Genomic DNA, 57,287 nt, shown 5'->3' with positions numbered 1-57,287 from the left:
TTCGAGTTCATTTTCCTTAACCCACCAGGGGTGGCGGGCGGAAGGTCCAGAAGCGGCGAGTTCGTCGAGATCACTGAAGGAAGGGGCGATGGCTGCGGCGGCACCGATGCCGGCACCGGCCAGTCCGAGGCCCTTCATGAAGTCACGGCGGCTCATTGTCGAATGGAATTGGCTCATCTTACTACTCCTTTAGTTTATAACAAATCCAAACAAGTTCGATTCAGATTATAACTCGTAGGTGTATTTAATACATCGTACTAAAGGACTAATTGTTCTAAGCATTTAGGATATGGCCGAAAGTATAAATAAAAGACAACTAAAGTATGACAGGGGGTTCGGCTTAGCCGAACCCCCTGTGTATTTGATGAGCTAGATTGGTCTTACCAGACGTTCTTGCCGGAACCGAGGGTGGTATCGCCGTTCCATTTGTCGAGATCGCGGCTCCACCAGGCTTCCAGTTCCTCGTCAGTCTTGGCTTCAGCGTAGTTGAAAGCCCGATCCATGGTAGCGAAGAAACTGTTGAAGATGGGGGTAGCCGCCGCGGTGGCGCGGACGACGGGGTGGATCAGGCCGTCTGAAGCATGGTTGAAGGGGCAGGTGGCCTGGCAGTTGCCGCAAGCCTGAGGCGAGCCGAAGTCGATGCAACTTTCCCAGTCCATGTACCAACCTTTGTAACCGGGACGGTTGTGCCCTCCGGCGGTTTCCCACTGTGTGTCGTTGTCTTTAGATATAGACTCGGACGGACAGCGCTCACCGCAACGGACGCAAGTTTTACAGAAAGTCATTAAACCGGCGTCCATCGGCGGGGTGGCCGCTAACGGCATATCGGTAAAGAAGTAGTTGGTGTAGCGAACCATAAGACCGTAACGAGGGGTTAACAGGTAGGTAGCCCGGCCCTGTTCTCCTAAACCGGAAAAGATACCTAGAGGCACATTGGCGGTGACGCCGGTTTTGTAGGTGCCGTATCCCAGGTTCTTGACCATGCGCATAGCCATGTATCCGACTTGAGCGGCATGGGAGTAGGCATGTCCGATGGCCTGGTTGCCCAGTTGTTTCTTGGTGCCGTATCCGCCGGGATAGTTATCGTCTTTACGCAGCTGATACAGGCTCTGGATGTAATGCTGTTGGGTGGCGAAGGTGAGCACATATTTGGCTTTCTGGGGGATGTGGTAGACCTTTTTCTCATCCTGATAGCCCACATCTGTAGAGTCAAAGACAAAACCGGAGGCGTCAAAGATTTTACGGGTCTTATCATTGACCTCGAGGGCGCCGGTCAGGACGGCACCATAGGTATGGAGGGCGGCGCGCATCATCTGGAGGTTGTTCTCGGCAGTGTCTTCCCAGCGTTTGCCCTCAGCGTTGGCCGGCAGGGAACCCGCAGGGCCGTCCCAGGGAGCATTTGGTCCGATGAAACTGGAACCCTGTCCAAACGCGTAGTCGCGCAGGGAGTCCCCCGGTGTCTTATTAGCATAGGCTGCCTTTTCGATGGCTGTATCGCGTACGGTGTTTGCGGCTTTGGCGGTAGATGAAATGGAATACCTTGGAGTAATTTGATTGTCATAAGCTTTGAAGGTGTTCCAATCGATCTCATTGGTGGGATCATGGTGTTCACGTTCCTTAACCCACCAGGGGTGGGACTGATTGCTGGCTGAAGAAGCAAGGTCATCCAGATCTTTAAATCCGGGGGTGAGAGCGGCGGCGGCGCCCACGCCTACGCCGGTGATGCCCAGAGCCTTCATGAAATCGCGGCGACTGAGCGTTGAGTGGAATTTAGCGGTCATAATTTTTCTCCTTAATTCGTCTTTTTTGGATACATCACGGTCTTTCCCGCTGCCCCCGGTCTCTTCCGGGTGTCAAATCTGATTAACAACCTCCTGTATAACGGACAATAACTATTTATACACTCATTGTAACTTTAGAAGTGACAAAAAGATATACGCCAATATGCGTATTTTTAATTAGGAAATCGTAACCTTGAAAATGGTACATATAATATATAAGAATATGTACTTAATAGTCAGCAAAGAAAATAAAGCGTTTCTGTTGTATGGTGTTTTACATCGGGTAACGTTTGGGCTACAATAGCTTTTGCTTTCGGGCGGCTAGTTCAGTGGTTAGAACGCCTGCTTCACACGCAGGAAGTCAGAGGTTCGAATCCTCTGCTGCCCACCATTTCTCTGATTCGTCACAACGCCCAATCCGGTTGTGTTTTCAGGCCGCCGCCAAACCCCGCAGCCCTCATGCTGAGGTTGAAGTCACCACCTTCGCGAGACCCGGTCTAATGGTTGATAACACCGGAACCCACCACAACCTCACCATCGTAGAGGACAATCGCCTGCCCCGGCGCCGGTGCCATCTGCGGTTCATTGAAAACCACCTTTATCCGGTCAGGACCGAGGGACTCGATCCGTGCCGGTACAGGGGACGCTCCGGAACGTATCCGGGCGGCGACATCTAGGCTTGAAGTAAGGTTCTCGATAGATATCCAATTCAAATCATTCGCCAGCACTTCGGATCGATAAACTGCTTCTTTACCCCCGACGATGATTGCGTTCTGCTCCGGTTCGATACGGATGACATAAAGTGGTTCCTTGGCCGCTAATCCCAGTCCCTGGCGCTGACCCAGAGTAAAGAAAGCGACCCCCGGATGGCTGCCCAGTACCTTGCCGGATTCATCGAGGATAGGACCGGGTTTGGCTTCTCCGCATACCAGTTGCCGGTACCCCCCAGCGATGAAGTTCTGACTCTCTTCTTTTTCCGCCACCGGGAGCTTCAAGCCGTCGGCCAGTCGCCTCACTTCCTCTTTGGTCAACTCGCCGAGCGGAAAACGCACTTTTTTAAGCTGCTCCTGCGAAAGTCGTGACAGGAAATAGGACTGGTCTTTATCGTGGTTTATACCGCGGAGTAGCCGGTAGCGGCCGGTCGCCGGATCGTACTCTGTCCGAGCGTAGTGCCCCGTAACCACAAAGTCGAATTCAATGCCGGAGGCGCTGGCCTTTTCGAGGAGGGCTCCCAGTTTGATACGCTGGTTACAGTAAACACAGGGATTGGGCGTCCGCCCGGCCTGGTATTCCGCCTTGAAATGATCCAGCACCGCTGTCTGGTATTCAGCTTTGAGGTCAAAGACGTACAGTTTGATACCCAGCGCATCTGCTACCGCTTGCGCATCCCTGACATCCTCTGCTTCACCGGGCCCGTAACAGCCGTGTTTGTGCCCGGTTTGTACCGGGGTATCCTCACCGCCGTAGATGGTCATAATGATTCCGGTCACCTCGGCGCCGCTCTTTTTCATCAGCGCCGCTGCTACTGCTGAATCGACGCCACCGGAAAGCGCCACTAAAATTCTTGGCGCCCGGGTGTCGGCGCTGATCTGAACGTGTTTGTCTTCCATCCAATGTATCCTGTTAATCTTTTATTGATAATGAATCTGTCATCGCAGTTGGGTTCGCGCTTCCGATATTGAAGCATAACGGGAAACCGGCGGGGACGCAACCGCGTTGCCCATCGATTTCGATTCCTTGTTCGGGTAGAGGTTAGTTTTGGTTGTGGTGCTCTACGGGCCGGGTTCCAGCGTCTAGAAGTAGGCGGTTTTAGCGCATTCTTGAGAGGTGATAGCGAGGTTATTAAACACTAATAAATAATATACATATTGGGGTATTGACACATGGTACAGAGAGGACGATAATGCAACATGGATATTAAAAAAATATATGCTTAAATCTTATCAAGGGTGTGGATAGCATTGAAGGAGGAAAAATAATGACAGAATGACCCCCGGGAAAGACCGGACGACCCTAAAAAGGCTGCGACAAAATATCAAAGAAAGGGGTTAAAGAAAAATGTCTAGTTTTCACTCCATAGTCAGCAGAAGAGATTTCATGAAAGCCCTCGGGGTGACAGGCGCCGGACTTGGCGCTGCGGCAGCAGTGGCGCCAAGCTTCAATGACATTGATGACATGATGGGGGCGCCATCCGCCAGCAACCACCTGCCCTGGTATGTTAAGGAGATGGACCTTCTCAAATGCACTTCAGAAATCGATTGGGATATGCTGAAGCGTTGGGATCATTCAAACACCGGTTACGGTGCGGCTACTACCAAACACTACCCCTCCGGTGCCAGGAACGCGGAGTATACGGCCGCCGGCAACGCCCGCAGGGACGAGTACAGAGCTAAGCAGCACCCCGGCTATGATCTCAAGTGGCAGGCTCTGAACCAGGGTAAAAGCGACCGGAAAACATCCGCTGCCTGGCAGTACGAAGGTCTGACCAACACAGCCGATTTGTCTCCTCTCCCGTCTGAGTGGGGTCTTCCCAATTGGACAGGTACCCCGGAAGAAGCTTCCAGGCTGGCGATGGCTGCCATCAGGTACTTCGGTTTCTCCATTGTTGGCTTCGCTGATCTGGATTCGACCTGGCGAAACAAGCTCGTGTTGACAAAGACAAGTGCCACAGCCGCTTATGTCTATGATAATGTTCCCAAGGCATTCAGACGGACCAATGGAACGATAACCGAACATGTGATTCCTAGCAAAGCATCGCTGCTCTTTTTGTGCAGTCCTCAAACCCCGGAAGCCCGCAAGTCAAACTCGATATTGGCTAACGGCAACGCCACTGCTGTAGATAATTTCCACAGTTCCGTCGAAGCCCGGCTATTCAGGTTCCTGCGGACGTTGGGTGATTACCAGTTGTTCGGATTGACCGGTCACCAGGCTTTTGCTGTTAACGCCGGAGCCGCTACCGCGTTGACTGGTGTTGGCGAGGCATCCCGACAGAACAACTACGCCCTGAGCTTTGAAGTTGGTCCCAACTATAATCCCCTCGTCTTGATGACCACACTTCCGTTAGCGCCCACCAAACCTATCGACGCCGGTATGTTCCGCTTCTGCCACGGTTGTGCTATTTGTGCCAAGCAATGTCCGTCCAATTCCATTTCGCTGGACAAAGAGCCTTCATGGGACATCCCGCTGACAGAAGGTCTGCCAACAATCTATAAAAATCCCGGAATCAAATTATTCTGGACCAATCAGGTCTCTTGTTATAACTATTACACGCAGTATTACGGTTGCGCTCCAGTTGAGATCATGGGAGATGCCGGCGGCGGCCGGTCCTGCTTCGGCGTCTGCCCGTTCGGTGAGGACAGAGCGGCACTGGCGCATAACGTGATCCGTGCGACGGCAGCCACCACTGGCATCTTTAACAGCTTCTTCGCCAGCTTGGCCGATGTATTCGGAACCGGTCAGGCAGCTCTGCGCCCGGATGACTGGTGGGATATGGCTCTACCTTCTCATGGCACGCCCACCCACATCCGCGCCACCAAGGGTCAGTGGAAGATGTAAGGTCCCTGAAATAGGTTGAAATAAAAGGAGGTAATCGGAAATGTGGTTTATCGCTGCTCTTATTGTGGCTACCGGTCTCACCGTGCTGTGGTTCTGGCTACGGGGCAAGGGTGTCAAAATGGCCTGGTACGAGATACTCATTGGAGTTGTGGGAGTAGCTTTAATACTCTTCGGCATCCAGAACTACCAGGGCTTCACATCCGAATTTGAGTCCGATGCTGCCACAACAGCCTTATTGTTAATGGGTATACCAGGACTCTTACTGCTTGTTGTAGCAGGAATCCTGATCAAACGCAGGAACCGGGCTGTTTCCTAGCGGGCCGAATAGTCCTGGTAAAAAAATCCGGGAGGATCCAACAAAGGATCCTCCCGGATTTTTGTGAATAAAAGACCGGATTTCGGTTCAGCAGCTCACCCCGGTTTATTCAATAAGCATGATCACAATATGATCATCACCGACTTCCAGTTAAATGATTGGCTGACTACTTCGTTCAAACAGCCATTAGTAAAACGCTCCTCAGGGAGTCCCAGGTTTTCGAAAACAATGCAAGCGGTGCTTGGATCAATCCCTTGATCTATCAGAAATTGAGCCGTCTGCCGCGGCATCTGGCGGACTCCTGTGAGAACGATGACGTGCAGGCCATTCTCGATGGCTTTGAGGATTCTTTTCCGTTTCTTCCGTAAATCACTTCCTCCGTCATGGGGCAGGGGATGATACGTGATAATGGCGGAGTCAGTGAGTGAAACGCCGGCTTTGGCAGCCGCAAGCTGCACCGTGCTGATACCGGGAACGATGGAAATATCAAAACCTTCGAAGGTTTTGAGGACTCCTTCAAGTCCCGCCGGCGCCACCAAGGGGTCGCCAGTTTTGAGTACTACGACGGTAGCTCCGGATGTCTCTGCTTCCAATGCGGCTTTTCCGGGGATTTCCAGGTAGTTGTGACATTCCTGTAAATAAATCTGCTGGCTTTTGACCAGATTTTTCACCGGTTTGAAGTCTTGTTCCCATCCCACCAGGATATCAGCGGATAACACTAGATCTCTGACGTGAGCTGAAACCCATCCGGCTGAACCGGGGCCGACTCCAACAACAAATACTTTACCTTTAGGCAATGAGATCTCTCCAGATTTAGAATAAACCGGGATGGAAAATACGGGCCAGTTCCTCAAGCCCTTCTACCATGCGCGGTCCGGCTCGGCCGACAAGGTCGCTGCTGATGCCATAAACCCGGCCTGACTTACGCGCTTTAGTGCTTTCGATCGCGGGCTCGTTCAGGGCGATGTTTAACGGTTCCATTGGGTTTTCGCCGTAACCGGTCTCGGCGATGATTATATCCGGATTGCTGTTGACGATATCTGAGAATGTGGGGTATGGGTAATACTCACCGAAATCCCGGCCGATATTGTAGCCGCCAGCCAGATCGGTCAGCGTATCGCCGATCGTTTTGGCTCCAAAGGTTTTCCATGTCTGGCTTTCATGCAGGTAATATACACGTGGCCGTTTTTCAACCGGCAGATCTTTCGTTTTATCGGTAACGGCTTCGGCGCGTGCTCTCAACGATTCCACGAGTTGTTCAGCAACAGCCTCTTTTCCGGTACACTGCCCGATAATTTCAATGGCGGTGAGCATGCCGGATATGGTGTTGCTTTCCAGGACGATTACCGGGTAGCCGAGCTCTTCAAGCTTTGAAACGATGCCCTTCAAATGTATGGTACCGGCCAGTATTAAATCAGGTTGGATTTCGTTGATAATATCGATATCCACCGTGGTGTAGCCACCGACCCTCGGTATTAGTTTCGCCGCCTCTGGAAAATCGCAATATTCGGTGACGCCGTGAAGTAATTCCTGGGCGCCCAGCGCATAGACCATCTCTGTATTGCTTGGGGCTAGCGATATAATCTTGTGCTTAGGGATCTCGATTGTTACGCTGCGTCCTGCGTGATCCGTGATGGATAAATGGGATGTCATATCATTGTTCTCCACTGGGGGCACTTTCACCATGGTAGTCAGGGTCTTTCGCCAATTGTTTCTTACACGCGATTAAACAGGCTTTGGTTACCGATTTGGCCATAAGTTCGCCTAATTTGGTGTGACCTCCGGCATAACGGCAGATGAATTCATTTCCTGATGCAACGACGATCTGGTCCGTACCTGTTCCTGTCGCCTGCAGGGAGCTGTCGAAAGAACTGTGTATCCTGAGGTCCTGCAGAGCGATACCCTTGGCTTCAGTTATGGTGATGAAACTTGAAGCCATCGTAGCCAGGCTGAGTTTAGCGTTGGTCGTTACGATTATATTGATCGTACCGCAGGTCCGGTATTTCCCATTGATCTCTACGCCGTAAGCCCGATCCACCCCGACACGCATCGCGTTATGTTTAAATCCAGCGGTGACCCAGGCGGCGACCCATAATTCATCATGCGTTTCGACACAGTGAGCAAGTTCACGCATATCCACTCCGGTTGATATCATGGAAATGTCTGATGAATCAACCTCATAGAATGCCGCGATCTCTTTAGCCAGGCTCTTGAGATAGACACCGTAGTCCTGGTTGCTGTAGTGAAGGTTATCGCACAACTCCTTGGGAAGGTAGCAATTGCAGATAATCTTAGAGCGGCGAGACCCTTTTTCACCTGAAAGAGTCGAATGAGTTTCCGCGAACTTGACGACAAGTGCGTTAGCATCGACGTCCCATACCCGATAGTCCGCTACTTCTGCGGTGAGCCCCGGGAGTGTCGCTATCGTTTTAGTCCGGTTGATGGTCATTTTTCTTCCTTATCGCCGTGCTAGATGACGGATTGGGCTCTTATCCGGGAACAGACATCACTCAGGATGTTTATCGTTTGGCGAACGGAATCTTCATCGCTCATCTTTCCCAGGGATAAACGGATCGAACAATTTGCCAGATCGCGTTCCAACCCGGTTGCCAGTAACACGTAAGGAGCCTCGTGGGTGCCGGAACTGCAGGCTGACCCGGTCGAGACACAGACTCCCCGTTTACCCAACTCCCTGGTTAAATACTCTCCCTCGATTCCCGGTATGCTCACGTTGATGTTATTAGGTAACCGGTTTTCCGGATGTCCGTTCAAACGTACGCCAGGGATCCCATTCAGAATACCGTTGATCAGTTTCAGGCTGAGGTCATGGATTCGGGCAGATTCAGATGTAATCTCGGAGCCGGCGATTTCCGCCGCCATTCCCAGCCCGACAATGCCCGGGACATTCTCAGTACCGGACCGCAGAGCTTCTTCTTGCCCGCCGCCAAATATGATAGGTGAGAGCGGGACTTCTCGCCTGGCAAAAAGCGCCCCGACTCCTTTCGGGCCATTGAATTTATGGGCCGATAAGGATAAAAGATCTATCTGGCTTTTTTCGACATCCACAGGCAGATGACCCACGAGTTGTACCGCATCGGTGTGGAAGAAAACCCCTTTCTCCCGGCAGACAGCCCCGATTTCAGTTATCGGCTGAATCGTACCGATGACATTGTTGGCAGCCATTACACTTACCAGTACTGTATCGGGTCTGATGGCGTCGCGTACCGCTTCGGGTGCCACCATCCCGTGACGATCCACCGGTAGATATGTGATCTGAATTCCCTTCTTTTCAAGATGATGGCAGGTTTCCAGGATCGCGTGATGTTCGATTTGGCTTGTGATAATATGATTGCCCTTGGTGACGCTGGCGGCGGTCAGTCCTAAGAGCGCCAGATTATCGGCTTCCGTCCCGCCGCTGGTGAAAATTATGTCTTCAGGGTGGCAATTGATCAACGCTGCCACCTGGCGGCGGGCATTCTCCAATGCGTCACTGGAATGACAACCCATGGGGTGAATGGCTGACGGATTGCCGTATATGGTATTGAAATAGGGCAGCATTGCCTCGACCACCCGGGAGTCGGTGGGCGTGCTGGCGGCGTTGTCCAGATAGATCATCTTGTATTTAGATTGCTGGGTCATCGGCAAACTCAGAATCGTTTTAACAGGCGCGCGGGCGGCGCTGAACCGTGTTTCCACTGCTGTATGCGACGATCGCGGCATCGATTTCTTTACCTAAATCGTCTATTTCTTTAAGCTGTTCCGCTGTAAGGCGGGCATACTCATCATTGTGAGCTGCGAAAGCGATGAGCTGGGCTCCCAGTTTACGCTCCAGTTGTTTGACCCTTTCCAGGGTTGCTTCATCCAGCGGTTTCACGGGAATTTTAACGAAACAGTGTGTCATTTCACGCGCCATGTAGTGGCCTCCAGAAAGTAATTACGTTAGGAAGTATAACAGAAAGAGTATTCCAACACTGAATATAATGTTGATTGCAGCCATGAAACGGAACAATCTGACGCCCTGGCCAATCGTGGCTGCGGTGAGTGGCCGGGCGGCATCGCCTAGTTCGTAGTGCCCCGCGCGGTCCAACCGGACCTCAAGCGCTCCGGCGGCAGCTGCCATGGGCCAGCCGGCGTTAGGACTTTCCGTTTTGCCGTGATCTCTCAGCATGATCCGCCAGGCGTTTTTTGCATTCAGGCCTGAGAACCATGCTGCGGCGACCAGGGTGAAGCCGGTGAGCCTGGCGGGAATGAAATTGAGCACATCGTCAAAATGCGCGGCAAACTTGCCCAGGTATTCATATTGACCGCGGTGTCCCAGCATGCCGTCCAGAGTATTGGAGACCCGGTAAGCGATGGCACCCGGTACCCCCAGGAACAGATAGTAAAAAAGCGGCGCTACTAAAAAATCCGAGGCGTTCTCCATAAGGGATCTGATCGTCGAGGAAATAATCGGCTGGGTATCGGTGCTTCCATTTTCGCCGTGTTCCACCGTAGTCAGCAGGAAGCGGATTTTGCGATCCGCTTTTTGGATATCGGTGCAGTCGCTTTCCAGGTATTTTTTGATGCCCAGGGATAATTGCCAGCTTTCCCTCAGGCAGAATGTAGGTTTAAACAACAATACCGCGGCGATGATAAATAACCCGGTGTGAATTCCGGAAAGATACTGGAGTAGAAGATAGCTTGAAAAACCGATGATACCGATCAGAAACACGGATACAAGCATTCCGAAAATAAATTGAAGTTTTATTCCGCGGATAGCCAACCCGATCTTTTCGAAGACCGCAATAGTCCTGCCGATCCAGACGGTCAGATGGATGGCGTTGGGAGGCTCGGCGAGCGCCAGATCCAAAACCACGGCCAGGATAAAAATCCAGATGTTATCGATCAAAAACTAATCCGCCGATATCACAAAGAATCCGTTCGGTATTATCCGTTTTTATTTGAGATCGCCGTTGAAATAACCTTCAATGACGTCGAGGCAGGCATCCCCGGTACAAAGCACCTGGACATCCCGGCTGGTATCTCTGTAGGCTGTTATTCCCTTGATTCCAAGTTCATGTGCTTTTAAAAATAGGTTAGCGATATCGTCAACAGTGGCTTCTTTCGGGAAATTGACTGTCTGAGATACCGCGTTATCCGTATAACGCTGGAAAATGGATTGCATGCGGATGCACCACTCCGGTTCGATATCTTTCGCGGTTGCCAAAATTCTCCGGTGGGGTTGGGGAATTTCCAGGCAATCTTGCGGGCTTTCTCCGGCTAACAATTTTTCCACCAGTCCGCGGCTGAAAAAACCGTGTTCCCGTGCCGTTCTTTCAAATTGCTCATTAATATCCAGCAGCCGCTCGCCATCGAGTATATTACGTACCATCACCAGTGAGTAGATGGGGTGAATGCCGCTGGAGGTATTGGCGATGATGCTGGTCGTGCCGGTATTGGTGAAGGTCACGCACGAGGCGTTTCGTATCGGCTTGCCTTCCGCGTGATCGTAGATACTGCCCGGAAACGCGGGAAATGCGCCGCGTTCTTGGGCCAGTTGCTCGCTTGAACGGCGCACGGTGTCAGAGAAGAATCGCATCAGTTGATCCGCTACTGACAATGCCTCCTCTGAATTGTATGGGATGCCGAGCTGCATGAGCATCTCCGCAAAGCCCATGAAGCCGAGGCCGATTTTTCGGGTCGCAAGCGCCGCATTTTCAACCTGGGAGAATGGAAAACGATTCACGTCCAACGCGTCATCGAGAAATCGAACCGCTTTCGGAATGATCCCGGCAAGCCGGTCGAAATCCACCGCCGGTCCGTTCTGGTCGCGTTTTACCATGAGTGACAGGTTAATCGTCCCCAGGGTGGCGGATTCGTATGGCAGCAGGAGTTGACCGCCGCAGGGGTCTGTCGTATCGAAAGCTCCCAGGTGAGGTGTAGGATTGCTCTCCTTTATCCGGTCGATAAATATTATTCCCGGGTCCCCGGTCGACCATGCTCCCTGGGCGATCGTGGTAAAAACCTCTCTTGCCGATAATTCGCCGGTAACGGCGCCGTTGCGCGGATTTACCAGGCTGAAGTTATCGCCCCGCCTGACCTTTTCGATAAAATCGTCCGTAATAGAAATATTCGTCGCAAAATTGGCCGAACACGAACCGTCACTCTTGGCCTTGATGAAATTCATAATGTCGGGATGGGTTACCGGTAGACTTGCGGCATTACACCCGCACCTGACGCCAGCCTGCCGAATATAATTGGCCGATTCGGAAAAAACGTTGATTAACTTGACCGGTCCCCCGGCGGCAGGCCGATACCCCGCGACAAAGTCCCCCTCGGGGCGGATCGATGAAAAAGAGTATCCCGTTCCTCCGCCGTATTGCTGGATCAACATCGCTTCCCTGACAGTCCTTGAGATTCCGTCTATGGAATCTTCGACCGGCAGCACAAAACAGGATGATAGTAATCCCAGTTCCTGTCCTGCGTTCAGCAGGGTCGGCGAATTCGGCAGAAACTCCAGCCGGGTCATCATCTGGTAGAATTCTTCGTCCCAGGATGAGGCGGCATCGGGTGAACCGTATTTTAATTCCGCGGATGCTACCGTTTTTGAGACCCGGCGGAACATATCCTCAGGTTCTTCGATGAGGCGTCCGGTTTCGTCCCGTTTCAGATACCTTTTTTGCAGGGTGATTCGCGCATTACGGCTTAGCTTCATCTAGTTAAAAAATCCTCACAGGTTTCCAGCTTGAGCTCTTCATGTCCGATGTTATCGTGGTCACGTTTCTCAGATGTAATCGTGCCCTGATCGCGGCTTTCTCGACTTGATCCTTACCGGCTGGTTTCCAGGGAGCGCCTGGCACAGCAAAATAAGAGGTTACCCGAAATGGTACATCCGCGTCTATGCCAGCCAGGTATCGGGCCAGGTCTTCGATTTCCTTTTCTTCGACTAAACCAGGTATATAGGCTATTTCCGCTTGAACTGGCGCTCCGGACGCGTATAATTTTTTGAAATTAGTCAGGATCTGTGCGTTTGAACCCCCGGTGTATTGCTTGTGCACGTCGTCATTGAATGCCTTGAAACTGAAAACAACTTCATCGACATGAGTAAGGTCGGCCATTTTCAATCCATTGGTGAGTAATATGATCCGGCTTTTTGTCGTCTCGTGAATCGCGGCTGCCAATAGGGGCAGTTCGGCGTCTAAGACGGCTTCCTGGCCCATAAAGATGGTATATTCGGGATTGATCGATTTGATATGGTTTAATACCTCATCAAATTTCAAAAATCGTGTTGGGGGAGATGCTTCGGGTAAAGATAGCAGGCGTTCGAGCGGGTTTTCGGTCAAACCAAGATCAAAAACATCATAGTTTTTGTAGCAGCCGCGGCATTTCAGGTTGCATCCCCAGAAATGCAGGTCAAGAATCTTATATTGAGGCTCGTATGTGATATGAAATACGTTCATCATTATGTTCTTTGCCGGGTTACGGGGGCTGTTGCCTTGATGATCATCATTGACATCCAATGGTAGCTGGTCGCAGCGGCGCTTTCAAGGTCCGTCGTTGTGATGACCTCTTCGTCCGTCCCGATTTGTTCTCCGATTATGGCCCGGGCATCCCGTGGTAACCCGTTGGCGATAAGAAAAGCGGCCGTCTGCCCCAGGGTCTGTTCCAGGTCGCTCATGATTATCAGGTGATAGGATGAATCAAAAGCGCCGAGCATGCGCCGGCGTTTGTTGTTAAGGTCTTCTTCGTCGATGTTGCCCTGGGCGTCAGGAGCATAGACAACCAGTAAAGAGTCTTCTAATGAGATTTTAGCTGCCGCGGCGGCAAGCTGAAAACTGCTGATGGCGGGTATTATTTCCAGCTTGAAGCCGGAGAAAGGTCTTTTGAAACTGTCCAAACCGGCAGAGTAAGTCAGCGGGTCATCGGCAACCAGAACGGCGACGTTGGTGGTCAGGGAGCGGGCTGTTTCAGATGCTGACGACAGAGCGTTCTGGTAATCGGCGCAAGTTTGCTCGATAACCATTTTGCCTTCAATAAGGGGGCGTACCGTGTTAAGCGCTTGTGCCCAGCCCACCACCACACCACAGGAATCGATGATCTTTTCGGCTTTGGGCGTCAGAAATTGTTTTCCTCCCGGCCCGATACCAATTATGAACGCTGTAAGAAGACCTGGCATGTCAAATTATGTGCAGGAGTCTAGAAGACACGTTCCACGTCGTGCACGATCTCCTGATCTGTCCCCTGGCAATTGGAAACGTGCGTTAGATATTTCCTGACCCGCTGCGCTGCCTCCTCCACTTCCCACGGTTCAGTCTTCCGCCATGGATTATCCCCGGCAGGGAAATACGGTAGAACAAAAAATGGAATGTCTTTGTTGACGCTTGCGATAAAAAGCGCGATTTTTTCGATCTCTTCGGCTTCAACCAGTCCGGGTATCAAAATTGATGCCGCGGTAAGTTTTTTCCCGGATGCGGCATACTTGATGAAATTCTCTTTCACCGGACCTACCGGCCGCCCTGTATAACGCAGGTGCAGGTCCTCTGAAATAGCTTTAATTCCGACCTCGATGGTGTCGATATCGTCGATTGACGCCATGTCATAACCGTTGGTGTACAATACATTTTCGGTGTGGAATTTCTCGTGGATAACCTTTGTTATGGTGCCAAAATGGGGGTCGACAGAAGCTTCCTCACCGGTAAAGAATACCCGCTCAAGCTCAAGTCCCGAGAGATATTCTATGACCTCTTCCAGGTCAAGCATTCGTTCCGGTTTTTTCCTGCTGTCGACTATGCGTTGGGAACCTTCCAACCGGTTCTCTTTGAGCAGGTGGTCGTAAACGCCTTCCTTGCACAGGCACCCCAGGCAGATCATATTACAGCCCCAGAACCGGAGGGAGGCGCTGCGAGTGTCCGGGGTGTAGGTAATATGATAGATATTGGTTTTCATGTCTGCTAGAGTTTTGAACTTACCAGGTCGGTTTTTTCGGCCAGACCGCAACGCTTGATATCCAGGTACCAGAACGGGCATTTGGTAGGCTTGCCGTCGAGGAGTCCGTACTCTTTGAAGATGACCTCGGATTCAAGTATCTCCATCCGTTTTTTGAACAGTGGGCCGTCGACGGTCAGGGTGTGATAAAGTCCGACTTTGCCGCCGGATGAATTGCTGTGGAGAGACTTCAGCTCAGCCAGCATTTTATGATCCATGATCTTGCCGATCCAGTTGTCGTCGAGCTGGCAGTTATCGGCCGCGATAATCATGGCTTTGAAGCCGGAATCGATGAGGTCGGTGATGAGAGATGTTCTATCCTCGTTCCAGAGGGGTAAGATGACCTCCATGTCGGCGGCCTTACACACGTGCTGAACCCATTCCAGATGTTCATCCATGTCCGGGTTGCCCAGGCTGACATCGCCGAAAACGCCGCCGGTGATGCCTTCTTTTCTAAACTCTTTCAGCATCTTGATGTAGGTTTCGGTGTAAGTGCTGCTTTGCGTCCAGGCGACCTTCAGGGGAATATCCATGGCTTTGGCCTGGCATTCCAGGACGTCCGCGGTCAGGTGGTGCGGATACATGCGGCCCAGTTCGATAGTGGCCATGGTGGCGAGCCGCCGAACATTATGGCCTTCTTTCATGGCGCGATAACATGACAGAGTACAGTCCTTACCGCCACTCCATGAAACGAATACATCCATAACAGCCTCTTTTGTATTAATGAAGCGGTGATTACCAACCGCAACTAATTACCTGTAAAGTAGGCAGGTCCTGCAAATTACTACCGAAAGGGGGGTTGGTGGTAATCGGCAGGAACTGCCTGTTAAACCTGCTCGTCAGGGGTGAAAAAGAACATTGATACTTGTTGGTCTTTTTTACCTTTTATCGAATAAAGAATAACATTCTTTATTACTGGTGTCAATCTAGGATAATTCTTTTAGGTAATGCTCTGTGAAATCTGTCGCGTTAAAAGACCCTCACCACCTCATACTTCAACTCTTCGTCGCCGTAGACCGAATAGACATTGGTGAGATGTTTTTTTGCCAGGCTCGCCGCTTTGTCTATTTCCTCGCGGGTAGGCCGCCGCCACGGGTTATCCCCGGATTTGAAGTAAGGCAGTAATACGAAAAAGATGTCTTTATCGACACTGGCGATGAACTCAGCGATGCGTTCGATCTCTTCGGCATCGATGTATTCAGGGATCAGGACCGACTCGACCACCAGGTCAACGCCTGACTTATAGAGTTTGACGAAGTTCTCTAACACCTTATTATTTGATTCCCCTGTGTAGTCAATATTCAGACTATCGGTAACGGCTTTTATCCCGACCTCGACTTTGTCCGTATCCTCGAGCGGGGGCATTTCAAAGAGATTCGTGCAGACGATATTGTAGCTCCCATATTTTTCATGGAAAGTTTTAGTCAGCAGCGGGTACTGGGGATCAAGAATCGCTTCCATCCCCATCATCATCACTTTTTTGATTTCCAGTTTATCGAGTATCTGCATCAGCTCCTCGAAGTCCAAAAACCGTTCTGGAGCCTTGGCGATGCCGTTCGGTTCCTCGAGATGCGCCACCAGGTTTTCCTTTAAGGAAGGATCATCCGGGATCTTCTTACACAGGCATCCTTTGCACTTGAAATTACAGTTCCAGAAGTAGAGCGAGACTTCTTTCAGTTCCGGGGTATAGGTAATATGGTAGATATTTGTTTTCACGATGTTGATTCTCCTGGAGGTAAAAATCTCGAAACTGGCAGGGTCGGACCTTTATATTATCAGCCTTGAACGATTTTTGTAAGGGAACCAGAATCGGGGAAGATGGTGATTACCTCAAATTTAAGTTCCTCATCCCCGTAAAGAAAATTGACCTTGTTCAGGTGTTTCCTGGCGGTGCTCACCGCCTCATCCATCTCCTGATGGTCCGGCGAGCGCCACGGATTATCCCCCGCCACGCAGTAAGGGCGGATGAAGTAAGAGATGTCTTTGCTTGTATCGGCTAAGAATTTGGCGATGTTTTCGATTTCCTGGATGCCTATATAACCGGGGATGAAAGGTGTTGCCACCCCCAACTTGTTTCCTTGCTGATATACTTTGGCGAAGTTTTCCAGGATCTGTTTATTTGAATTTCCACAATAGTCTTCATGGAGACTATCCGTAACGGCATTCAGGCCAAAAACCACGATATCCGTGTCCTTGAAGTCGGAGATCTCATAAAGGTTAGTGAATACCACGTTGAAGCTTCCATATCTTTCATGGAGAGCTTTTGTTATTTCAGGAAACATGGGGTCTATGGTGGGCTCCATACCGCCCAGGGTGATTTGCTTGATATCCAGTTTATCCAGGATTTGCAGTACTTCTTCGAGTTCCAGGAATTTCTCCGGCGGTTTGGCCATGCCTTCCAGAGGTGGCTTGGTGAGATCTGTTTTCGTTTCCTTCAGGAGAAAATCCCAGGCAGTTCTCTTACAGAGACACCCTTTGCAGGTCATGTTGCATCCCCAGAAGAAGAGTTCCACCTCTTTGATTTCCGGTGTGTATGTTATATGGTAGATATTCGTCAGCATGTTAAAAAATCCTCTTCATCGCGTGCATCACTTCTTCATCCCCCCGCCAGCCCCAGACCCTGTTCAAGTGTTTTCTTGCCAGGCTGGCAGCCTGATCGATTTCATCGTGTGTCGGCCTTCGCCAGGGACTATCGCCGGCTTTGAAGTAGGCCAGTATATGGTAGGGGATATTTTTATCCAGACTGGCGAGGAACTCGGCTATGCGCTCTGTTTCTTCAGCGTCGATATATTCCGGGATGAAGATCGATGACACTGTCAGCTTCCTGCCTGATCGATACAAGGAGGTAAAATTATCGAGGACCTTTTTATTTGACTTCCCGGTGTAGTCACGGTGCACCCTGTCCGTAAAAGCCTTCAGGCCAATCTGTAATTCGTCCGTATGTTCCAGCGACGGTATTTTGTAGGCGTTGGTGCACAGGATATTACGGCTACCGAATTTCTTGTGGAGGGTTTCAGTCAATAGCGGGTATGCCGGATCGAGTGACGCCTCCTGACCTTCCAGAAGCACACGGTTAAAATCCAATCCCTCAAGGGCTTGCGCCACTTCATCGACGTCCAGGAATTTATCGGGAAACGGAGCGATTCCTTTCGGTTCTTCGTTAAAAAGATGCAGGTTCTCTTTAAGCAGATAATTGCGGATCTCTTTGTGGCACAGGCACCCTTTGCATTTGAAATTGCAGCCCCAGAAGAATATCGAGACTTCTTTGATTGCCTGGGTGTATCCTATATGATAGATGTTTGTCTTCATGGTTTAATAATTCTGAAAAATAGACTTGATACTGGCATTCGCCGGGTGCGCGATAAACGCGGCAAAGGTTCTAGTGGGTTCGGCTTTCAACGATCTTCTGAAAAGTGGCGGCGTCAGGGACGATGGTGTCTACCTGAAAATCCAGCTCTTCATCTCCATAATAATACCGGACATTGGTGAGATACTTTTTAGCTAACTCGCCCGCCTGATCCATCTCTTCGTGGGTAGGCCGCCGCCAGGGATTATCTCCGGCCTTGTAATAGGGGAATATAACATATGAGATGTTTTTGTCGATACCGGCAATGAATTTGGCGATTCGTTCCGTCTCCTCGAGACCGATGTAATCGGGAATGAACGGGGACGTGACCTCCAGCCTTTTACCTGATTCGTAAACCTTGACCAGGTTTTCCAGGATATTCTTGTTAGAGATGCCGGTGTATTCCTTGTGGAGGCTGTCTGTTATAGCGTTGATGCCGGCGACCACCATGTCGGTATGTTCGAGTGAAGGCAACTCACAGATATTGGTGGCAACTACGATACGGCATCCGATTCTCTGGTGTATGGCCTCGGTCAGTTGGAGGTATTGCGGGTCGATGGTTGGCTCCATCCCCTCCAATCTAACCAGGGCTACGTCCAACGTGCTCAGTATTTGCATCACCTCTTCCAGATTCAAAAATCGTTCCGGAGGCGCTGCAGGTTCTTTCGGGGGGTCATTCAGATGCGTAAGCAGGTTTTCCTTTAAGAGTGAATCCCATATCTCTCTCTTGCACAAACAACCCTTGCATTCCATGTTGCAGCCCCAGAAATGAAGGCAAACGAATTTAAATCCCGGAGTGTATGAAATATGATAAATATTTGTTTTCACGTTGTTAATCATAAGCTAATATTTGTTATTAATGATACAATTTCGCCTTGACAGTGTCAATCTGAGTTCCCGTTCGGGGATTAATATTTTTACTTGGATAACTGGATCATCAAGAACTGGAGGATTTGCTGCGTAGCGGTGGAGAGTTCGAAATAAAAAACTGGGGAGGTCTTAAAGGCCTCCCCAGTTTGCCAGATTGCCTTTGGACTAGGCGGTCTTGTTCCTGCGGCTGACCAGGAGGCCGGATACAGCCAGGAGGATAAGAGCCGGGATGCCCATGAGCAGGAGGGCCGTGGTGGCGGCGGAAGACTCGAATTCGGAGGTGAAGCCGAAGTAGTTCTGGATGCCGAAGAGGAGAAGGGCCACGCCGATAACGGCGAGGAGCGCCTCATACCAGGCGAACTTGAAACCCTTGCCACGCAGCCAGAAGGCGAGAGCGGTAAGACCGGTACCGATGATAAGAGCAGCGATAAACCACATACTAAGTTACCTCTTTTAAACTTATTTATTTCCCTCTTGAGGGAGTCCTTACATCTTCCATTGACCCTTGGTGGCGCGGATGTGGGTGGGTGAACCGTGGGCTGGGAGTTGCATATCCCACCACTCATCCGGGCGCAGGGCAGCCTGGCCGGTACCAAAGACGTCAGCCATGCTGGCGAAGAAGCTGTTGAAGATACCGGTGTGAGCGGCGGTGGTGCGGATGAGTTCGTGAGCCATGGCCGCTCTGTCCTCACCGAATGGGCAGACCCCGAAGCAGGACCGGCCACCGCCGGCATCGCCCAGGACATCCTTGGGGGCGCAGCCGTCGAACTCGGAAGTGTAGTTTCGACAGCCGACGATATTGCTCCAGAACAGTTTCGGGCCGGGATTCTTGTAAAGGGTCTTCTTGCCTTCAGTCAGCGGGATCTCCCAGGTGGGTTCTTTGTCGGTGGAGATGGAGTTGGAAGGGCACTGGTGGGCACAGATGGCGCAGCCGTGGCAGAAGCGCCACATGCCGGCATCGATGGGTTTGGTGGGAGCCAGCACCAGGTCAGTGAGCAGGGTCAGCGGGTTATAGTTGGGGCCGACCTCGAAGCTCAGGGCGTAGTTGTTCTGGCGGGCTTGTTCGCCGACGCCAGTCAGGCAGGTGGCAACGCCGGCGGTTACCGGCATACTCTGATGACCGGAGTTACCGAACATCTGGTAATCACCCAGCGAGCGGAGGAACTTAGACAGGCGGGATTCGATGATGCCGTGGAAGTTATCTGGGATGGTGGCGTTGGTATTGGCGATAATTGCATTGGTCTTGCGGGCTTCGGGTGTCTGCGGGCAACCGAACAAGATCATGGAGAGGGGTTTGGTGGGGATGGCGCACTTGTAGCCGCCGGCGGAAGTCTTTTCGCGGTAGGCTTTGGGCACATCTTCGTAAACGTAGCGTTCCCAGGCTTCAGGATTCTGCAGCTTGGGATCGTCCCAGTTGGTGCTGCCGTTACCGGTGCTGGTGTATTCCATGACCAGTTTGTTGCGATAGGTGTTGTTCAACTCGGCGAAGCCGACCAAGGCCATGCCGTAATAGCGGATAGCGGCCATCACCAGGCGGGAGGCCTCTTCCGGGGTGCCGGTCCAGTTGGGTTTGCCCATTTCGGCCGGGGTCGGCGCTTTTTTCAGTTCGGTTTCTTCGAGACCGGCATGGGTCCAAGCAGGGTGTGAGCCGCCGGCGCTTCTGCCATTCTGCAGAGCCCGCCATTTGAGGTCGTAACCAGGTTCGTCATCAGCATAGCGCTTGTCTCTTCGGGCGCTGCCTTTCGCCGACCTGTCGGCGGTTCCGGCGAAAGAGGGATAGAAGGAGCGGGTGGGTTGACCCTGGACGTTGTAGCGGTTGTCGGCGCGTTTCAGGACATCCCAATCCACTTCGGTGGTGGGGTTCATGAGTTCGCGTTCCTTGACATACCAAGGCAGCGAGTTGGTGGAAGTTGGTGATGCCATGAGCTCATCGAGGTCATGGACGGCGGGGGCGACCGCGGCGGGGGCGCCGAGGCCGGCGCCGGTCAGGCCGAGGGCGGTCATGAATTCTCTGCGGCTAACTGTTGAATGAAACTTGGTCATTTCTTCTCCCTTTCTTTGATTTGGACTTTACCGGTCTTTTCCGATCGTCATCCGGTCTTTCCCGAAGGCCAAAGACATGGATAGCCTCCTTAATCGACATTAGCTGATTAATTGGCGTTATAACGGTGATAGCTGGCGCCTCGTTATAGACATTGTTAATATTCTAAACCTTCAACCGGCATAAAACATCGTCCTAAAGTACTAGAAGACCTAAGCATTATGGATGATAACTTTAGTATGAAAAAAGTAAGACGAAAGTATGAATAGCCAATATAAATTGGTCTGATGCAGCAGAATTGGGACGTTTGAATGAAGTCACGATTATTCGGGTACTATTAACGATCCTCTGAATAAATCCGTTTTTATTCCAGACGCAGTCCCTTGGACTGTCTTTCTGAGCGTCAACGAAGAATCTCAAAGGTTCTTATTCCGAAAAACCTGGAGTATTTCAGAGGTTTCTTTAAGGATAGTTTATTTTAAGCAAAAAGATCAGGGGGGAGGCCTACAGGCCTCCCCCCTGATCAGGTTGTTCCTGTGATTACTCTTTTAGGCTAGGCAGTCTTGTTCCTGCGGCTGATCAGCAGGCCGGATACAGCCAGGAGGATAAGAGCCGGGATGCCCATGAGCAGGAGGGCCGTGGTGGCGGCATCGGACTCGAACTCGGACGTGAATCCGAAGTAGTTCTGGATGCCGAAGAGGAGCAGGGCCACGCCGATAACGGCGATGAGGGCCTCATACCAGGCGAACTTGAAACCCTTGCCACGCAGCCAGAAGGCGAGAGCGGTAAGGCCGGTACCGACGATAAGAGCAGCGATAAACCACATACTAAGTTACCTCTTTAAACTTATTTATTTCCCTTGCGGGGAACCTTACATCTTCCACTGACCCTTGGTTGCCTGGATGTGGGTCGGGAAGCCGAAAGCCGGCAGACCCATATCCCACCACTCATCCGGGCGCAGGGCGGTCTGGCCGGTACCGAAGACGTCCGCCATGCTGGCCATGAAACCATTGAGTAGCGTTGTGGTGGCCATTGCTGTCCGGATCACGTTGTGTCCCATCGCCATGCGGTCGCCGCCGAAGGGGCAGACGGAGAAGCAAGACCGGCCGCCGCCGTAGTCATTGGGGCGGACCAGTTTCGGGGCGCAGCCGTCGAATTGGGAGGTGTAGTTGCGGCAGCCGATCATATCGGTCCACAACATCTTGGCGCCCGGAACTTTAGTCACGTTGGGCAGTCCTTCGATGGGCGGGATTTCCCAGGTGGGTTCTTTGGCGGTCGAGATAGAATTGGAAGGGCACTGATCGGCGCAGATGCCGCAAGACAGGCAGAACTTCCACATGCCGGCGTCGATGGGATTGGTCGGGGCCAGTGGGAAGTTGGTCATCATGTTGGCGGAGTTGTGGTTGGGGCCCAGGTCGATGTCGTTGGAGTACAGCTGCTGGCGGGAGACCTCGCCACCGCCGGTCAGCACGATGCCGAGCTCTGAGCTGACGACGAAGCTCTGGTCGCCGGTCAAGCCGTATACCTGAAAGCCACCCAGGGCGTTCAGGAACCTGGCCAGGCGGACCTTGATGTTCTCATGCCATTTGCTGATAGTGGGGTTATTGCCATTGGCCAGGATGCCGTTGGTGCCGCGCAGTTCCGGGGTCTGGGAGGTAGCCCAGGAGATGAAGTAGGTCCCGGTGGCGGGGCTGATCATGTGGGTGCCACCGGCGTCCTTCGTTTCGTAAGCCCGGCCGTCCGGTGTATTAGCAAACTCGTACCACTGAGCCCTGGCCGGATCCGGCAGGGCAGGATAGACGGCGTTGTTGCCGGAGCTGGTACAGAGGCGGGCGAGCTTGGTCTGATATTTGGTGTCGAACTCATCGAAACCGACTATGGAGGCGCCGAAGAACCTCATGGCGGCCATCAACAGACGGGAATTTTCTTCCGGGGAACCGTTCCATTTAGGCAGGCCGAGGTCCTCGTTGGAAGAACCGGCCTCTTCATGATCGGTGAAACCGGCGAAACCGTAGGAGGGAGCTTCGCTACTGTCGCTCTTGGCAGCGTTCAGGGCGCGCCATTTATGATCATAGCCGGGCAGATTCTGTGCGTAGCGCTCGTTCCGTCTGGCGGTGCCGCTGGCAGCGCGGTCAGCAGTGCCGGCGTTGGACGGATAATGCGATTTGGCATAGGTGCTCTGGGCGTTGAAGCGGTTGTCCCAGCGCTTCAACAGGTCCCAGTCGGTCTCGGTGGTGGTATCCAGATGTTCGCGCTCTTTGACGTACCAGGGATAATTCTTGAGCGAGGTCGGCGCCGACATCAGCTCGTCAACATCGTGAATGGCCGGCGCCAGGGCCGCGGCAGCGCCGAGTCCGGCGCCGGTCAGGCCGAGGGCCTTCATGAATTCTCTTCTGCTTACTGTTGAATGAAAACCAGACATTCTTTACTCCTTACTTAGATTTATGATGGTGTCGGTCTTTCCCGGTGCCATCCGGTCTCTTCCGGATGTCAATTGCATTCCTGCCTTCCTTCCTTTGAATGTCACCAGTGATGACGCAGGCAAAAAGGTGACTGGTAACTTTTCTTTATACTGTTATAGTATATACTAGTTTAAGGTGGATGTATATACGCCATTATACGTATATAATATTAGAGAATAATAACCCCTATAATTTATATCCCTAACAACGATTCCGGTCGTCAACACTACAGTGGATTATTGTGGTTGTCGTTGGGACGGACGGGAACAACAGACACTGGGTCTCGATAGGTTCTGACGTTCGGATGGTTCTAAGATTTTGACTGCATTGTGGATGGGAAGATAAAAAGAGAATCCGTGGAGGCTTGTAGGTGCCCCTCTGATCCGGTTGTCCTTGGGATTATCGGTTAGGTGTCCGGTTCCTGCGGCTGAAATTATGAGTTAGCTTTCGTTGAGTTGTGTCACTTTGAGGGCTATCTGGGTGCGGTTGGATACGTTCAGCTTCTGCATTATCTTGGTAACATAACCCTTGACCGATGACTCGGAAACACCCAGTTTGAGCGCAATATCCTTGTTGGTGCGTCCTTCTACGATCAAATTAAGTGTACTTAACTCTTTGGACGTTAATTGCTGGTTTATAACTTCCGCGTTGGAAAGCTTTTCCCCGGTCTCAGGATTGGTGAGCACGCTGTTAGGAAGTTGGAGCAGTCTGATGGCTTTTCTGAGTAATTGTTTATCCCATACACCACCCCCGCAGGCGATAGAGCGAATAGCGTTGGCGATGAGCGATTTTGAACTCTTTCGTGTGATGAATCCCGCTATCTCATACTGCATGGCGTGCACTAAACCGAATTCATCGCCGCGGTTAGTCAGAATAATGACTTCCGTATTCAGAGTGTTTTTCATGATAGCCTTGGCGATCTCCAGGCTATCCACGCTGTTGAGCTCACTTTCCACAACCACCACATCCGGCTTGGCTTCTTCTATCAGTTGGAGAGCTCCCCAGTTCCCGTCGGCTTCTCCGACGCAAATCAAATCCGGCTCCTCCTGAAGCAGGGTTTTCAAACCGGTTCGCACGATAGGTTGATCATCGATCAGGAAAACCTTGATCTGGCCGCCACAAACATTATTGTCAGAAAGAACCAACTCCCCGACAGGGTTAGGTTCGGTATTGGAGATGGTGTTAAACATCTTCAACCTCCTTAGTCTGTTCCGTAAAGTTGCCTGCGCTGGAATCAGGGATGCTGGGCAAAGTTTTAGTCGGACATACCACGCAGGTGCAGTTACGGATACCTTGTTGAATTCTGTAGTAGTCTTTACCGCGAGTCAGGGCAAACAGTTCACCCTGAACACCGTCGCCTGAGATGATGTGCTTTTCATGATAGCGCAAGAGGAGTTGGTTGCGGCGCTGGATCAGTTGTTTGCAGGAATGGATTCTGAGCAGTTGTGATACTCTCTGGGGTGATAGTCCGAATTGTTCACCCAGTTCCCTGCAGGTCAAATCTGGATAGGAACGGGAATGGTCTAATAGCATCCAATTTCTAAAATATGTATCGGTTGTGCATAAAGCCATCCTTTGAATCTCCTTGTATTGAAGTCTTGGAAGGCGCTGCCGAAAAGCGACAACAAATCCGTTAATGTCGCTTGAGATGGGGGGTGGTAACGACAGGCTTAAGGTGCCATATTGAGAACCTCCAGCCGGATGCGGGCTAAGATTCTCAGCATGAGGTGTGGGTGTACTGTGTTAAGGTACAAAGAAATCCTATTGCCCGGATTATAACAGTTAACAATAATTGGTGCAAGGTTTTGAAATACTTATAATTGTCTATATTGGGTTGGGGAGTGAAGTAAGGTTTTTCGAAGGGATAATTAGACCCTTTCGAACAAATCCTTTTCTCGCTTATCGATCGTGGGAGGATGGGCGCGGGTGAAGGTATCGCGTCTGCCGGTGATCCGGTCGAGGATTTTTAAAAGGCCGCGCCGGGGCGGACCTCCCTCGAGTTGGCTTCGGTGGCAGGCTGAAGCCTTGTCCCGGGCTTCGAGGTCGCACTTATCGAGGCTCACGATCGCGTTTACGGGCAGGTTTTCACCTGCCAGTGCGGTCAGGTCGATGTCATTATTGCGTCCGAAGCGTTTCGGATCCTGTCCGAAGAGTGGCAGCAATCTCACCGCCGTTTTAAGGAGTTTCCGGGGGAAGACGCTGTAATAAAGCTTCATCGGTTGAAACGGTGCGCCTGATTCCGGAAACTTGCTTCCCTCGCCGGCGGCGTGAAAAGCCGCGGTAACTGCCTTGTGTATGGCGATATGGTCGGGGTGGCCGTAGTCGCCGCATGGGTCGTGAGTGAGGATGACCTGAGGGGTGACTTCACGAATGATCTTGACGATGCGTTCGGTGACTGCTTCGATTGGAGCGTTGCAGAGGGCGTCCGGATGATCATTGTCGGCGCTGCCGGCCATACCGGAGTCCCGGTAGCCCAGGTGGAAGATACCAGCCAGCCCCAGGGCCTTTCCAGCGCATTCGAGTTCCGCCCAGCGGACTTCGCCGGTGGTCGTCAGGCCGGACGTAAGGAATTGCGGGTCGATGGTGCCGGCCTCACCCCGTGTGGCGCAAGCGTAGTAGACCTTCATCCCCTTTGCGGCATAGTGCGCCAGAGTGGCGCCGGGGCCGAAACTTTCATCGTCCGGATGTGCTCCGATGTAGAGCAGGGTTTTATCCGAGATCATGCCCCGGTTCGATGATTGTTCTGTGCCGCCTGTCATTTTCCTATTTCGGCCGGACGAAGATCTGCTCCATCCGCACGTTGATGTTCTTGTCCCGCTCCCTGATACGCTGCATGTCGGCCAGGAGGGATATCTCACGGCTGATGAAGTCGGTGTCCAGGTCTCCCGCGATGAAGCGGGAATTTTCCAGTATCGCCTTATGCAGCAGGAGGTTGGTGTCCACGCCCAGGATGATATATTCGCTGAGCGCCCGCCGCATGCGCATGATGGCCTCGTTGCGGTCGCGGCCCCAGGCTACCAGCTTGCTGATCATGGGGTGGTAGCAGTCGGGGATGGTGTAACCGTTATGCACACCGGAATCCACCCGGATGCCGATACCGCCTGGCGAGCGGTAACCCGCCAGCTTGCCGGGTGAAGGCATGAAGTTCCGCAGTGGATCTTCGGCGTTGATGCGGCATTCGATAGCCCAACCGTTGGTTTTTACATCTTCCTGTTTGATGGAAAGAGATAGTCCGGTGGCGATATTGATCTGTTCCTTGACCAGGTCGATCCCGGTGATCATCTCGGTGACCGGGTGTTCCACCTGGATGCGGGCGTTGACCTCCAGGAAGTAGTAACGCCCTTCGGAATAGATGAACTCCACCGTACCGGCGCCCACATATTTGATAGCCCGTGCCAGGTTGACCGCCGCCGCGCCCATCTCCGCTCTCAACTCGGGCGTCAGCGCCGGTGACGGGGATTCCTCGATCACCTTGGAGTGGAAACGCTGGATGGAGCACTCACGCTCTCCCAGGTGGATGATATTACCCTGGTTATCGGCCAGTATCTGGAACTCGATGTGACGCGGCCGTTCAATGTATTTTTCGACATACACGCTGGCCACGCCGAAATACTTTTTCGCCATCTCCGGGGAAGAACACAGGGCGCGCTGCAGGTCGGCGTCGTTCCGGGCGATGACCATGCCGATACCGCCGCCGCCGCCAGCCGGCTTGACGATGAGTGGGTAGCCGATATCGCCGAGTTCATCCTGAAGGTGGGAGAAATCAGCGGGACATTCACCGGTGCCGGGGATCACCGGCACCCCGGCTTTGACCGCTTCCTCGCGGGCGGTGATCTTGTTGCCCGTCAGGTCGAGCACGTGGGACGGGGGACCAATGAAAAGGATCTTGGCTTTCTCACAGGCTCGGGCAAAGGCGGGGTTTTCGGATAGAAAACCGTACCCGGGGTGTATGGCTTCGGCGCCGGAGGCCCTGGCTATTTCGATGATCTTATCCATATTGAGGTAGCTCAGGGTGGCCGGCGCCGGTCCCAGCAGGTAGGCTTCATCGGCGTAGCTGGCGAAAAAGGCGTCCTGGTCAGCCTCGGAATAAACAGCCACCGTTTTGATACCGAGTTCACGGCAGGCTCGCATGACCCGAATCGCAATCTCGCCGCGGTTGGCAACCAATATCTTTGAAATCATGTTGGACGCTCTCCCTGAATGATCGTTCAGCATAATATAGCATAAAGGCGGGTGCGGCTTAAATCTGAATAGTCGGCAATTCCTGTCTTTGCCGGTAAAACAAAGAAGGCGTATCGATTCATCGATACGCCTTCTTATGACTTACAGGAGAATTTACGCGGCCCGGCTGTAGCCTTCCTTCGTGGCTGCGATATCGATCGCTGCTGTGACAACGTCCTCGATTACCGGCAGACATTCACGCAACAGCTTTCGCTCATCGGTCGCCTTGATATAAGACTTACAGGATTCGCAGGCTTCTGCCATGTGTGCCTGGTCTTCACCGAGGGTCATTATCCGCAAAGCGGTGCCCTTCAGGTTTTCGCAGACCGGGCATTTGTGGCGGGGGTAAGGCCATTGGGTGCGGCAGAGACCGCAATATAGCTTCCGATAGCCTTTATCATCATAGTAAACCGCGTACCGCGGCGGAGCGCCGCAGACGGGGCAGATGCCGCTGGTCCATTTAATCTCCCGGTCCAGGACTGCCTGGGAGTAGGGCTCGGCTTCCCGCTCGAAAAACGGCACGAAAAGGCTGTGCAGGAACAGAGCTATGGTTTCGGCGTTGAAGCCGCTGCCTTCAGCCAGGGCGTCGAGATCCAATTGGCCTCCCAGCAGATCGTCGGCCACCGCGGAGACATCGTCTCCCTGGAGCTGTGGCAGCGCCAGGATGCGATCCAGGGGGAAAGCGGCCCCGGCGGTGTTGGTGAATACCGCGGCCAGCTTCTCAGCGGCCGGCCGGAAGATGCCCCCCGGCATGACCGGGCTCTTACCGCCCATCGCCGGGACTCCCGCATTCATGTTGCTCATGGCCTCGGCGGAGACGGCAGGAGCCGGCCCGAGACTTGCTCGGACCGACTCCTGGATATCCAGTATCGAATTACTGAGGCCTGTGAGCGCGCCCGCCTGGGGTTGCTCGGTCTCGTAGCGCTTAAGCTCAGCGCGGCAGCGCTTATAGTCCAGCTTTCCCACTAGGCCGGTACAACCTCAGGATTGGTTCTGGCCACTGATTCAGGCAGGCCGGCCTTCTGCTCGGAGAAGAGCGGCAGGTATTTCGCGGCCAGACGGAAGGCGTACATCGCTCCGGCGATCAGACCCAGGGTGAAGATGAATTCCCACACCGTGGGGACATAGCTGCCGACCCGGGCCGGGGCATGCGAGATCACCAGGGTATTGATGCGGTTGAGCATTAGCCCCATGATGATCAGCCCGGAGCTCCACAAAAGGCCGGAACGGGACTCCCGGACGCCTTTCATAGCGATGAGGATGATCGGTACGATCATGCCCAGGCCGACCTCGGCCAGGAAGAGCAGACCGAATTCATCGAAGGCGAAGGCTGAGAAACTTCCTGAACGTGCCATGTCGAAGAAGCGCAAGCCTAGGTAGAAGGCCAGTATAAAGGCGGCGATAGACATGACCTTGGGCAGGAGATCCAGCCGCAGCGTCAGTTTCCAGGACTTGGCGATGATGACGCTGAAGAAGGTCAGCACTGAAAGGCCCAGCGACATGGCGGAGATAACAAAGAGGTAGCCCATGAGCGGCAGATGCCACAGTGCCTGCTGATCGGGAGTGATCAGGAACAGGGCGCCCAGTGATGACTGGTGCAGGAAGGACAGGAGGATGCCGAAGATAACCAGCGGGATAACCACGGCGTGCTGTATCTTGGCGGCGTTCTTGAGGCCGAAGCGCTCGAAGACGTTGGGGCTGAATTCGAAGTAAAGGACCGTCAGGTACATCATGACGCACCAGGCCACTTCGAACATGATGGAGGAGGGCTGCCACATCCACAGCGGATGGACGATGAGCGGGCTGCGGCCGAGATCCACGGCGATACCCAGGGCGCCGATGGTGTAGCCCAGGGTGGCGATGAGGATCGCTGGTTTGACCAGCGGCCGGAAAGCCTCGATCTTGAAGACATAAACCAGGGCGGCCAGGACGAAACCGCCGGCTGCGCTGGCGATGTAAACGCCGACGTCGAAGGCGACCCACAGGCCCCACGGCCAGTTATCGGAAAGGTTGGTGACCGCTCCGAGGCCCCAGACCAGCTTGGCCACCACGACGCCGATGGCGCCGAGACCAAGGAGGATCTGGACAACGCCCCAGAAACTAAACAGGGGTACGTTTCTGTTGTTCACGCTAATGAACGCCTCCTTTTGTTGAAGTTTTACTATCGCCGGCGCCACTGCCTTTCATGCGCATGGACCGGAAGGCGTAGGTGCCCACCAGTACGGCGCCCAGTGCCGCCACTTCGTACGGGATCTTGGACAGGAATTCCCAGGTGAAATCCGGGTAAGCTTCCGTTTCCACTTCGGGAAAGCCGATGTCCTGCGGAGATACAGCGGAGATGAACATCACCTGGGTACCGCCGACCTCATTCTCGCCGTAGATGTGATTAAAGTATTTGTCCGGACTCTTCTGAATACGGTTCTTGGCGATAGCCAGGAGTTCTTCACGCTCGCCGAAACGGATGGCGTCGGGCGGGCAGGTCTTGGCGCAGGCCGGTTCCGCGGAGGGGGTTCCGGTCGCCTGCCGATCCCAGCACAGGGTGCACTTGGCGATCTTTGGCCAGGGATCGGATTTGCCATCCTGGTCGTACCAGGTGTACTTGGGGATGTCGAACGGGCAGGCGTTCTGGCAGTAGCGGCAGCCGATGCAGCGGCCCTCTTCCCAGACAACCGGACCGTTTTCCAATTTTTGCAACGCCCCTACCGGGCATACGGATACGCAGGCTGGGTTGATGCAATGCATACATCTCTTGGAAACCATGTGCCAGCCGAGATCACCGTTCGCCTTCTCCTTCTCGAAGAATTCGACATGGACAAAGGTGTAAGCGTTGGTCTCCACCGGGTTGGTCAGAGTGGGGCTGAACACGGTTTCAACACCCGGGTTCAAGTTCCACTGTTTGCAGGCTGCCTGGCAACCCCGGCAACCGGTGCACTTGACGGTATCGATTAAAAGTCCTTTAGCCATTGTCTAGCTCCCCCTTCGGATGACCAGCGGCTCGATGGGAGTCGCCCGGCCGGTGATCTTCGGCAGGTCTCCGCTGCCTATCCGCTCAATCTGTACGAGGAAGGCTTTGGATTCCGGGATCATGGTGTTGGCGTCGCCGGCGTTGGGCGACAGGGTATTGGCGCTGGCGCCGGTGGACAGACCAGCCCAGCCCCAGTGCCATGGCATGGCTACCTGGTGGACGGTCTTGCCAGCCAGGTTGAACGGCTTGAGCCGTTTGGTGATCATGGCATTGAGCTCGATGCTGCCGCGGGCGGAGCTGAGCTTGACCATATCGCCCTGTTCGATACCCTTCTCACGAGCCAGTTCTTCACTGACTTCCACGAAGGGTTTGGGCGCCATTTCCACCAGCCACGGCAGGTTGCGGGTCATAGCGCCGGACTGCCAGTGCTCTACCAGCCGGAAGGTCGTGCAGGCGATGGGGAAGTTGGCGATCGTGCCCTTGACATCCAGGTCGCCTTCCCAGATCTTGAAGGTGGGGTTATCCGCCTGGCCACTCATGGCGTTCGCTACCGGGCTCTCCCAGGGTTCGTAGTGCTCCGGGAAGGGACCGTCTACCAGGCCGGGACCGAACACATTACCCACGCCCTCGGCCAGCATGATGAATGGCAGCCAACCACCCTGGTTGATCGGACCGGAGCCGCCATCGATGATGTCGCCTTCCCAAACCTTGGTGTCGTTGTTCCAGCGAACGACCGGCAGTCGCGGGTTCCATGGTTGACCGTCCAGGTCGACCGAAGCGCGGTTGTAGATGATGCGGCGGTTGAGCGGCCAGGACCAGGCCCACTTGGCGTTAAGGCCGATATTGAAGGGCCCGTCGGCCAGGTCGCGTCGCTCCGACAAGTTGCCCAGTGTTTCACTGTAACTGCCGGAATAGATCCAGTTACCGCAGGATGTAGTCCCGTCAGCTAGAAGACCGACGAAGTTGGCCATCAGTTTACCGGTTTTCAAGTCATAGCCGTTGTTCTCTTTGGCTACCTGCTGCGGGTCGACATGGGTGCCGTAGTTCCAATCCATATTCAGGATGGCTTCAGGGCTGGGACCGCCCTCGGCAGCATACATTTCACGCAGTTTGAGCATGAGGAGATTGATCATATCCAGGTCGGCCATGGCGTCTCCGGGCGGTTCAACCGCCTTGTAACGCCACTGCATCCAGCGGCTGGAGTTGGATACCGAGCCTTCTTTTTCCATGGACGCGGCAGCCGGCAACTGGAAGACTTCGGTGTTGATGCTGGCCGGATTGGCGCCGGGGCGTTTCCAGAAGGTGGCGGTCTCGATCTCCCAGAGGTCGGAAACCATCATCCAGTCAAGCTTTTCCAAAGCCTGGATGGTTTGAGTGTTGTTGGGACCGCACACCACCGGGTTCATACCCCAGACCATCAGGCCTTTGATCTTACCTGCGAACATATTCTTGAAGAGGGGGATCCAGGAGTGGTTGGCGCCGACATCGATCCTGGGCAGCCAGTCCATGCCGAAGTTGTTTGCCGTCGTGCCCTTCTCACCAAACCAGGTCTTGAGCATGCTGGCGATATACTTCGGCCGGTTGCTCCACCAGTTCAAACTCTTGGGATCTTTTTTAACCACTGCGGTGCGGGTGTTGTAGGCGGCCAGGTCGACATCGGTATCGACCATCATCGGCAGGTAGCCCGGCAGGATGTGGAAGAGCAGGCAGTAGTCGGTGGCGCCCTGGACGTTAGCCTCGCCGCGGAGGGCGTTGATGCCGCCGCCGGATACGCCGACGTTACCCAGCAGGAACTGCAGGATGCCATAGGCGCGGATGATTTGAGTGCCGTAGGTATGCTGAGTGGCGCCCATGGCGTACATGATGGTCATGGACTTGTCTCTGGGACCGGCGGTGGTCACTACGTCGGCGATCTCCTGGAATTTAGATTCCGGGATACCGGCAATCTCGTTGACCTTGGCCGGGGTGTAGCGTGAGTAGTGCTTTTTGAGGAGCTGGAAGACGCAGTTGGGGTCCTGAAGCGTCTTGTCCTTGATCGGCACACCGGCTGCGTCCAGTTGATACGACCAGGTGGCCTTGTTGTAGCTGCGGGTCGTCGGGTTGTAACCGCTGAACAGACCGTCCAGTTCCGCAGGCCCCTGGAACGCGGGGTTCACCAGGGTCGGGGCGTTGGTGTATTCCTTGATGTAGGTGAGGTTGTAGTTGTCCGGCCGTGCTTCGATATCCTTGATGACATGGTTGATGAGCGCGCCGATGACCGCGATGTCGGAGCCAGAGCGCATCTGGGCAAAGATATCTGCCTTGGCTGAGGAGCGGGTGAACCGGGGGTCGATGGAGATGAGCTTGGCACCCCGTTCCATAGCCCGTTCGATGTGCTTGAATGAGGCCGGATGATTTTCGGCCGGGTTGGCACCGATGACCAGGATGACATCGGAATTAGCCACATCGGTCCAGTGGTTGGTCATTGCGCCGCGTCCAAACGATTCCGCCAAACTGGCGACAGTGGAGGAATGTCAGAGGCGGGCTTGTGTCTCCATATAGACGATGCCAAGAGCCCTGAGCATCTTGACCAGCAACTGGCATTCTTCGTTATCGAAGGGTGAAGCGCCGACCATGGCCAGGGCTTCGGTGCGTTTCACCTTGTTGCCTTTGGCGTTGGTCTCGATCCAGTTCTCGTCGCGGGTCTTCTTGATCCGCTTGGCGATCTCGGTGATCGCCCAATCCCAGTCCTTCTCCACCCAGTCGGAGGCGCCCGGAGCCCTGTACTTGACCTTTTGCAGGCGGCGCGGGTTGTTGTGGAGCTGGGACATGGAAGCGCCTTTGGAGCAGGCGCCGCCCTGGTTCACCGGATGATTGGGATCGCCTTCGATGTTGACCAGGCGGCCCGCGGAATCGGTGTAACACAGGAAGCCGCATCCCGATGCGTCGTAGGGGCAGATGGTGTAGGTTTCCTTGACCCAGCGGGGGCGGTCGTCAACCGGAACGGCTGACTCGGCCAGTGGACCCCTGAAGAGACCGGTGGTGGCGAAAAGTCCGGCGACACCGCCACTGGCCTTCAGAAAGTCCCTACGAGTGACTTGAGACTTCATAAGGTACCCTCCTTTTTTTAGCCTGTTATCTATTGACTTATCAGTGACGCCGGCGTTCCGGCGGTATCTGGGTTCAGTGCGGAACCATGTATCATAAGTACTAGTCCCGACAACCACTTATCATAACACCATCTACTAATTCATGTAAATCGGGAACGTACACACCATGACCATTAAAGTCCAAAGAACAGCTTTGGTCAAGTGGGTGAAGAAATAACAGTTTAACAACCATGCCTTATTAATAATAATATAATCACTTTATTGGGCGTTTAAAAGCTCGGCGGGCCACCACGCCGTCGCCGCCTGCCGATGCCCGACAACCGCCTCATCCATAGGGGCAGGGGTTTGACCACTGAATTTTCCAGCACTGCTTTTTCAAACTCCGGCGGTTTTTGCCCCGTTCTCCTGGATGCCTGGGGCAGGGAAAAGCCTTTGAGACCCCACAACACCTGGACATCGAGCTTCGCCGGCGGTGTTTCGCCTTCTTCTATTAAATAGTAAAGCTCCAGCCGGGTTTTATCCGGCATGAAGGTGAAGAACTCACCCTTATCCGGTTTGCCGAAGCGCCTGAGTGTCGCCAGCGGCGGTATCTCCGCGAGCCCCACATGTCCCATGACCTTGTCCGGTTTCAGTTTGAGTTTGTCCGGTGTCTGACGGAATCGGTAGATGGCGTTTTTCAGGTAACAGAAATCATAAAGGTAGTCGGCGGAAATGGTCACCAATTTCAATTCCGGGCTGTCGCTTTTCAATCCGGTAACCGCCACGCCAAGATAAGGCGTCTGATCGGTGGTGGCTTTGAGAGTTTGTTCCACTCGTTGCCATGCCGCCATGGGCATGATGATGCCGCACAGGGTGCCCTCATGATTGGTTGCCCAGTACATGACCCGTTTGGCGGAGGAAGGGGACACCTTTCCACCCCAAAGAAGCAGGTATGTGTCGCCGGCTGTTTTCATCAATCGTAATTGTAGAGGGTGTAAATGCGGGCGTCAAAAAGGCAGTACCATTCGATGTCGAGCGATTCCCATGCTGAAATCCGAAATCGGGTTAAGTGTGCGTTTAACAATAATCGCATAATTGAATACGCCACGCCGGTATGCTTAAATTGACGCAGGACAACAACAGGGAGGCGGCCATGGCGGAAGCGTTCAGCCCGGAACTTAAAAAATTGATGAGTATCGCCCAGGATGACAGTTTTTCGGCGGGCATGCGCGCTCAGGCTATCGGTGATATCGCCCGTAACGGCACCTATCAGGCGCTGCTAGCCCTCCTGGAAATCGCCGCCGATAAAAAGGCTGCCTACGACGAGCGGGATCTCGCCCTGGTTCATGCCCGGGAACTCATCAAAGTTCCAGCGAAATAACACCAGGCGCCCCGTTTTCGAATAATCCCATCCTCCTCTCCCATCCGGGAGCGGGTTTAAGGCGAAAAGACACACTAGAAAAGGAATAATAATGGCTCTTTCCATCGGCATCATCGGCCTCTCCCAGAGCGGCCGAACCACCATTTTTCAGGCAGCCACCGGCGGCGGCGCGGCATCGCGGCCCGGTGAAGCTGCCCATGTCGGCATCGCCAAGGTGCCGGACGCCCGCATCGACAAGCTTTGCGGCATGTTCAAGCCTCAGAAGACCACCTTTGCTGAGGTAAAGTACATGGACCTCGGCGCGTCGGTTAAAAGCCTGGCCCAGTCCGGCGTCGGCGGTGAGGCGCTTCGGGAGTTGTCCAACATGGACGAACTGATCAACGTCGTTCGCGCCTTTGAGGATGATTCCGTGCCCCACCCCCAGCTTACAGTCAACGCCGGCCGTGACATCGAGGCCATGAACCTGGAGCTGACCTTTTCCGACCTCGCGATTCTCGAACGCCGCCTCGGCCGCATCGAGCAGTCGCTTAAGAGCGCCAAAGCCCTCGAGCGCCCCAAGTTCCTCGCCGAACAGGAGCTTTTAGGCCGGCTCAAGGCGGAATTGGAAAAGGACGTGCCGCTGCGCGACGTCGCTTTGGACGCCGATGAAGAAAAGGCTATCTCCGGTTACCAGTTCCTGTCCGCCAAACCGCTACTGATCGTGGTCAACATCGGCGAGGAAGACCTGTCCCGCGCTGTCGAACTTGAGAAAGAATTTTCCGGGAAATTCTCCGGCAAGGGTTGCCGCGTCATCGCCATGTGCGGCAAGCTGGAGGCGGAACTGGCCACCATGGACGATGAGTCCGCCGCGGAGTTTCGCTCCGACTACGGCCTGTCGGAGACAGGCTTGGCCCGCACCGTCCGCGCCTCTTATGAGCTGTTAGACCTCATCTCTTTCTTTACCGTCGGCCCTGACGAGGTCCGGGCCTGGAGCATCACCGCCGGCACCCCGGCCCAACAGGCGGCGGGTAAGATCCACTCGGATATCGAGCGCGGTTTCATCCGCGCCGAGGTTGTCGCCTATGAGGACCTCATCCGCCTGGGTACCATGGCCGAGGCCAAGAAACAGGGTGTGTTACGTCTGGAAGGCAAAACCTATATCGTCAAGGATGGTGACATCGCCCACTTCCTGTTCAACATTTAACCGATGAACCGCCCGGAACTGATATATGAGACTCCCCCGCGCTACGCCGTGGCGGCCTTCGCCGGCGTCATCGGCTTATTGATCGGCGTCGATATCGTCTTTGCCCTGGTTTTCCCGGAACTATTATGTTTCATGATGATAACCGCAATTTCTGAATCAGCCCTTTTCTACTTCATCATCCCCCGCAAATATCAGATATTCGCCGACCGCCTGCGCGTGGTGCTCGGCGGCTGGATCAAATTCGATGTCCCTTTTTCGACGATTCGCCAGGCCCGCGTTGCCCGCAGCATCGACGCCTTTGTTTACTGGGGTTTGCGCATGGCTACATCAGGCGAGGGCGTAGTCGAAATCCTCCGCCGTGGGGGCGGTCTGGACCTGGTCATCTCCCCCATCGACCGTGATACCTTTCTTGAGCAGCTCGACCAAGCCCTCGCCGCCTCCAACCGCAACGCAACGCCTCCAAAATGGCGTGTCATTTAACCCCTTCTCCTCTCCCCCACGGGGAGAGGATTAAAGCCTGTCCTGAGCGAAGCCGAAGGAGTGAGGGGGCCCCTTCTTGACGCCCGTTATTCTTTGGTATAGCCTAAGCTAATTTTTACTCTGGGGGACACCATGTCTTCACGTCTGCGACACTTAACGGCGGCTGTTTTCCTATTACCGACGCTATTATTAAGCGCCTGCGCCGACAGTACATTGGTCGAGATCTACACCCCAACCACCCAGTCCCCGCCCTTCGCCACCGTAGCTATCGAAGGCGCGGTCAACCTGCCCGGCGTCTATCCGATGAAGTCCGGTGACACCGTCGAAGACCTTCTCCAGGCTGCCGGCGGCGCTACAGGCGGCTCATCGATAACACTGATCGTTGGCGGCAGTACCGCAGTTCCCCAGAGAGTGAATCTGAACACTGCCGATCTATGGCTTCTCGTAGCCTTGCCAGGAGTCGGGGAATCCAGGGCATCGGCCATCATCGACTACCGCATCAGCCATGGTCCGTTCGTCAATATACTTGAACTGACTAAGGTGCAGGGTTTCGGCCAGGCGACGTTCGACGCACTTAAAGACTTGATCACGGTGTCGGGCTAGCCTTTGGCGCTGATCGTCCTGTCGCTTGCCTGGGTCCTGGGCGTCTGGCTGGGTTCACACCTGGCGCCCTCGCCTTTATGGTTCCTGGCCGCGGCGGTGCCTTTGCTCTTTTTCGGTTTGTGCCGCTGGCGCGGTAGATTGGTTGTGGTTTGCCTGGCGATCGTTCTGCTGTCTGGCGGTGCGCTGTTCTTTCAATCAAGCCGGTCCGATATCGATGAATCCCATATCGGCTGGTATGTCGGTGACACCGTGTTCACCATCGAAGGCACCGTCAGCCGCATGCCGGAAGAAAAAGAAAAATCTCAGGCGTTAAGGCTGGCTGATATCACCATCGGGACGGGTGATGGCATGCGCGATGTTTCCGGAGCTGTGTTGGTTTATGTATCGCCTTTTCCCGAGTATCATTATGGTGATCGCATCACCGTAACCGGCAAGCTGCTCGATCCCCCGGTCTTCGACACCTTTGACTGGCGCGCTTACCTAGTCCGCGACGAGGTTTTCGCTACCGTGCTTTATCCTTCGGTCATGGCGGTCGAACTGGGACATGGCAACCCGATCTTATCCGCCATCTATTCTTTGCGTGAGAGGCTGGCGGACGGATTGGCCGCCGCACTGCCGGAACCCCACGCCTCCCTGGCCCAGGGGCTGACTCTCGGCATCCGCTCCAACATTGCCAGCGACGTAAAGGAGAGCTTTGCCATCTCCGGCACATCGCACTTGCTGGCCATATCCGGACTTCATCTGGGTATCATCGCCGGGGCGGTGCTCATCTTTGCGCGCGGGCTTTTAGGGCGCCGCGGCTACTGGTATGTCTGGCTGGCTATGGCGGCCATCTGGGGATTCGTTATCTTATCGGGACTCGCACCGCCGGTAGTCCGCGGCGCCATCATGGCTTCTGTATTCCTGTTGGCCGAGTTTTTCGGGAGACAGAAATCGGCCTTGCCCGCGTTGTGTTTGGCAGCAGCGGTTATGGTGGCGGCCAACCCCCAGGTGCTGTGGTCGGCCTCGTTCCAGATGAGTTTTGCCGCCATGGCCGGACTGGTCTTTCTTCTTCCCCCGCTGACGCAGGTGGTACGACGTCTGACCGCCCGTTTCCCCGGTGAGGGCAGCCGTTTCCATGGCATCGTTTACATAATATGCGAAGGCTTCGCGGTGACTGCCGCGGCGGTAGCGGGAGTATTACCCCTCATCGCCTATTACTTTGGCAGCGTATCCCTGGTGGGTGGCATCGCCACCCTGACCGCTATGCCAGTGGTGCCGCTCGTTATCTTCGGTGCCTTGCTTACCGGGACTGCCGGAATCATCAACCCCATACTGGCCGTGCCCTTCGCCGCCATAACCTGGCTGGGGCTGGCTTACCTGCTGGTGGTGGTCGAGTTTTTCGCCCGGGTGCCAGCGCTTTCTGTGGTTAATTTTGATTCGGCGCTGGTGTGGGGTTGCTACGCATTATTAACGGTCGCTACATGGGGATTGAACCGCTGGCAGCGGCGGCAGGACGCGTTAGATTCGTTGAAACCGGTCAAGCTGGGGTTTTCGTGGAAATTGGCCGTGCCGTCGATGGTGCTGGTGGTTGTACTGGCGTCGACAGGTCTGATTGCCCCCGTTGATCATCGGCTTCAGGTGAGTTTCCTGGATGTCGGCCAGGGAGACGCCATCTACATCCGCACCCCAGCCGGTCAGGACATTCTCATCGATGGCGGCCCGTCACCGCAACGACTGGCGCAGGAACTGGGAAAGAAGATGCCATTCTGGAACCGCACTATCGAGCTGGTGGTGTCCACCCATGCCGACGCCGATCATCTGACCGGTCTGGTCGAAGCCCTCGAACGCTGGGATGTGAAGCAGATCGTGCATCCCGGTGTGCCGTCCGATACCGATCTCTATAGTGAGTGGCAGCGGCTTATCGATGAGAAATCGATACCGGAGACCGCGGTGTCGGCGGGGCAGAACATCCGGCTCGCCGGCGGGCTGGAATTTGAAGTACTAAATCCCTTTGATGGTAACCGCGACACCAATGCCGCGTCATTGGTCATGAGTCTGAAGTACGATGACCTGTCTTTCCTGTTCACCGGTGACTTGCCGGTGGAGGGTGAGCTGGAACTTATCTATCGCCGCCTGGTACCGGATTCGACGGTGCTGAAGGTGGCGCATCACGGCTCCGGCGGTTCCAGTTCCGTTGCTTTCCTGTCGGTCGCCCGGCCGGAACTGGCGGTGATTCCGGTTGGGAAGAATAACTACGGTCACCCCACACCTGAGGTGGTCGCGGCGCTTGGATCCTGGTGCATCGACGGGGGCATCTATCGCACCGATACCTCGGGCACCGTCACCTTTATCACCGATGGCCGGGTATTATGGCTTGAGTCAGATTAACTACGACGGATTTATAGTGATGGCGCCGGTAGGGCACTGATATTCGCAGCCGCCCAGCAGGTCGCATTTGTCCTGGTCGGTTACTTTGCACAAGCCGCTCTTGGGGTCGATATCCAGTATCTGCTTGGGGCACATGGCTACACATATACCGCAACCGGTGCACAAATCGGGATCGATCTTTACTTTGTCTTCCATTTTATAGCCTTTCCTTAATTCCTGATTAAAAACAAGCGTATCGCGCCACTCATGACCGCGTCGCGTTTTTCGATATTTAACTTGAGCGTATCGGCCAGTTTTTCCAATCCGCCGTTAGCCTGGTAGGTCTTGAAGCAGGCGTAATGTTCTCCACCCACCAGCCCCTCCACCAGGCGGATAAACCTTCCCGCCGGTACTCCAAAATCGGCTAGCACCAGAGCGCCGCCTTTCCGCGTCACCCGCCGCATCTCCCCGATCACCTTCTGCTGCACTTCCCAGGGTTTTTCATGCAGTGCCAGCGACACGGTGGCGTAGTCGAATGTGCCGTCCTCGAAAGGCAGGTCGGTCGCGTCGGCCAACTGGAAATCGAGATTGCCTTTGCCGTATTTTTGCTTTTTCGATAGGGCGACGGAGATCATTTTCGGATCCAGGTCGATGCCCCGGGTATCCAGGCCGCGCTGGGCGTAACGCATCGCCTGGTCGCCGGTGCCGCAGCACACATCCAGTACCTTTTCCCCGGCCTTCATGCCTGCCAGTTCAGGGATGGCTTTCCGAAGCTGCCTGAGCGCTCGGTCGATGAATACTGCGTAAAAACTGGGTATCAAGCGGTAAATTCTTCCTTCGTTATGCCGTACATGATCACGTCGATATATTCGCCGCGGTGAAAATAGAACTTACGGCGGCATCCCTCGTACTTCATGCCCAGCTTCTGCATCACTTTCCCGGAGGCGGTGTTTGGCCGCAGGTGGTGCGCGGTGACGGATTCGATATCGAGTTTGTTGAAAGCGTACTCCAGCACCGCCCGCGCCGCCTCGGTCATGACATCTTTGCCCCGATATTCCCGCCCCAGCCAGTAACCGATCTCGGCCCGTAGGTGTTCCGGTGTCAGGATCAACCCGACGGCGCCCATGAGCTTGTCGTCAGCCTTATCGGTGATGGCGAAGATGATCTCTTTGCCGTCGTCGAACTTTCCCTTATGCGTGGAGATCCACTCCGCCGCCGCCTTGGGTGGATAGGGGTGGGGTATGGCCGGGATGAAGCGTGCAACGGAATCATCGCCGCACATCCGGGTCACCTCGCCGGCATCTTGGAGGTTAAAAGGTCTCAGCGTGAGGCGTTCGGTCTGGAGCGTTGGGCGAATCATATAATTAATAATTGTATCACCAAATACTCATCTTACCAAGTTTTACGATTGGGCTAAGCGATTAAGCTAACATTGCCCCATGTCATGCGTTATAAACAATGAACGCCTGACCTCCCTTTCCAATTGACACCGTTTTATCTATATGGTACTTTTTGAAGATACGGCGCGTTTGAAATGCGCCGATTTGAAGGAGTCCCACATGCAGGAAAAGGTTCAGGAAGTTCTGGATAAGGTTCGCCCCAGCCTCCAGGCTGACGGTGGCGATGTTGAATTGGTCGATGTTGTCGACGGCGTGGTCAAGGTCAAGCTCACCGGTGCCTGCGCCGGCTGCCCTATGTCCCAGATGACCCTCAAGAACGGTATCGAGCGCATTTTAAAACGTGAGATTCCCGAGGTCAAAGAGGTAGTTTCAGCCTCATAGCCAATTGCGACGTTCCCCTTGGGGACGAATGCATTTAAACAGAATATGCTAAAAAGCCCGCTCGATTCGAGCGGGCTTTCCGTTATCCCCTGTGAGTTATTCGATCGGCGATTACTCTTCTGTTTCCAGCGCGAAAGCCTTGTGCAGCGCCTGCACCGCCTCCTTGACCTTGCCTTCCTCTATCAGCACGGTGATGCGGATTTCGGAGGTCGAGATCAGGTCGATGTTGATGCCGGCGTCATAGAGGACGCGGAACATCTTGGCAGCGTAGCCCGGCGTGTTCTGGATGCCGGTGCCGACAATGCTGACCTTGCCGATATTGGGATCGGCGGCGATGTTGGAAGCCCCCAGTTCGTCGGCGATGGGTTTGACCACGTTCATGGCCTTGGGCAGGTCGGACTCAGCCACGGTGAAGGTCATATCGGTGATATGCGCCACACTGGCGTTCTGGACGATGGTGTCCACGCTGACGCCGGCCTTGGCCAGCGGTTCGAAGAGCGAGGCGGCGATACCTGGTTTGTCCGGCACGCCGACCATTGTTATCTTGGCTACGTCCAGGTCGTGAGCGATGCCGCTCACCTTATTCCGTATCTCCATGGTTCCTCCGTGTATCAGGGTGCCTGGATTATCGTTGAAACTTGAGGCGACAAGTATCGGTATGTTGTAGATCTGGCCCAGCTCCACCGCCCTCGGGTGCATGATCTTGGCGCCCCAGGTGGCCAGTTCCAGCATCTCGTCGTAGCTGATCTCCTTGAGCCGCCGCGCCTCCGGCACCACCCGCGGGTCGGCGGTATAGACGCCGTCCACATCGGTGAAGCGTTCGCACACCTCTGCGCCGAGTATCGCCGCCAGCGCCACCGCCGAGGTATCGGAGCCGCCTCGCCCCAGCGTGGTTACCTCCATGCCGTCGGTGATGCCCTGGAAACCGGCCACGATGACCACCCGGCCTTTATGCAGCTCGCGGTGGATGCGCTCAGGCTCGATGCCGGTGATGCGCGCCCGAGAGTGTGAAGAATCGGTCTTGATGCCCGCCTGGGCGCCGGAAAGGCTGATAGCCTCGTGCCCCATATGCTTTAACGCCATGGCCAGCAGCGTCGATGATACTATCTCCCCGGTGGACATCAGCAGGTCCAGTTCACGGGGATCGGGGGCATCGGTCAGCGAGCGCGCCAATTCGATCAGGTCGTCGGTGGCGTCGCCCATGGCGGAGACCACCACCACCACCTGGTTACCCCGTTCCTTGGTGGCGGCAACGCGGTTGGCTACGGCGCGGATGCGTTCGGCGTTGGCCACCGAGGTGCCGCCGTATTTTTGTACGATGATCGCCATTTTACCTCGAATAATTCAATTTTCCTCTCCCTCGATGCCTGCCCTGAGCTTGCCGAAGGGGGAGAGGAACTCTTACCAGTAAACCTTGACCTCGGACACCGTCCCCAGGCTCTCCCAGTAATATCCGCCCAGTTCGCCCGACAGCGCGTCCAGCTCGTTTTCCATGTCCTTCAGGCGCTGGTACCAGTCCTTGAGCGAGCCGTAACTCTGGCTGCCGGATTTAGCCGCCTGGTTGTAAGCCGCCGCCTGCTGTTCGTAGTCATTTTTCAGCTCTTCGAAGGCCTGCATCTTATCCAGGTAGGACAGGTAGTAATTATAGAGCGGTGAGGCGGCAACCTCAAGGGCGATGACGCCGTAATCCTCGCCGATGACCACATAGGCCACCTTGTCGAAGCCTTCACTTCCGCCGCCCCCCAGTCCCCGGCCCCCGGTGTCGTACGACGAGGTGCCGTCGATGACCACCAGTCCCCGGTCGGTGGTATTGAACGCCGTGGCGGCGTGGCCGACGCTCTTATCGTAGAAGTCGATGGCTATCCAGCCGGCGCGGATGCCGGTGGCCTCGGCATTGTTATGCAGGTCCTGGGCAAAGCCGCCGCACATGTAGTAGTCCGGCAGGTAGGCGTTCCGGTCGGTGGCGTCGGCGCGGACAAAAGCCATCAGTTCATCCCAGGTCGGGTCCGTCGCCGCCGGGTTGTTGGTGAGAGTAACCGGCGGTCCGCCGGGGAAAAGGACGTAAGGCGGCTGCCGCTCTTCGTAGGCCAGCGCCCCGCTGATGGAGTTATGCCCGGTAACGTAATCCGGGGCCGACAGCGTGACCGGCGGGGGCTGACTGGCGACGGGAATCGATAACGAAAAAGAGCAGCCGGACAGAGCTATCACTGCCATTACGGCGATCGACGCTAGCACCAAACGAAATCCCTCTCCCCCACGGGGAGAGGCTAGGTGAGGGGGCCCCTTAAACAACCGATTATCTGTCATAAAACGAATTTCCGGAGACTGAGGCTAATCTATCAGAACACCAGCGCCAGCAGCACGGCAATGACAACCACGGCGATGACCGTCCAGAACCACACCGGCGTACCGGAGCTGCTCTTCTTCCTGGTGTACCCCGTAGATATCCCCGCCCGCCGCTTCTCACAGCAGGCAACACAGGTGCAGGCCGGCGGGTGACCCCCATAGCGGGTCGATCGAAACGTATCGTCTTCTCTAGGACACATCAGCGTTAAATTCCAAACTCCAAGTTCCAATTTGTATATCGAGCACTTCGTTTATTGGATTATTTGTAGTATTGGTAGTATTTGACATTGGTATTATTCCCCCCGCCTATCCCCTCACCACCTGGCTCATCAAATAATGCGCCTCGGCCACCGTTTTGCCGGTGGACCTGGCCTCGGCCTCAGTAAAGCGCCTTGCGCCGGAGGTCCTCACGCCGGAACCCCAGATCATGAAGGGCACCGGTTCGGCGGCATGGGTGCGGGTCTGGAGCGGCGTCGGGTGGTCCGGCATGACCAGGACGCGCAGCTTGTCCTTGGTGTAGTTTCGCAGTCTGCTGACCATGTCCCGGTCGATCATCTCGATGGATTTGACCTTGTCCCCGGCGCTGCCGACATGGGCCGCTTCGTCCGGGGCTTCCACGTGCACCACCACCATGTCATAAACGTCTAGCGCCTTGAGCGCCTCTTCCATCTGGAAAGCGTAATCGTTGTCGATGTTGTCGGTGACGCCGTCGATATACAGCACGTCCATGCCCTGCATCTGGCCCAGGCCTCGCAGCAGGTCCACCCCGGAGGTGATGGCGGAGGTGACGCCATAGCGTTCCTGGAAGGACGGCATTTCCGGCAGCGGTCCGCAGCCCCAGAAGAGCCACAGTCCGGTAGCCGGTAGTTCGCCGCGTATCTTTCTTTCCAGGTTAACCGGGTGATCCCGCAGCACTTTTTCGGAAGCGGTCATGATGCTGCGCAGCAGTTCGCTGCCTTCGCCCTGTGGCAGATAGGCCTCTATAGGCTGGTCGGAGATGTCGTGGGGCGGGGTGCAGACGGCTTTTAGCGTTTCGGGATGGCCTTTGAGTTTCAGCAGGTGCCGATAATTGACGCCGGGAAAGAACTCCAGGTCCGGCGTCCGCAGTTCCTTATTGAGGTTGTCGATGATCATGGCCGATTCGGCGGAGGTGATATGACCGGCGGCGTAGCTCGCCATTCTGCCGCCGGTGACGGTGACCAGATTGGCGCGGAAGACCACTTCGTCCGGCGCGATATCGATGCCCAGGCTCCTGGCCTCGATGGCGGCGCGGCCTTTGTAGAACACCCGGGGGTTATAGCCCAGCACCGACATGCAAGCGCAGGCGCTGGAAGGCTCCATGCCCTCGGGCACCGTACCGGTCATACCCACCGTGCTGCGGCGGGCCATCTGATCCAGGTTGGGCGTCTCCGCCGCTTCCAGGCTGGTCTTGCCGCCCAGGGATTCAACCGGCCATCCGGAGGCGCCGTCGATGATAAGGACTACGTATTTCATGTTGCCATCCTATTTGCTTTAGTCGGCGGGCAAAGCATATAATATCCGTCTGGCGGGGCGTAGCGCAGCCTGGTTAGCGCGCAGCGTTCGGGACGCTGAGGCCGGAAGTTCGAATCTTCTCGCCCCGACCATTTTTCTCTCCGCCTTCGTTGCCGAACCTAGCGAAGAACCTCCATCCCCGATTCGTGTACCTGCGACCCCGATCAGCGACTTCATTAGATAATAGCACGATTAGCCCCTCGCGTCATGCTCCGCCTTCATCCGTTCCCACAGCGCGTTCTGCTGCTCGAAGGTCAGTTCCTTGAAGCTCACCCCTTCCTCACAGCAGTAGTTTTCCATCAGTTTGAAGCGCTCGTAGAACTTCCGCCCGGCGCTTCTTAGCGCGCTCTCGGCGTCGATGCCCTGGCGGCGGGCGTAGTTGACCATGGTGAACAGCACGTCGCCGAACTCGTCCTCCCGTTCCGCGGCGGTCTTTGAGTCCTTCAACTCTTCGATCTCTTCGGCCAGCTTGTCGAGGACCCCCTCGTCGTCCTTCCAGTCGAAACCCACCCGCGCCACCCTGCCCTGTATCTCCTGGCTGTAGGCCAGCGCGGGCATGGCTTTGGGCGCTCCGTCCAGCATCGAGGCATTTTCCGGCCGTTCCGTCTTCTTGATGTCCTCCCAGTGCCGCAGCACCTCGGCGGAGTTAGCGGCGTCCTTATCTCCGAAGACATGCGGATGGCGGCGCACCAGCTTGGCCACGATCCCCTCGATGACGTCGTTTATGGTGAAATCCCCGGCCTCCGCCGCGATGCGGGCATGGAACACCACCTGCATCAGCAGGTCGCCCAGTTCGGTCTTGAGCTCCCGGGAGTCGTTGGCGTCCAGGGCTTCCAGCACCTCGTAACACTCCTCCAGCAGGCTGTCGCGGATGGACAAATGCGTCTGCTCCCGGTCCCACGGGCACCCGTCCGGAGACCGCAGCCGGTCGATGATGCTGACCAATGTCTGAAACTCGCCGGGTTTATCCAATAGCGTCTCCTAACTGGGATTACCTTAATTATACCCGCGCGGAGCCGGGGGTGTCATGCTGGGCCTTAATTCTGACGAAATCACAGTTCGCCTCTCCCTTTCGCGAAAGGGAGACATAAGAGGGATTTTTTCCTCCGCGCTTTGCCAACCCGGTAGTATTTGACCCGCCAATATTGGTATTATTGTCCCGTCACCCGAAAAAACTGAAAACTACCAACTCGTCAAGGAGCACCATGGATTACCAGTCGCCCCGAGGCACCCAGGATATACTGCCGGAAGAGCAGCCTTACTGGCGTTACGTTCAGGAGAAGGCCGCCGCCGTGGCGGAACGTTACGGCTACGCCCGCATCGATACACCCACTTTCGAGGACTCCCACCTCTTCATCCGCACCGTCGGCGAGGAGACCGATATCGTCTCCAAGGAGATGTACACCTTTGCCGACCGCGGCGGTTCCGATCTGACCCTCCGCCCTGAGGGCACCGCCCCGGTGTGCCGCGCCTACCTGGAGCACGGCATGGGCTCCCGCCCCAAGCCGGTCAAGCTTTATTACCTGGCCAACATCTTCCGCTATGACCGCCCCCAGGCCGGCCGCTACCGGGAGCATCACCAGTTCGGTTTCGAACTTATCGGCGAGGCGGACGCCGGCGCCGACGCCGAGGTCATCGACATGGCCTGGCGCTTCTACTCAGAACTGGGACTGACCACGCTGCCGGTGCAGCTCAATTCCATCGGCTGCCCGGAGTGCCGCGCGGAATACGTTGCGGCACTCAAGGCCTATTACGAGAGCTGCATTGACACCCAGTGCCAGGACTGCCGCGTCCGCTACCACAAGAATCCTTTGCGACTGCTCGACTGCAAGAAGCCGGATTGCCGCGCCGCCGCGGCCAAAGCGCCGCGCTCAACGGATTACCTGTGCCCGGACTGCAAGGCGCATTTTGAGAAACTCATTGCCATGCTGGGAGCCGTAGGCATCCCCTTTGAGATCAACAACTGCCTGGTGCGCGGCCTGGACTACTACCGTCGCACCGTTTTCGAGATCCAGCCGCAGGAAGAAGGCGCCCAGTCCACCATCGGCGGCGGCGGCCGCTATGACGGGCTGTTAGAACAACTCGGCGGCGATTCCACCCCGGCCACCGGCTTCGCCACCGGCATCGAGCGCATCATCCTGAACCTCAAGCGCCAGAACGTCGCCGTCCCGCCATTACCGGCGCCCCGTTTCTACCTCGCCTGGCTGGGAGACTCCGCCGCGCTGGTGGCCTTCACCCTGGCCGCGGACCTGCGGCGGGAGGGCATCGGTCTGGTCCAATCCCTCGGCGGCCGCAGCCTGAAAGCCCAGCTGCGCGGCGCCTCGGCGGTGGGAGCCAAGTACGCCCTCATCCTCGGCGAATCGGAACTTGAAACTCGCACGGTGATCCTGCGTGACATGAGCAACTCGGAGCAGAGTTCTCTGCCTCTCGACGGTCTGGCGTCGGCGCTCAAGAACTTATAGGAAGGCGCACCACCGGCCCATCACCAATCGTCATCGTGAGCCTCCGGCGAAACGATCTCGATGCCGCCAAACGAGCGTGACGCGCAACCCGCCTGCCATGCCGCCCTTTTGTCATCCTACGCGAAAGCGGAGGATCCATGGATTCCCCATTAGCGAAAAATGCATATCGAAACCGTTTTCCCCGTCTTTGCGACCCCTTGACGAAGCAATCTTGCCCCCCTGGAATTTGTTTAGCTCGTACTGAGCGAAGCACAGTGAATTTGTATCTTGTATCTTGTAATTTCCCACTGGAAGGGCAGCATTTGTAGCCCAAAGATGCTATAATACGCCGTCTTGTTTGACATCGGCGGCGGGGGCGATTTGCCCGCGTTGCGCTAATCGAGTAAAATCTCACATCTAAATCCGGCAACAGGAGAGCGCGATGGCTTACGATGACGATGAGCAGGCTAAACTGAAAAAAAATAACACCCAGGCAGCCCTGGAGGCGGCCATGGCCGGGCGTTGGCGTGAAGCCGCCTCGGCTAATCAGGCCATCGTCGATCTTTTTCCCGCCGATGTGGAAGCCTGGAACCGGTTGGGCCGGGCGCACATGGAGCTCGGTGAATACGACCAGGCCAGGAACGCCTACGGCAAATCCCGGGAACTGGACCCATATAACAGCATCGCCGACCGCAATTTGAAGCGGCTGGAAGTACTGGCCGCCGCCGGAGTGACCAAGGGCGCGGCCGGGGAAAGCCAGCGTGTCGAGCCTCTGGTCTTCATCGAGGAGATTGGCAAGGCCGGCCTGGTCACGCTGCTCAAGCTGGCGACCAAAGAAGTGCTGGCCCGCCTGGATGCCGGCGACAAGCTCAACCTGCGCCCTGCCCAGGGCAACCTTTTTATCGACAGCCTCACCGGGGAATACCTCGGCACGGTGGACACCCGCCACGCCCTGAGGCTCCTCAAGCTGATGAAGGGCGGCAACCGGTATTCGGCCACCGTCATCAGCGTCGCGGAGGACAAACTGGCGGTCATGATACGGGAAACTTACCAGGATCCGTCCCAGGCAGGGCAGATGTCCTTCCCGCCGCGGCTGACCCCGGCGACGCGTAAACCACACCTTGAGGATACAGGCACGGAAGAGACCGAGCCTGGCCAGGAAACGGAAGAGCCGGAACTGCCGGTCGAGGAATCGGATGACGAATTCTCCGATGATGACGATGACGACGAGGAATTGGAGGTCTAGGAACATATGGTAATCGGTAAAACCCGCCCCATCAACATCGAGGTGGAGATGAAGAACTCCTACCTTGATTACGCCATGAGCGTTATCGTTTCCCGCGCCCTGCCCGACGTCCGGGACGGGCTGAAGCCGGTACACCGGCGCATCCTTTTCGCCATGTCCGACCTGGGCATGCATTACAACACGCCCTACAAGAAGAGCGCTCGCATCGTCGGTGAAGTGCTCGGTAAATACCATCCCCACGGCGACACCTCCGTCTATGACGCCATGGTGCGCATGGCCCAGAACTTCTCCCTGCGCTACATGCTGGTGGACGGCCAGGGTAACTTTGGCTCCGTCGACGCCGACCCCCCCGCCGCCATGCGTTACACCGAGGCCCGCCTGATGCGCCTGGCCGGTGAGCTCCTGGTCGATATCGACAAGGACACCGTGGATTTCATGCCCAACTTCGACGCTTCCCTCAAGGAGCCGACGGTGCTGCCCTCCCGGCTGCCCAACCTCCTGATGAACGGCGCCGCCGGCATCGCCGTGGGTATGGCCACAAACATCCCGCCGCATAACCTGACGGAACTGTGCGACGCCATAACCCATCTCATCGATTACCCGGAGTGCACCCTGGATGACTTGCTCCAGTTCGTCAAAGGCCCGGATTTCCCCACCGCCGGCATCATCCTCGGCCGGGACGGCATCCGCACCGCCTACGCCACCGGTCACGGCAAGGTCACCATCCGCGCCCGGGCCCATATCGCCGACGCCGCCGAGACCGGCACCAAGCGCCAGATCATCATCACCGAGCTGCCATACCAGGTGAACAAGGCGGAACTGGTCAAGCGCATCGCCATGATGTCCCGGGAGCGCAAGGTCACCGGCATCGCCGAGGTCCGCGATGAGTCGGACCGCCAGGGCATGCGCGTCGTACTGGATCTAAAGCGCGACGGCGAGCCGCAGCAGATACTCAACAACCTCTACAAGCACACCAACCTGCAGACCAGTTTCTTCATCAACATGCTGGCGCTGGTGGACAACCGCCCGGTGATTCTGAACCTCAAGGAAGCCCTCGGTCATTACGTCGCTTTCCGCCAGGAGATCATCACCCGGCGCACCAAGTTCGAGCTCAAGGCAGCTAGGGACCGGGCCCACATCCTGGAAGGCCTCAAGATCGCCCTGGACAACCTGGACGCCATCATCAAGCTCATCCGCCACGCGGAGAGCGCCGACGCCGCCCGCAGGGAGCTCATGTCCAGCTTCGGCCTATCGCAGCTCCAGTCCCAGGCCATCCTGGACCTCCAGCTCCGCCGCCTGGCCTCCCTGGAGCGCCAGAAGATCCTCGACGAATACGCCGAGGTCCTGAAGCAGATATCCTACTTGGAAGACCTGCTGGCCAACCCGCGCAAGGTGCTGCAACTGGTCAAGACCGATGTCGCCGACATCAAGGCCAGGTACGGCGATGCCCGCCGCACCGAGATCCAGGCCCAGGGCGTCATCGAGTTCCGGGTGGAAGATCTCATCCCGCACCAGAGCATGGTGGTGACGCTGACGGATCGCGGCTTCATCAAGCGCGTACCCACTGAGGTCTACCGCCTGCAGCACCGCGCCGGCCGCGGTAAAAGCATCATCAAGACCCGTGAGGAGGACGCGGTGCGTTTCGTTATGGTGGCGGACACTCATGACAACGTGCTGATGTTCACCAACCGCGGCAAGATATTCTCCATCCGCTGCCATGAGATCCCGTGTGATCTCCTTCGCACCGCCAAGGGTATCGCCATCATCAACCTGGTGCCGCTGGCGGAGAATGAAAAGATAACCTCCATGCTGGCCCTCTCGGAATTCCGGGAGGACACCTCGCTGATCATGGCCACCGCCTCCGGCGAGGTCAAGCGCACCCAGGTTTCGGACTTCGCCGCGGTACGTTCCAGCGGCCTAATCGCCATGGACCTGCCCAAGAGCGACGAGCTTATCGGCGCCGTCCTGGCAAAAGACGACGCCAACATAATCCTTATAACCCATAACGGCCAGTCCATCCACTTCCCGGTGGAAGATCTGCGGCTATCGCAGCGCGCTTCCGGCGGCGTCCGCGGCATCACCCTGGACATGGATGACCGGGTGGTCGGCCTGGATGTCACCCAGCCGGGCAACTTCGTCCTGGTGGTCACCGACGGCGGTTACGGTAAGCTGACGCCGGTAGAGGAATACCCGCTGCAGCACCGCGCCGGTTCCGGCGTGCTGACCTTCCGGGTAGTGGAAAAGACCGGTAAAGTGGTCGCCGGGCGCGTCGTAGACCGGGAGCACCAGGTGATGATCGCCACCGCCGAGGGCGTGGTCATCCGCACCCCCGTCGGCACCGAGGACGAGGAAAAAGGCATCATCGTCATGGGCCGCGGCACTCAAGGGGTCATCGTCATCCGGCCGGATGAGAATGACCGGGTAGTGACCTTCGCCACCATGGTGGAATAAGACTCGGAGAGACAAAAAGGTCCGGTACAACTGGACATGCGTTTCAAAAGTCTTGACAACGTGTCCCGGTTGGGGGTAAAGTTGCTAAAGAACAATTGTTCAGGCAGGTGAAAGATATGGCTAGAACGGCAAGAAAAACGATGACCGAGCGCCAGCTGGCGATGCTGGAATTCATTCGTGATTATTTCAAGCAGCGGGGCATCCCGCCCAGCATCCGTGACATCGTGGCCGGCTGCAAGATCAGCTCCACCTCCGTGGCGGACTATAATCTGAAGCACCTGGAACGCGCCGGCTATATCCGCCGCCATCCGGAGATCTCCCGCGGCATCGAGCTCCTGGAAACCGAAGGCCGCACCCGGGCCCTGGTGCCGCTGCTGGGCCAGATCTCCGCCGGCAAGCCCATCCCGGTGCCGGACATCGAGTCTTGGAACCCGGCGCTGTCCGCGGACAACGTCGAGGTGCCGGATGATATCGTGGCCAACCGCAAGGACATCTACGCTCTCAAGGTCCGCGGCAACTCCATGATCGACGCCCTGATCGCCGATGGCGACACCGTCATCCTCCAGGCCGTGCAGGAAGTGGAGAACGGCGAGATGGCCGCGGTCTGGCTGAAGTCGGACAAGGAAACCACCCTCAAAAAGGTCTTTAGGGAAGGCGCCAAAGTCCGCCTGCAACCGGCCAACATCCTCATGACTCCCATTATTGTCGACGCCCGCCACGTAGTAATCCAGGGCCGCGTCATCGGCGTCATCCGCAAGCTGGGCTAATCCGGTAATGCATGTAGGGGCGACCGGCCGGTCGCCCCTCCGGTCGTTTTTCCCTCTCCCCAACGGGGAGAGGGTAGGGTGAGGGGACCCCCTAAAAAAAGCCCCGGGAAAAACTTGTTGTTTTGAATTTGGTACTTTGAATTTTGATATTGTTTAGATATTAGAAATTAGATATTAGAATTTCGTCAAAGGTAAAGTATATGCTCGTCACTCAATTCAAAGAAACCGGTAAAGCCCTCTTCACCCGCAGCCTGGTGTCCTCCCACAGCGGCAATATGTCCGTCCGGCTGGGGGAAGGCCGCATGATGATCACCCGCCGCGGCTCCCAACTGGGCGCCCTCCGGGATCAAGACCTCATCACCACCGGCATCGAATTTGACGACGACCAGACCCCCCTCGCCTCCGTGGAACTGCCGGTTCACCGCGCCATCCTGAAGGCCACCGGCGCCGGCGCCGTCGTCCACGCCCATCCCCCCCACGCTATCGCCCTGTCCATGACGGAAACGGAGATCGTCTCGGAGCAGGCGGAACTATATGAACTGGGCAAGATCCCTGTCCTCGGCTGGAACCAGGACGTCCGCCCCGGCTGCCTGGGGGAAGTCATCGCGGAAGGCCTGAAAACGCAGAACATCGTCCTGCTCTACGGCCACGGCACCTTCGCCATCGGCAAAGACCTGGAAGAAGCCTACAAACACACCGCCGGCCTGGAAGAAGCCTGCCAGGTCATCTGGCTGGTAAAAACCCTGCGCAAAGCCAAATAAGGGACAATCCCTCGTTCCCAACCCCCGTCATTGCGAGGCTGCTGCCGAAGCAATCTCGGTCCCCGGCACTATCTCTTCCGCGGCTTTATTTCATCCAACCCCAACGCCCCCCACCCCCGCCGCCGGTAATCCGCGATGGCATCCGGGATGTACTTGATGACGATAACCCCCACCAGCGCCCCCGCCATGAGGGTCGCCGTCCATGATGCCGTGGCCATCCAGGTGATGGCCGGCAGCGCCAGCAGCCCCACCGCGTTGCCCAGCACCAGGTTGCGCCGCAGCGCCCATACAAAGAGAATGAGCGTGATGAAATAGACCGGAATCCCGCCGTGGCCATAAGCGAACGACGCCGCGATGATGGCCCCCGTGGCCGCCGCCATGCCCTTGCCCCCCTTGAACCCCAGCCACACCATCCAGTTATGCCCCGCCACCGCCATGACCCCGGCCCCCAGCACGAACACGTCATCCGCGCCGATAAGATACTTGGCCGCAAGCACCGCCGCCGCGCCCTTGGCGATGTCGAAGAAGGCCACCACCAGACCCGGCCACAACCCTACCTGCCGGATGGTATTCAGCGTACCGACATTCCCACCCCCCAGCGCCTCCGCCTCCCCGGTAGAAACCCGAGCCACGATCCGCGCCGTAGGAATACTGCCGAATAGATAACCCAATATCAGGGCAATAAAATCCATAGATCAATTACACCCGTTCGTTATCGCCGCCCGGTCTTTGTCTCCTCTCCCCCGCGGGGAGAGGACTAAGGTGAGGGGGTACCATGAAAAACCAACTCCCCGCCCAAATCCTTAACAATATCAAAATTAAAAAGGTCCAAAATTCCAAACCAGTTACAGTCCTCTGTAGGGGCGGGTCTCAGACCCGCCCGCCCCGTCGTCCGTTTCCTCCTCTCCCCCGCGGGGAGAGGACTAAGGTGAGGGGGCACCCCTAAACAACAACAACCCGTTTTGGTCATTGCAATTTTGGGTATTTGAATTTATTTAGATATTAGGAATTAGATATTAGAATTTCCGTTTTCTCTAGAAAACGGGCGTGCACCAATGTGCGTACTTCGGCAAATTCCCCTTAATGGCATCAAAGTAAAGGTCCTTCAGCTTCGCCGTGATCGGACCCACCCCGCCGTTCCCCAGCTTCCGCCGGTCTATCTCGCACACCGGCGTCAGGTGCGCCGCCGTACCCGTCAGGAAACACTCGTCGGCGGTATAAAGCTCATACCTATCCACCAGCCGTTCCTCGACCTCCAGGCCCAGTTCGTTCTTGGCCAGCGTGATGACCGTATCGCGGGTGATACCGTTCAAAATGCTGGAATAGGTCGCCGGCGTCACCAGCTTCCCGTTCTCGATTAAAAATAGGTTCTCCCCGGAACCCTCGGCCACGTGCCCGTCCGGCGCCAGCATGATGCCCTCGTCGAAACCGTTCTCGATAGCCTCGGTCTTGGTCAGCGCGTTATTGATATACAGTCCCGTCGCTTTGACGCTCGGGGGGAAGGTGTTGTCGTCGGGCCGTCGCCAGGTGGAAACGGAACAGCGGCAGGCGTCGGTGTCCAGGTACCGGCCCCAGGGAATGGCAAAGACCAAAAAGTCGGACTCAAGATTGTGCAACCGCACGCCCAGCGCTTCACTGGATTTATAGGCCAGCGGGCGGATATAGGTGTCCTCCATGAAGCCGCTCTTCTTCGTGACCTCCACCGTGATGCGTCCCAGTTCGTCGGCGGTGTGGGGAATATCCAGCCGCAGCACCTTGCAGCCGTTCTTCATCCGCTCCATGTGCTCTTTCAGGCGGAAGATATAAACCTGCCCGTGCGCCGCGTTCCAGTTGCCGCGGATACCCTCAAAAAGGCCGGTGCCATAGTGCAGCGCATGGGTCATAACGCCGATCTTGGCGTTCTCCAGCGGGATGTATTCACCCTTGAAGTAGCAATACGATGGCATGGCGGCTCTCCTTTTTCGGTTGTGTAGCTATGGATTATAGACCTTTGGCGCGGTGGGGGGCAAGGTGGATGTTGGTCTGGTTCAGTTAACACGTGGTAAACTGAACCGTTGGTCTTGAGTGATAGACACCTTAAATCATATAATGGCCGGACTATTATGCGACTTACATTTGAACGTTCTTTGGCTGACAAATATACGAGCCTTTCGCAAAAGGCAAGAGTGTTAACTGAAAACTGGGTTTACGGTCAAGTATACTGCCCGAATTGCGGGCAAACTCACTTGGAACAATATGAAAGCGGCCGCAAAGTAGCTGATTTCTATTGTTCATCCTGCCGGGAGGAATACGAGTTAAAGAGTAAAAAAACTACTATCGGCTACAGAATTGCTGATGGTGCTTATGGAGCTAAAATTGAGAGACTGACATGTAGCACTAATCCCAGTCTCTTCGTCTTGAATTACGATTCCACAAACCTCACAGTTAATGATCTCATGGTCGTTCCCAAGCATTTCTTTACACCGGAGATTATCGAGAGAAGGAAAGCCCTTTCGGCCAGTGCTCGCCGGGCTGGTTGGGTTGGGTCCAACATCCTGCTGAAAGATGTTCCCGAGAGTGGTCGACTTTATATTGTCAGAAATGGTGTTGTCACGCCGAAGGCAGATGTCATGGCGATCTGGCGGCGAACCTTGTTTCTTCGCGAAGAGAACGATATGAAATCGCGTGGCTGGTTGATGGATATAATGGCACTTGTCGAGAAGTTAGGCCAGGAGTTTACACTCGGCCAGTTATATACTTTCGAAGGAAATCTTGAACGGAAACACCCTGATAATCGGCACATCAGAGACAAAATACGACAGCAATTACAAGTGCTGCGTGACCGCGGGTATCTTGAATTTGTTGAGCGTGGCCGTTACCGTTTGAAGCAACACGACTGAAATAAGTCATGTTCCCATATTTATAAAGTTCTAATCGCCGATTCCAATCTTGGGTAACAGCGCGCTGGGGCAGGCTGGCTAACGCCAGTTAACAGATCGCGCTCAGGCTGAGCGGGTCGTGATCCATGAATCCGCCGAAGAGCACCAGTATCGCCCCACCTCTAAGCTGAAAGCTGATAGCTGACGGCTGACAGCTCAAAATATTTATTTTCCAAACCCGCCAAAATCCCATTGACAACTCAAGAGTACCGGTGTGCTATCATGTTGTCTCCCCCTCATCCCCCAGCCTCCCCGTCGTTCGCTCACCCCCACAGAAGCTGAAAGCTGATAGCTGACCGCTGACAGTTCAAAAATATTTTGAAAACCCGCCAAAGTCCTATTGACAAAATCAAACATCAGACTGATAATAGATGCATGAATAAAGAAAACAATAATTCGCAACCCAACCCGGAAGAAACTCCCGCCCCCCGTGGCGTCGGGGCGCCTAAAGGCAATCAGAATGCCCGCACACATGGCTTCTATTCCAAAAAGTGCGATGATGCCCGGCGCGCTGTCATCGAGGAGGCGGGGACCGTCGAAGGACTGGATGCTGAGATCGCCCTGATCCGCGCCAAGATCCAGCTTTTGGAACAGAAAGACCCGGATAACGTCAAACTATTCCTCCAGGCGATCAACACCCTCTCCAACGTCATGATCCGCAGGCGCTATGCGGGCAGGGGTGATTGGCAGACCCTGACCGACGCGGTACAGCGCGCCTTCAAAGGCGTCGTTGTCCCCGCCGCCGCCATCCGCGAAGCCCTCGGCAAATAGCCCTTGTCTTCCCTCACCTTCCCACGTTATTTGAATTGGTAGTATTTGTAGTATTTGTAGTATTGGTAGTATTCGTCCCCCCCGCCCCTGATAACTGAAAACTATCAACTATAAACTATTAACTTAGGTGAAAAATGAACCCTCTGTCTCCTCCGGCGGAACTCCGCCCGTATCAACTCGAGATCGTCCAGGCCGTAACTGACAGCGTTTACGGACGCCGCGGCCTGACCTTTTCCGTGGAGATCGCCCGGCAGGGCGGCAAGAACGAGCTTTCCGCCTGGCTGCAGATGCAGCTTCTCATGGCGATGCATGATCTGCCGCTGAATATCGTCAAGTGTGCGCCCACCTTCAGTCCCCAGGCCGCCATCTCGCTGCGGCGGCTTTGCGACCGGCTGGATGACGCGGGTCTGGCCGGCCGGTACGATGTCGAGGACGGCCACATCGTCCGGCTCAACCGGGCGCGGGCCGTCTTTCTTTCGGCGGAACCGGGGGCCAACGTCGTCGGCAATACCGCTCACCTGCTTTTGGAGATCGACGAGGCTCAGGACATCGGCATGGAGAAATTCGACCGTGATTTCAAGCCGATGGCCGCCGTCGCCAACGCTACCACCGTCCTTTACGGCACGCCGTGGCATGAGGATTCTTTGCTGGAGACGGTCAAGAGATCTAACCTGGAGCTTGAACAAT

57 protein-coding genes and 2 tRNA genes (1 of these 59 only partly in view) are annotated in these 57,287 nt (G+C 55.5%); 18 read left to right on the top strand and 41 right to left on the bottom strand.

Annotated elements, in window-relative coordinates; all coding sequences use genetic code 11:
• Both ABFB09_RS01880 and ABFB09_RS01875 read right to left on the bottom strand, forming a co-directional pair.
• Positions 1–177 (bottom strand): twin-arginine translocation signal domain-containing protein (locus ABFB09_RS01880; protein ID WP_346999470.1); only part of this gene is annotated, 177 nt, incomplete at its 3' end.
• Positions 178–380: 203 nt separating this feature from the next.
• Entirely contained in the window at positions 381–1,781 is a 1,401-nt protein-coding gene (locus ABFB09_RS01875; RefSeq protein ID WP_346999464.1) for a reductive dehalogenase, read from the bottom strand.
• Positions 1,782–2,096: 315 nt separating this feature from the next.
• Here ABFB09_RS01875 and ABFB09_RS01870 point away from each other — a divergent pair.
• Positions 2,097–2,172 (top strand) — tRNA-Val (locus ABFB09_RS01870).
• A gap of 106 nt (positions 2,173–2,278) precedes the next feature.
• Here the strand turns inward: ABFB09_RS01870 and mnmA are convergent.
• Positions 2,279–3,391, bottom strand: coding sequence for a tRNA 2-thiouridine(34) synthase MnmA (mnmA, locus tag ABFB09_RS01865; RefSeq protein ID WP_346999463.1), 1,113 nt, complete (start codon positions 3,389–3,391; stop codon positions 2,279–2,281).
• A 448-nt stretch (positions 3,392–3,839) separates the two neighbouring features.
• Between mnmA and ABFB09_RS01860 the strand changes: the two genes are divergently transcribed.
• Positions 3,840–5,336, top strand: coding sequence for a reductive dehalogenase (locus tag ABFB09_RS01860; RefSeq protein ID WP_346999462.1), 1,497 nt, complete (start codon positions 3,840–3,842; stop codon positions 5,334–5,336).
• Positions 5,337–5,376: 40 nt separating this feature from the next.
• A complete protein-coding gene (locus ABFB09_RS01855; RefSeq protein ID WP_346999461.1) occupies positions 5,377–5,652 on the top strand; it encodes an LPXTG cell wall anchor domain-containing protein in 276 nt (91 codons plus the stop codon).
• 122 nt (positions 5,653–5,774) lie between these two features.
• On the opposite strand, the gene cbiE (ABFB09_RS01850) is transcribed toward ABFB09_RS01855, so the two are convergent.
• From cbiE (ABFB09_RS01850) to ABFB09_RS01715, 28 genes are all read right to left on the bottom strand, one after another.
• A complete protein-coding gene (cbiE, locus tag ABFB09_RS01850; RefSeq protein ID WP_346999460.1) occupies positions 5,775–6,449 on the bottom strand; it encodes a precorrin-6y C5,15-methyltransferase (decarboxylating) subunit CbiE in 675 nt (224 codons plus the stop codon).
• A 16-nt stretch (positions 6,450–6,465) separates the two neighbouring features.
• Positions 6,466–7,305: a cobalamin-binding protein gene (locus tag ABFB09_RS01845; RefSeq protein WP_346999458.1), complete on the bottom strand. Its 840-nt coding sequence runs from the start codon at positions 7,303–7,305 to the stop codon at positions 6,466–6,468.
• 1 nt (position 7,306) lies between these two features.
• Entirely contained in the window at positions 7,307–8,101 is a 795-nt protein-coding gene (locus ABFB09_RS01840; protein ID WP_346999457.1) for an adenosylcobinamide amidohydrolase, read from the bottom strand.
• Between the two features lie 20 nt (positions 8,102–8,121).
• The gene (locus ABFB09_RS01835; protein ID WP_346999456.1) at positions 8,122–9,291 is read right to left on the bottom strand and encodes a cysteine desulfurase family protein; all 1,170 of its coding nucleotides are present in this window, start codon (positions 9,289–9,291) and stop codon (positions 8,122–8,124) included.
• 19 nt (positions 9,292–9,310) lie between these two features.
• A complete protein-coding gene (locus ABFB09_RS01830) occupies positions 9,311–9,565 on the bottom strand; it encodes a hypothetical protein (protein WP_346999454.1) in 255 nt (84 codons plus the stop codon).
• A gap of 21 nt (positions 9,566–9,586) precedes the next feature.
• The gene (cbiB, locus tag ABFB09_RS01825; RefSeq protein ID WP_346999453.1) at positions 9,587–10,540 is read right to left on the bottom strand and encodes an adenosylcobinamide-phosphate synthase CbiB; all 954 of its coding nucleotides are present in this window, start codon (positions 10,538–10,540) and stop codon (positions 9,587–9,589) included.
• Positions 10,541–10,588: 48 nt separating this feature from the next.
• A complete protein-coding gene (locus tag ABFB09_RS01820) occupies positions 10,589–12,346 on the bottom strand; it encodes an adenosylcobalamin-dependent ribonucleoside-diphosphate reductase (RefSeq protein ID WP_346999451.1) in 1,758 nt (585 codons plus the stop codon).
• A gap of 4 nt (positions 12,347–12,350) precedes the next feature.
• The gene (locus ABFB09_RS01815; protein ID WP_346999450.1) at positions 12,351–13,094 is read right to left on the bottom strand and encodes a radical SAM protein; all 744 of its coding nucleotides are present in this window, start codon (positions 13,092–13,094) and stop codon (positions 12,351–12,353) included.
• Positions 13,094–13,807, bottom strand: coding sequence for a precorrin-6y C5,15-methyltransferase (decarboxylating) subunit CbiE (cbiE, locus tag ABFB09_RS01810; RefSeq protein ID WP_346999449.1), 714 nt, complete (start codon positions 13,805–13,807; stop codon positions 13,094–13,096). The genes ABFB09_RS01815 and cbiE (ABFB09_RS01810) overlap by 1 nt, the downstream gene beginning before the upstream one ends.
• Positions 13,808–13,827: 20 nt before the next feature.
• On the bottom strand, positions 13,828–14,577 hold the full coding sequence (locus ABFB09_RS01805) for a radical SAM protein (protein WP_346999445.1): 750 nt from the start codon (positions 14,575–14,577) through the stop codon (positions 13,828–13,830).
• Positions 14,578–14,582: 5 nt separating this feature from the next.
• Positions 14,583–15,320 (bottom strand): diphthine--ammonia ligase, encoded by a 738-nt coding sequence (locus ABFB09_RS01800; RefSeq protein WP_346999444.1) that lies wholly within the window; start codon positions 15,318–15,320, stop codon positions 14,583–14,585.
• Between the two features lie 265 nt (positions 15,321–15,585).
• The gene (locus ABFB09_RS01795; RefSeq protein ID WP_346999443.1) at positions 15,586–16,332 is read right to left on the bottom strand and encodes a radical SAM protein; all 747 of its coding nucleotides are present in this window, start codon (positions 16,330–16,332) and stop codon (positions 15,586–15,588) included.
• Positions 16,333–16,391: 59 nt separating this feature from the next.
• Positions 16,392–17,177, bottom strand: coding sequence for a radical SAM protein (locus ABFB09_RS01790; RefSeq protein WP_346999442.1), 786 nt, complete (start codon positions 17,175–17,177; stop codon positions 16,392–16,394).
• A gap of 1 nt (position 17,178) precedes the next feature.
• Entirely contained in the window at positions 17,179–17,925 is a 747-nt protein-coding gene (locus tag ABFB09_RS01785; protein WP_346999441.1) for a radical SAM protein, read from the bottom strand.
• Between the two features lie 70 nt (positions 17,926–17,995).
• Positions 17,996–18,715, bottom strand: coding sequence for a radical SAM protein (locus ABFB09_RS01780; protein ID WP_346999439.1), 720 nt, complete (start codon positions 18,713–18,715; stop codon positions 17,996–17,998).
• A 282-nt stretch (positions 18,716–18,997) separates the two neighbouring features.
• Positions 18,998–19,270 carry a dehalogenase gene (locus tag ABFB09_RS01775; RefSeq protein WP_346999437.1) on the bottom strand — a complete coding sequence of 91 codons (273 nt, stop codon included), beginning with the start codon at positions 19,268–19,270 and terminating at the stop codon, positions 18,998–19,000.
• Between the two features lie 48 nt (positions 19,271–19,318).
• Entirely contained in the window at positions 19,319–20,875 is a 1,557-nt protein-coding gene (locus ABFB09_RS01770; RefSeq protein WP_346999436.1) for a reductive dehalogenase, read from the bottom strand.
• A gap of 551 nt (positions 20,876–21,426) precedes the next feature.
• Positions 21,427–21,699, bottom strand: a complete 273-nt coding sequence (locus ABFB09_RS01765; RefSeq protein ID WP_346999434.1) for an LPXTG cell wall anchor domain-containing protein — start codon at positions 21,697–21,699, stop codon at positions 21,427–21,429.
• 45 nt (positions 21,700–21,744) lie between these two features.
• On the bottom strand, positions 21,745–23,295 hold the full coding sequence (locus ABFB09_RS01760) for a reductive dehalogenase (RefSeq protein WP_346999432.1): 1,551 nt from the start codon (positions 23,293–23,295) through the stop codon (positions 21,745–21,747).
• Positions 23,296–23,775: 480 nt separating this feature from the next.
• A complete protein-coding gene (locus tag ABFB09_RS01755; protein WP_346999430.1) occupies positions 23,776–24,525 on the bottom strand; it encodes a response regulator transcription factor in 750 nt (249 codons plus the stop codon).
• Entirely contained in the window at positions 24,518–24,907 is a 390-nt protein-coding gene (locus ABFB09_RS01750; RefSeq protein WP_346999428.1) for a hypothetical protein, read from the bottom strand. The genes ABFB09_RS01755 and ABFB09_RS01750 overlap by 8 nt, the downstream gene beginning before the upstream one ends.
• Before the next feature lie 296 nt (positions 24,908–25,203).
• Complete coding sequence (locus ABFB09_RS01745) at positions 25,204–26,094, bottom strand: PIG-L family deacetylase (protein ID WP_346999427.1); 891 nt, start codon at positions 26,092–26,094, stop codon at positions 25,204–25,206.
• A 4-nt stretch (positions 26,095–26,098) separates the two neighbouring features.
• Positions 26,099–27,517, bottom strand: a complete 1,419-nt coding sequence (locus tag ABFB09_RS01740; RefSeq protein WP_346999426.1) for an acetyl-CoA carboxylase biotin carboxylase subunit — start codon at positions 27,515–27,517, stop codon at positions 26,099–26,101.
• Between the two features lie 153 nt (positions 27,518–27,670).
• Complete coding sequence (locus tag ABFB09_RS01735; protein WP_346999424.1) at positions 27,671–28,522, bottom strand: formate dehydrogenase accessory protein FdhE; 852 nt, start codon at positions 28,520–28,522, stop codon at positions 27,671–27,673.
• Positions 28,522–29,685, bottom strand: coding sequence for an NrfD/PsrC family molybdoenzyme membrane anchor subunit (gene nrfD, locus ABFB09_RS01730; protein WP_346999422.1), 1,164 nt, complete (start codon positions 29,683–29,685; stop codon positions 28,522–28,524). Before nrfD ends, ABFB09_RS01735 begins: the two co-directional genes overlap by 1 nt.
• 1 nt (position 29,686) lies before the next feature.
• Complete coding sequence (locus tag ABFB09_RS01725) at positions 29,687–30,520, bottom strand: 4Fe-4S dicluster domain-containing protein (protein WP_346999421.1); 834 nt, start codon at positions 30,518–30,520, stop codon at positions 29,687–29,689.
• A gap of 3 nt (positions 30,521–30,523) precedes the next feature.
• A complete protein-coding gene (fdnG, locus tag ABFB09_RS01720; RefSeq protein ID WP_346999420.1) occupies positions 30,524–33,610 on the bottom strand; it encodes a formate dehydrogenase-N subunit alpha in 3,087 nt (1,028 codons plus the stop codon).
• Positions 33,611–33,879: 269 nt separating this feature from the next.
• The gene (locus ABFB09_RS01715; RefSeq protein WP_346999419.1) at positions 33,880–34,563 is read right to left on the bottom strand and encodes a hypothetical protein; all 684 of its coding nucleotides are present in this window, start codon (positions 34,561–34,563) and stop codon (positions 33,880–33,882) included.
• A gap of 179 nt (positions 34,564–34,742) precedes the next feature.
• On the opposite strand from ABFB09_RS01715, the gene ABFB09_RS01710 reads away from it, so the two are divergent.
• The 5 genes from ABFB09_RS01710 (at position 34,743) to ABFB09_RS01690 (ending at position 39,606) form a co-directional block, all read left to right on the top strand.
• Positions 34,743–34,970 carry a hypothetical protein gene (locus tag ABFB09_RS01710; protein ID WP_346999417.1) on the top strand — a complete coding sequence of 76 codons (228 nt, stop codon included), beginning with the start codon at positions 34,743–34,745 and terminating at the stop codon, positions 34,968–34,970.
• Between the two features lie 91 nt (positions 34,971–35,061).
• Positions 35,062–36,153, top strand: a complete 1,092-nt coding sequence (gene ychF, locus ABFB09_RS01705) for a redox-regulated ATPase YchF (RefSeq protein WP_346999415.1) — start codon at positions 35,062–35,064, stop codon at positions 36,151–36,153.
• A gap of 3 nt (positions 36,154–36,156) precedes the next feature.
• Positions 36,157–36,633, top strand: coding sequence for a hypothetical protein (locus tag ABFB09_RS01700; protein WP_346999413.1), 477 nt, complete (start codon positions 36,157–36,159; stop codon positions 36,631–36,633).
• A 132-nt stretch (positions 36,634–36,765) separates the two neighbouring features.
• A complete protein-coding gene (locus tag ABFB09_RS01695; RefSeq protein ID WP_346999412.1) occupies positions 36,766–37,236 on the top strand; it encodes a ComEA family DNA-binding protein in 471 nt (156 codons plus the stop codon).
• A gap of 3 nt (positions 37,237–37,239) precedes the next feature.
• The gene (locus ABFB09_RS01690; RefSeq protein WP_346999411.1) at positions 37,240–39,606 is read left to right on the top strand and encodes a DNA internalization-related competence protein ComEC/Rec2; all 2,367 of its coding nucleotides are present in this window, start codon (positions 37,240–37,242) and stop codon (positions 39,604–39,606) included.
• On the opposite strand, the gene ABFB09_RS01685 is transcribed toward ABFB09_RS01690, so the two are convergent.
• The 3 genes from ABFB09_RS01685 to ABFB09_RS01675 are packed head-to-tail and all read right to left on the bottom strand — an operon-like array spanning position 39,607 to position 40,945.
• Positions 39,607–39,801, bottom strand: a complete 195-nt coding sequence (locus ABFB09_RS01685) for a 4Fe-4S binding protein (RefSeq protein WP_346999409.1) — start codon at positions 39,799–39,801, stop codon at positions 39,607–39,609.
• A 14-nt stretch (positions 39,802–39,815) separates the two neighbouring features.
• Positions 39,816–40,406, bottom strand: coding sequence for a methyltransferase domain-containing protein (locus ABFB09_RS01680; RefSeq protein WP_346999408.1), 591 nt, complete (start codon positions 40,404–40,406; stop codon positions 39,816–39,818).
• Positions 40,403–40,945: a GNAT family N-acetyltransferase gene (locus ABFB09_RS01675; RefSeq protein ID WP_346999407.1), complete on the bottom strand. Its 543-nt coding sequence runs from the start codon at positions 40,943–40,945 to the stop codon at positions 40,403–40,405. Before ABFB09_RS01675 ends, ABFB09_RS01680 begins: the two co-directional genes overlap by 4 nt.
• 199 nt (positions 40,946–41,144) lie before the next feature.
• On the opposite strand from ABFB09_RS01675, the gene ABFB09_RS01670 reads away from it, so the two are divergent.
• Complete coding sequence (locus ABFB09_RS01670; protein ID WP_346999405.1) at positions 41,145–41,366, top strand: NifU family protein; 222 nt, start codon at positions 41,145–41,147, stop codon at positions 41,364–41,366.
• Positions 41,367–41,477: 111 nt separating this feature from the next.
• Here the strand turns inward: ABFB09_RS01670 and ABFB09_RS01665 are convergent, their stop codons facing one another.
• The 4 genes from ABFB09_RS01665 to ABFB09_RS01650 form a co-directional block, all read right to left on the bottom strand.
• Complete coding sequence (locus ABFB09_RS01665; RefSeq protein ID WP_346999404.1) at positions 41,478–42,695, bottom strand: aspartate kinase; 1,218 nt, start codon at positions 42,693–42,695, stop codon at positions 41,478–41,480.
• A gap of 72 nt (positions 42,696–42,767) precedes the next feature.
• The gene (locus ABFB09_RS01660; protein ID WP_346999403.1) at positions 42,768–43,604 is read right to left on the bottom strand and encodes a hypothetical protein; all 837 of its coding nucleotides are present in this window, start codon (positions 43,602–43,604) and stop codon (positions 42,768–42,770) included.
• A gap of 101 nt (positions 43,605–43,705) precedes the next feature.
• On the bottom strand, positions 43,706–43,912 hold the full coding sequence (locus ABFB09_RS01655) for a hypothetical protein (protein ID WP_346999402.1): 207 nt from the start codon (positions 43,910–43,912) through the stop codon (positions 43,706–43,708).
• A gap of 106 nt (positions 43,913–44,018) precedes the next feature.
• A complete protein-coding gene (locus tag ABFB09_RS01650; RefSeq protein WP_346999401.1) occupies positions 44,019–45,206 on the bottom strand; it encodes a cofactor-independent phosphoglycerate mutase in 1,188 nt (395 codons plus the stop codon).
• A 53-nt stretch (positions 45,207–45,259) separates the two neighbouring features.
• On the opposite strand from ABFB09_RS01650, the gene ABFB09_RS01645 reads away from it, so the two are divergent.
• Positions 45,260–45,337: transfer RNA gene (locus tag ABFB09_RS01645), tRNA-Pro, on the top strand.
• A gap of 100 nt (positions 45,338–45,437) precedes the next feature.
• Here the strand turns inward: ABFB09_RS01645 and mazG are convergent.
• Positions 45,438–46,217: a nucleoside triphosphate pyrophosphohydrolase gene (gene mazG, locus ABFB09_RS01640; RefSeq protein ID WP_346999399.1), complete on the bottom strand. Its 780-nt coding sequence runs from the start codon at positions 46,215–46,217 to the stop codon at positions 45,438–45,440.
• A 233-nt stretch (positions 46,218–46,450) separates the two neighbouring features.
• Between mazG and hisS the strand changes: the two genes are divergently transcribed.
• From hisS to ABFB09_RS01615, 5 genes are all read left to right on the top strand, one after another.
• Positions 46,451–47,707 carry a histidine--tRNA ligase gene (gene hisS / locus ABFB09_RS01635; protein WP_346999397.1) on the top strand — a complete coding sequence of 419 codons (1,257 nt, stop codon included), beginning with the start codon at positions 46,451–46,453 and terminating at the stop codon, positions 47,705–47,707.
• Positions 47,708–48,128: 421 nt separating this feature from the next.
• Complete coding sequence (locus ABFB09_RS01630; protein ID WP_346999396.1) at positions 48,129–48,932, top strand: tetratricopeptide repeat protein; 804 nt, start codon at positions 48,129–48,131, stop codon at positions 48,930–48,932.
• Positions 48,933–48,938: 6 nt separating this feature from the next.
• Complete coding sequence (gene gyrA / locus ABFB09_RS01625) at positions 48,939–51,383, top strand: DNA gyrase subunit A (protein ID WP_346999395.1); 2,445 nt, start codon at positions 48,939–48,941, stop codon at positions 51,381–51,383.
• 116 nt (positions 51,384–51,499) lie between these two features.
• Positions 51,500–52,150: a transcriptional repressor LexA gene (gene lexA, locus ABFB09_RS01620; protein ID WP_346999394.1), complete on the top strand. Its 651-nt coding sequence runs from the start codon at positions 51,500–51,502 to the stop codon at positions 52,148–52,150.
• 200 nt (positions 52,151–52,350) lie between these two features.
• On the top strand, positions 52,351–52,911 hold the full coding sequence (locus ABFB09_RS01615) for an aldolase (RefSeq protein WP_346999392.1): 561 nt from the start codon (positions 52,351–52,353) through the stop codon (positions 52,909–52,911).
• Positions 52,912–52,979: 68 nt separating this feature from the next.
• Here ABFB09_RS01615 and ABFB09_RS01610 read toward each other — a convergent pair whose 3' ends face one another.
• Both ABFB09_RS01610 and ABFB09_RS01605 read right to left on the bottom strand, forming a co-directional pair.
• Positions 52,980–53,603, bottom strand: coding sequence for a glycerol-3-phosphate acyltransferase (locus tag ABFB09_RS01610; RefSeq protein WP_346999391.1), 624 nt, complete (start codon positions 53,601–53,603; stop codon positions 52,980–52,982).
• Positions 53,604–53,945: 342 nt separating this feature from the next.
• Entirely contained in the window at positions 53,946–54,857 is a 912-nt protein-coding gene (locus ABFB09_RS01605) for a branched-chain amino acid transaminase (protein ID WP_346999390.1), read from the bottom strand.
• A gap of 156 nt (positions 54,858–55,013) precedes the next feature.
• Here ABFB09_RS01605 and ABFB09_RS01600 point away from each other — a divergent pair, with 156 nt between their 5' ends.
• The 3 genes from ABFB09_RS01600 to ABFB09_RS01590 form a co-directional block, all read left to right on the top strand.
• Positions 55,014–55,790, top strand: a complete 777-nt coding sequence (locus ABFB09_RS01600; RefSeq protein WP_346999388.1) for a DpnI domain-containing protein — start codon at positions 55,014–55,016, stop codon at positions 55,788–55,790.
• A 414-nt stretch (positions 55,791–56,204) separates the two neighbouring features.
• A complete protein-coding gene (locus tag ABFB09_RS01595) occupies positions 56,205–56,600 on the top strand; it encodes a hypothetical protein (protein WP_346999386.1) in 396 nt (131 codons plus the stop codon).
• Between the two features lie 134 nt (positions 56,601–56,734).
• A protein-coding gene (locus ABFB09_RS01590; protein ID WP_346999385.1) for a hypothetical protein crosses the window boundary here: on the top strand, positions 56,735–57,287 show its 5' portion. The gene runs 434 nt beyond the window's last position; only the first 553 of its 987 coding nucleotides appear in the window; the start codon lies at positions 56,735–56,737; its stop codon lies off the right edge, out of view.

This window comes from Dehalogenimonas sp. THU2 (assembly GCF_039749495.1).
Lineage (GTDB): Bacteria > Chloroflexota > Dehalococcoidia > Dehalococcoidales > Dehalococcoidaceae > Dehalogenimonas.
Note: the sequence above shows the minus strand (reverse complement) of the source record. Positions and strands in the feature narration are given on the sequence as shown.

Excerpts from the sequence above, each read along its gene's own strand:
- ABFB09_RS01700 (WP_346999413.1), top strand. The coding sequence starts at position 36,157 with ATGAACCGCCCGGAACTGATATATGAGACTCCCCCGCGCTACGCCGTG.
- ABFB09_RS01670 (WP_346999405.1), top strand. The coding sequence starts at position 41,145 with ATGCAGGAAAAGGTTCAGGAAGTTCTGGATAAGGTTCGCCCCAGCCTC.
- ABFB09_RS01765 (WP_346999434.1), bottom strand. The coding sequence starts at position 21,699 with ATGTGGTTTATCGCTGCTCTTATCGTCGGTACCGGCCTTACCGCTCTC.
- ABFB09_RS01845 (WP_346999458.1), bottom strand. The coding sequence starts at position 7,305 with ATGACATCCCATTTATCCATCACGGATCACGCAGGACGCAGCGTAACA.
- ABFB09_RS01820 (WP_346999451.1), bottom strand. The coding sequence starts at position 12,346 with ATGAAGCTAAGCCGTAATGCGCGAATCACCCTGCAAAAAAGGTATCTG.
- ABFB09_RS01815 (WP_346999450.1), bottom strand. The coding sequence starts at position 13,094 with ATGATGAACGTATTTCATATCACATACGAGCCTCAATATAAGATTCTT.
- ABFB09_RS01610 (WP_346999391.1), bottom strand. The coding sequence starts at position 53,603 with ATGGATTTTATTGCCCTGATATTGGGTTATCTATTCGGCAGTATTCCT.
- ABFB09_RS01855 (WP_346999461.1), top strand. The coding sequence starts at position 5,377 with ATGTGGTTTATCGCTGCTCTTATTGTGGCTACCGGTCTCACCGTGCTG.
- ABFB09_RS01785 (WP_346999441.1), bottom strand. The coding sequence starts at position 17,925 with ATGAAGACAAACATCTATCATATAGGATACACCCAGGCAATCAAAGAA.
- ABFB09_RS01595 (WP_346999386.1), top strand. The coding sequence starts at position 56,205 with ATGAATAAAGAAAACAATAATTCGCAACCCAACCCGGAAGAAACTCCC.
- ychF (WP_346999415.1), top strand. The coding sequence starts at position 35,062 with ATGGCTCTTTCCATCGGCATCATCGGCCTCTCCCAGAGCGGCCGAACC.
- ABFB09_RS01685 (WP_346999409.1), bottom strand. The coding sequence starts at position 39,801 with ATGGAAGACAAAGTAAAGATCGATCCCGATTTGTGCACCGGTTGCGGT.
- ABFB09_RS01840 (WP_346999457.1), bottom strand. The coding sequence starts at position 8,101 with ATGACCATCAACCGGACTAAAACGATAGCGACACTCCCGGGGCTCACC.
- ABFB09_RS01615 (WP_346999392.1), top strand. The coding sequence starts at position 52,351 with ATGCTCGTCACTCAATTCAAAGAAACCGGTAAAGCCCTCTTCACCCGC.
- ABFB09_RS01800 (WP_346999444.1), bottom strand. The coding sequence starts at position 15,320 with ATGGATGTATTCGTTTCATGGAGTGGCGGTAAGGACTGTACTCTGTCA.
- ABFB09_RS01760 (WP_346999432.1), bottom strand. The coding sequence starts at position 23,295 with ATGTCTGGTTTTCATTCAACAGTAAGCAGAAGAGAATTCATGAAGGCC.
- ABFB09_RS01605 (WP_346999390.1), bottom strand. The coding sequence starts at position 54,857 with ATGCCATCGTATTGCTACTTCAAGGGTGAATACATCCCGCTGGAGAAC.
- ABFB09_RS01675 (WP_346999407.1), bottom strand. The coding sequence starts at position 40,945 with ATGATTCGCCCAACGCTCCAGACCGAACGCCTCACGCTGAGACCTTTT.
- ABFB09_RS01835 (WP_346999456.1), bottom strand. The coding sequence starts at position 9,291 with ATGACCCAGCAATCTAAATACAAGATGATCTATCTGGACAACGCCGCC.
- gyrA (WP_346999395.1), top strand. The coding sequence starts at position 48,939 with ATGGTAATCGGTAAAACCCGCCCCATCAACATCGAGGTGGAGATGAAG.
- ABFB09_RS01665 (WP_346999404.1), bottom strand. The coding sequence starts at position 42,695 with ATGGCGATCATCGTACAAAAATACGGCGGCACCTCGGTGGCCAACGCC.
- ABFB09_RS01830 (WP_346999454.1), bottom strand. The coding sequence starts at position 9,565 with ATGGCGCGTGAAATGACACACTGTTTCGTTAAAATTCCCGTGAAACCG.
- ABFB09_RS01740 (WP_346999426.1), bottom strand. The coding sequence starts at position 27,517 with ATGATTTCAAAGATATTGGTTGCCAACCGCGGCGAGATTGCGATTCGG.
- cbiE (WP_346999449.1), bottom strand. The coding sequence starts at position 13,807 with ATGCCAGGTCTTCTTACAGCGTTCATAATTGGTATCGGGCCGGGAGGA.
- ABFB09_RS01805 (WP_346999445.1), bottom strand. The coding sequence starts at position 14,577 with ATGAAAACCAATATCTATCATATTACCTACACCCCGGACACTCGCAGC.
- ABFB09_RS01630 (WP_346999396.1), top strand. The coding sequence starts at position 48,129 with ATGGCTTACGATGACGATGAGCAGGCTAAACTGAAAAAAAATAACACC.
- ABFB09_RS01860 (WP_346999462.1), top strand. The coding sequence starts at position 3,840 with ATGTCTAGTTTTCACTCCATAGTCAGCAGAAGAGATTTCATGAAAGCC.
- ABFB09_RS01745 (WP_346999427.1), bottom strand. The coding sequence starts at position 26,094 with ATGACAGGCGGCACAGAACAATCATCGAACCGGGGCATGATCTCGGAT.
- ABFB09_RS01750 (WP_346999428.1), bottom strand. The coding sequence starts at position 24,907 with ATGGCTTTATGCACAACCGATACATATTTTAGAAATTGGATGCTATTA.
- ABFB09_RS01775 (WP_346999437.1), bottom strand. The coding sequence starts at position 19,270 with ATGTGGTTTATCGCTGCTCTTATCATCGGTACCGGTCTTACCGCTCTC.
- ABFB09_RS01650 (WP_346999401.1), bottom strand. The coding sequence starts at position 45,206 with ATGAAATACGTAGTCCTTATCATCGACGGCGCCTCCGGATGGCCGGTT.
- ABFB09_RS01715 (WP_346999419.1), bottom strand. The coding sequence starts at position 34,563 with ATGAAAACAGCCGGCGACACATACCTGCTTCTTTGGGGTGGAAAGGTG.
- ABFB09_RS01725 (WP_346999421.1), bottom strand. The coding sequence starts at position 30,520 with ATGGCTAAAGGACTTTTAATCGATACCGTCAAGTGCACCGGTTGCCGG.
- ABFB09_RS01875 (WP_346999464.1), bottom strand. The coding sequence starts at position 1,781 with ATGACCGCTAAATTCCACTCAACGCTCAGTCGCCGCGATTTCATGAAG.
- ABFB09_RS01710 (WP_346999417.1), top strand. The coding sequence starts at position 34,743 with ATGGCGGAAGCGTTCAGCCCGGAACTTAAAAAATTGATGAGTATCGCC.
- ABFB09_RS01770 (WP_346999436.1), bottom strand. The coding sequence starts at position 20,875 with ATGACCAAGTTTCATTCAACAGTTAGCCGCAGAGAATTCATGACCGCC.
- hisS (WP_346999397.1), top strand. The coding sequence starts at position 46,451 with ATGGATTACCAGTCGCCCCGAGGCACCCAGGATATACTGCCGGAAGAG.
- ABFB09_RS01780 (WP_346999439.1), bottom strand. The coding sequence starts at position 18,715 with ATGGAATGCAAGGGTTGTTTGTGCAAGAGAGAGATATGGGATTCACTC.
- ABFB09_RS01790 (WP_346999442.1), bottom strand. The coding sequence starts at position 17,177 with ATGCTGACGAATATCTACCATATAACATACACACCGGAAATCAAAGAG.
- ABFB09_RS01695 (WP_346999412.1), top strand. The coding sequence starts at position 36,766 with ATGTCTTCACGTCTGCGACACTTAACGGCGGCTGTTTTCCTATTACCG.
- mnmA (WP_346999463.1), bottom strand. The coding sequence starts at position 3,391 with ATGGAAGACAAACACGTTCAGATCAGCGCCGACACCCGGGCGCCAAGA.
- lexA (WP_346999394.1), top strand. The coding sequence starts at position 51,500 with ATGGCTAGAACGGCAAGAAAAACGATGACCGAGCGCCAGCTGGCGATG.
- ABFB09_RS01600 (WP_346999388.1), top strand. The coding sequence starts at position 55,014 with ATGCGACTTACATTTGAACGTTCTTTGGCTGACAAATATACGAGCCTT.
- ABFB09_RS01755 (WP_346999430.1), bottom strand. The coding sequence starts at position 24,525 with ATGTTTAACACCATCTCCAATACCGAACCTAACCCTGTCGGGGAGTTG.
- ABFB09_RS01655 (WP_346999402.1), bottom strand. The coding sequence starts at position 43,912 with ATGTGTCCTAGAGAAGACGATACGTTTCGATCGACCCGCTATGGGGGT.